Source organism: Paenibacillus sp. FSL F4-0100 (assembly GCF_037993005.1).
Taxonomy (GTDB): domain Bacteria; phylum Bacillota; class Bacilli; order Paenibacillales; family Paenibacillaceae; genus Paenibacillus_AQ.
On sequence record NZ_CP150303.1, the window covers coordinates 4,663,054 to 4,720,724 of the forward strand.

Annotated in this window: 53 protein-coding genes and 1 riboswitch (2 of these 54 only partly in view); of the genes, 7 read left to right on the forward strand and 46 right to left on the reverse strand. The window is 48.0% G+C overall.

Translation table 11 applies throughout. From position 1 onward, the window contains the following. From MHH48_RS21045 to MHH48_RS21060, 4 genes are all read right to left on the reverse strand, one after another. Window positions 1–286: the 5' portion of a hypothetical protein gene (locus MHH48_RS21045; protein WP_256720471.1), read on the reverse strand. It extends 197 nt beyond the left edge of the window; only the first 286 of its 483 coding nucleotides appear in the window; its start codon is at window positions 284–286; its stop codon lies beyond the left edge, outside the window. A 31-nt stretch (window positions 287–317) separates the two neighbouring features. Further along, a complete protein-coding gene (locus tag MHH48_RS21050; RefSeq protein WP_076321861.1) occupies window positions 318–740 on the reverse strand; it encodes a hypothetical protein in 423 nt (140 codons plus the stop codon). 41 nt (window positions 741–781) lie between these two features. Continuing rightward, window positions 782–1,360, reverse strand: coding sequence for a 2-phosphoglycerate kinase (locus MHH48_RS21055; RefSeq protein WP_076321862.1), 579 nt, complete (start codon window positions 1,358–1,360; stop codon window positions 782–784). Between the two features lie 603 nt (window positions 1,361–1,963). Further along, a complete protein-coding gene (locus tag MHH48_RS21060; protein ID WP_076321864.1) occupies window positions 1,964–2,548 on the reverse strand; it encodes a DUF3267 domain-containing protein in 585 nt (194 codons plus the stop codon). A gap of 336 nt (window positions 2,549–2,884) precedes the next feature. Here MHH48_RS21060 and MHH48_RS21065 point away from each other — a divergent pair, with 336 nt between their 5' ends. Next, a complete protein-coding gene (locus MHH48_RS21065) occupies window positions 2,885–5,149 on the forward strand; it encodes a PQQ-dependent sugar dehydrogenase (protein WP_076321865.1) in 2,265 nt (754 codons plus the stop codon). A gap of 101 nt (window positions 5,150–5,250) precedes the next feature. Here the strand turns inward: MHH48_RS21065 and sulP are convergent, their stop codons facing one another. Further along, window positions 5,251–7,014, reverse strand: coding sequence for a sulfate permease (sulP, locus tag MHH48_RS21070; protein WP_076321866.1), 1,764 nt, complete (start codon window positions 7,012–7,014; stop codon window positions 5,251–5,253). Between the two features lie 158 nt (window positions 7,015–7,172). Further along, entirely contained in the window at window positions 7,173–7,508 is a 336-nt protein-coding gene (locus MHH48_RS21075) for a metalloregulator ArsR/SmtB family transcription factor (protein ID WP_076321867.1), read from the reverse strand. 191 nt (window positions 7,509–7,699) lie between these two features. On the opposite strand from MHH48_RS21075, the gene MHH48_RS21080 reads away from it, so the two are divergent. After that, complete coding sequence (locus tag MHH48_RS21080) at window positions 7,700–8,332, forward strand: hypothetical protein (protein ID WP_076321868.1); 633 nt, start codon at window positions 7,700–7,702, stop codon at window positions 8,330–8,332. A gap of 163 nt (window positions 8,333–8,495) precedes the next feature. Here the strand turns inward: MHH48_RS21080 and MHH48_RS21085 are convergent, their stop codons facing one another. The 12 genes from MHH48_RS21085 to MHH48_RS21140 all read right to left on the reverse strand — a co-directional run bounded on the left by MHH48_RS21085 (window position 8,496) and on the right by MHH48_RS21140 (window position 17,685). After that, window positions 8,496–8,786 (reverse strand): DUF6886 family protein, encoded by a 291-nt coding sequence (locus MHH48_RS21085; RefSeq protein WP_340386878.1) that lies wholly within the window; start codon window positions 8,784–8,786, stop codon window positions 8,496–8,498. A gap of 203 nt (window positions 8,787–8,989) precedes the next feature. Then, complete coding sequence (locus MHH48_RS21090; RefSeq protein ID WP_076321870.1) at window positions 8,990–9,643, reverse strand: hypothetical protein; 654 nt, start codon at window positions 9,641–9,643, stop codon at window positions 8,990–8,992. 199 nt (window positions 9,644–9,842) lie between these two features. Further along, window positions 9,843–10,268: an NUDIX hydrolase gene (locus MHH48_RS21095; RefSeq protein WP_076321871.1), complete on the reverse strand. Its 426-nt coding sequence runs from the start codon at window positions 10,266–10,268 to the stop codon at window positions 9,843–9,845. A gap of 168 nt (window positions 10,269–10,436) precedes the next feature. Then, window positions 10,437–11,249, reverse strand: a complete 813-nt coding sequence (locus MHH48_RS21100; RefSeq protein WP_076321872.1) for a DUF2785 domain-containing protein — start codon at window positions 11,247–11,249, stop codon at window positions 10,437–10,439. A gap of 126 nt (window positions 11,250–11,375) precedes the next feature. Then, complete coding sequence (locus MHH48_RS21105; RefSeq protein WP_076321873.1) at window positions 11,376–11,906, reverse strand: hypothetical protein; 531 nt, start codon at window positions 11,904–11,906, stop codon at window positions 11,376–11,378. Between the two features lie 278 nt (window positions 11,907–12,184). Continuing rightward, window positions 12,185–12,712 carry a GNAT family N-acetyltransferase gene (locus MHH48_RS21110; RefSeq protein WP_076321874.1) on the reverse strand — a complete coding sequence of 176 codons (528 nt, stop codon included), beginning with the start codon at window positions 12,710–12,712 and terminating at the stop codon, window positions 12,185–12,187. Between the two features lie 35 nt (window positions 12,713–12,747). After that, window positions 12,748–13,131 carry a GNAT family N-acetyltransferase gene (locus MHH48_RS21115; RefSeq protein ID WP_076321875.1) on the reverse strand — a complete coding sequence of 128 codons (384 nt, stop codon included), beginning with the start codon at window positions 13,129–13,131 and terminating at the stop codon, window positions 12,748–12,750. Between the two features lie 162 nt (window positions 13,132–13,293). Beyond that, a complete protein-coding gene (locus MHH48_RS21120; RefSeq protein WP_076321876.1) occupies window positions 13,294–14,184 on the reverse strand; it encodes a GNAT family N-acetyltransferase in 891 nt (296 codons plus the stop codon). Window positions 14,185–14,942: 758 nt separating this feature from the next. After that, on the reverse strand, window positions 14,943–15,761 hold the full coding sequence (locus MHH48_RS21125; protein ID WP_076322180.1) for a radical SAM protein: 819 nt from the start codon (window positions 15,759–15,761) through the stop codon (window positions 14,943–14,945). 86 nt (window positions 15,762–15,847) lie between these two features. Next, on the reverse strand, window positions 15,848–16,561 hold the full coding sequence (locus MHH48_RS21130) for a 2OG-Fe(II) oxygenase (RefSeq protein ID WP_076321877.1): 714 nt from the start codon (window positions 16,559–16,561) through the stop codon (window positions 15,848–15,850). Continuing rightward, window positions 16,554–17,102, reverse strand: coding sequence for a methylated-DNA--[protein]-cysteine S-methyltransferase (locus MHH48_RS21135; RefSeq protein ID WP_076321878.1), 549 nt, complete (start codon window positions 17,100–17,102; stop codon window positions 16,554–16,556). Before MHH48_RS21135 ends, MHH48_RS21130 begins: the two co-directional genes overlap by 8 nt. After that, a complete protein-coding gene (locus MHH48_RS21140) occupies window positions 17,074–17,685 on the reverse strand; it encodes a bifunctional transcriptional activator/DNA repair enzyme AdaA (RefSeq protein ID WP_076321879.1) in 612 nt (203 codons plus the stop codon). Before MHH48_RS21140 ends, MHH48_RS21135 begins: the two co-directional genes overlap by 29 nt. Window positions 17,686–17,874: 189 nt before the next feature. Between MHH48_RS21140 and MHH48_RS21145 the strand changes: the two genes are divergently transcribed. Continuing rightward, on the forward strand, window positions 17,875–18,813 hold the full coding sequence (locus MHH48_RS21145) for a DNA-3-methyladenine glycosylase (protein WP_076322181.1): 939 nt from the start codon (window positions 17,875–17,877) through the stop codon (window positions 18,811–18,813). 96 nt (window positions 18,814–18,909) lie between these two features. On the opposite strand, the gene MHH48_RS21150 is transcribed toward MHH48_RS21145, so the two are convergent. The 21 genes from MHH48_RS21150 to MHH48_RS21250 form a co-directional block, all read right to left on the reverse strand. Then, the gene (locus MHH48_RS21150; RefSeq protein ID WP_071220445.1) at window positions 18,910–19,383 is read right to left on the reverse strand and encodes a DUF3574 domain-containing protein; all 474 of its coding nucleotides are present in this window, start codon (window positions 19,381–19,383) and stop codon (window positions 18,910–18,912) included. 225 nt (window positions 19,384–19,608) lie between these two features. Next, window positions 19,609–20,655 (reverse strand): hypothetical protein, encoded by a 1,047-nt coding sequence (locus tag MHH48_RS21155; RefSeq protein ID WP_076321880.1) that lies wholly within the window; start codon window positions 20,653–20,655, stop codon window positions 19,609–19,611. A 39-nt stretch (window positions 20,656–20,694) separates the two neighbouring features. Beyond that, the gene (locus MHH48_RS21160; RefSeq protein WP_076321881.1) at window positions 20,695–21,423 is read right to left on the reverse strand and encodes an alpha/beta hydrolase; all 729 of its coding nucleotides are present in this window, start codon (window positions 21,421–21,423) and stop codon (window positions 20,695–20,697) included. A 96-nt stretch (window positions 21,424–21,519) separates the two neighbouring features. Further along, complete coding sequence (locus MHH48_RS21165; RefSeq protein WP_076321882.1) at window positions 21,520–22,476, reverse strand: acetamidase/formamidase family protein; 957 nt, start codon at window positions 22,474–22,476, stop codon at window positions 21,520–21,522. A gap of 335 nt (window positions 22,477–22,811) precedes the next feature. Beyond that, window positions 22,812–23,825, reverse strand: a complete 1,014-nt coding sequence (locus tag MHH48_RS21170; RefSeq protein WP_076321883.1) for a LacI family DNA-binding transcriptional regulator — start codon at window positions 23,823–23,825, stop codon at window positions 22,812–22,814. Between the two features lie 101 nt (window positions 23,826–23,926). Beyond that, window positions 23,927–25,009, reverse strand: a complete 1,083-nt coding sequence (locus MHH48_RS21175) for a glycoside hydrolase family 172 protein (protein ID WP_076321884.1) — start codon at window positions 25,007–25,009, stop codon at window positions 23,927–23,929. A gap of 14 nt (window positions 25,010–25,023) precedes the next feature. After that, a complete protein-coding gene (locus MHH48_RS21180) occupies window positions 25,024–27,042 on the reverse strand; it encodes a hypothetical protein (RefSeq protein WP_076321885.1) in 2,019 nt (672 codons plus the stop codon). Between the two features lie 42 nt (window positions 27,043–27,084). Then, a complete protein-coding gene (locus MHH48_RS21185) occupies window positions 27,085–28,734 on the reverse strand; it encodes a DUF4185 domain-containing protein (protein ID WP_306024394.1) in 1,650 nt (549 codons plus the stop codon). Beyond that, on the reverse strand, window positions 28,626–29,033 hold the full coding sequence (locus MHH48_RS21190) for a DUF4185 domain-containing protein (RefSeq protein ID WP_256720473.1): 408 nt from the start codon (window positions 29,031–29,033) through the stop codon (window positions 28,626–28,628). The genes MHH48_RS21185 and MHH48_RS21190 overlap by 109 nt, the downstream gene beginning before the upstream one ends. A 66-nt stretch (window positions 29,034–29,099) precedes the next feature. Next, window positions 29,100–31,319 (reverse strand): DUF6259 domain-containing protein, encoded by a 2,220-nt coding sequence (locus MHH48_RS21195; RefSeq protein WP_076321886.1) that lies wholly within the window; start codon window positions 31,317–31,319, stop codon window positions 29,100–29,102. Window positions 31,320–31,350: 31 nt separating this feature from the next. Beyond that, entirely contained in the window at window positions 31,351–32,175 is an 825-nt protein-coding gene (locus MHH48_RS21200; RefSeq protein ID WP_076321887.1) for a carbohydrate ABC transporter permease, read from the reverse strand. Window positions 32,176–32,196: 21 nt separating this feature from the next. Continuing rightward, entirely contained in the window at window positions 32,197–33,084 is an 888-nt protein-coding gene (locus MHH48_RS21205) for a sugar ABC transporter permease (RefSeq protein WP_076321888.1), read from the reverse strand. Window positions 33,085–33,176: 92 nt separating this feature from the next. Next, a complete protein-coding gene (locus tag MHH48_RS21210; protein WP_256720474.1) occupies window positions 33,177–34,577 on the reverse strand; it encodes a sugar ABC transporter substrate-binding protein in 1,401 nt (466 codons plus the stop codon). A gap of 73 nt (window positions 34,578–34,650) precedes the next feature. Next, window positions 34,651–35,766 (reverse strand): DUF4185 domain-containing protein, encoded by a 1,116-nt coding sequence (locus MHH48_RS21215; protein ID WP_076321889.1) that lies wholly within the window; start codon window positions 35,764–35,766, stop codon window positions 34,651–34,653. A gap of 40 nt (window positions 35,767–35,806) precedes the next feature. Then, window positions 35,807–36,916: a glycoside hydrolase family 172 protein gene (locus MHH48_RS21220; RefSeq protein WP_076321890.1), complete on the reverse strand. Its 1,110-nt coding sequence runs from the start codon at window positions 36,914–36,916 to the stop codon at window positions 35,807–35,809. Between the two features lie 205 nt (window positions 36,917–37,121). Beyond that, the gene (locus MHH48_RS21225) at window positions 37,122–38,798 is read right to left on the reverse strand and encodes a ribulokinase (RefSeq protein ID WP_076321891.1); all 1,677 of its coding nucleotides are present in this window, start codon (window positions 38,796–38,798) and stop codon (window positions 37,122–37,124) included. Between the two features lie 12 nt (window positions 38,799–38,810). After that, window positions 38,811–40,607, reverse strand: coding sequence for an L-fucose isomerase (locus MHH48_RS21230; protein WP_144023433.1), 1,797 nt, complete (start codon window positions 40,605–40,607; stop codon window positions 38,811–38,813). A gap of 40 nt (window positions 40,608–40,647) precedes the next feature. Next, window positions 40,648–41,655: a LacI family DNA-binding transcriptional regulator gene (locus MHH48_RS21235; RefSeq protein ID WP_076321893.1), complete on the reverse strand. Its 1,008-nt coding sequence runs from the start codon at window positions 41,653–41,655 to the stop codon at window positions 40,648–40,650. 339 nt (window positions 41,656–41,994) lie between these two features. After that, entirely contained in the window at window positions 41,995–42,843 is an 849-nt protein-coding gene (locus MHH48_RS21240; protein WP_256720475.1) for an aminoglycoside phosphotransferase family protein, read from the reverse strand. Between the two features lies 1 nt (window position 42,844). Then, on the reverse strand, window positions 42,845–43,501 hold the full coding sequence (locus MHH48_RS21245; RefSeq protein ID WP_256720476.1) for a hypothetical protein: 657 nt from the start codon (window positions 43,499–43,501) through the stop codon (window positions 42,845–42,847). 110 nt (window positions 43,502–43,611) lie between these two features. Continuing rightward, window positions 43,612–45,492 (reverse strand): beta-L-arabinofuranosidase domain-containing protein, encoded by a 1,881-nt coding sequence (locus MHH48_RS21250; RefSeq protein ID WP_076321895.1) that lies wholly within the window; start codon window positions 45,490–45,492, stop codon window positions 43,612–43,614. 192 nt (window positions 45,493–45,684) lie between these two features. Here MHH48_RS21250 and MHH48_RS21255 point away from each other — a divergent pair, with 192 nt between their 5' ends. Continuing rightward, window positions 45,685–46,545, forward strand: a complete 861-nt coding sequence (locus MHH48_RS21255; protein ID WP_076321896.1) for an AraC family transcriptional regulator — start codon at window positions 45,685–45,687, stop codon at window positions 46,543–46,545. A gap of 26 nt (window positions 46,546–46,571) precedes the next feature. Here MHH48_RS21255 and MHH48_RS21260 read toward each other — a convergent pair whose 3' ends face one another. From MHH48_RS21260 to MHH48_RS21270, 3 genes are all read right to left on the reverse strand, one after another. Beyond that, on the reverse strand, window positions 46,572–47,366 hold the full coding sequence (locus MHH48_RS21260; RefSeq protein ID WP_076321897.1) for an SDR family oxidoreductase: 795 nt from the start codon (window positions 47,364–47,366) through the stop codon (window positions 46,572–46,574). Between the two features lie 118 nt (window positions 47,367–47,484). Further along, window positions 47,485–48,330 (reverse strand): aldo/keto reductase, encoded by an 846-nt coding sequence (locus MHH48_RS21265; RefSeq protein WP_076321898.1) that lies wholly within the window; start codon window positions 48,328–48,330, stop codon window positions 47,485–47,487. Window positions 48,331–48,463: 133 nt separating this feature from the next. Next, window positions 48,464–49,669: an MFS transporter gene (locus tag MHH48_RS21270; RefSeq protein WP_076321899.1), complete on the reverse strand. Its 1,206-nt coding sequence runs from the start codon at window positions 49,667–49,669 to the stop codon at window positions 48,464–48,466. A 192-nt stretch (window positions 49,670–49,861) separates the two neighbouring features. Between MHH48_RS21270 and MHH48_RS21275 the strand changes: the two genes are divergently transcribed. Next, window positions 49,862–50,266: a helix-turn-helix domain-containing protein gene (locus MHH48_RS21275; RefSeq protein WP_076321900.1), complete on the forward strand. Its 405-nt coding sequence runs from the start codon at window positions 49,862–49,864 to the stop codon at window positions 50,264–50,266. Window positions 50,267–50,507: 241 nt separating this feature from the next. Then, window positions 50,508–51,137, forward strand: a complete 630-nt coding sequence (locus tag MHH48_RS21280; protein ID WP_076321901.1) for a dihydrofolate reductase family protein — start codon at window positions 50,508–50,510, stop codon at window positions 51,135–51,137. 121 nt (window positions 51,138–51,258) lie between these two features. Here the strand turns inward: MHH48_RS21280 and MHH48_RS21285 are convergent, their stop codons facing one another. From MHH48_RS21285 to MHH48_RS21300, 4 genes are all read right to left on the reverse strand, one after another. Then, window positions 51,259–52,257 carry an ABC transporter substrate-binding protein gene (locus tag MHH48_RS21285; protein ID WP_076321902.1) on the reverse strand — a complete coding sequence of 333 codons (999 nt, stop codon included), beginning with the start codon at window positions 52,255–52,257 and terminating at the stop codon, window positions 51,259–51,261. 32 nt (window positions 52,258–52,289) lie between these two features. Next, complete coding sequence (locus MHH48_RS21290) at window positions 52,290–54,005, reverse strand: ABC transporter ATP-binding protein (RefSeq protein WP_076321903.1); 1,716 nt, start codon at window positions 54,003–54,005, stop codon at window positions 52,290–52,292. A 94-nt stretch (window positions 54,006–54,099) separates the two neighbouring features. Further along, window positions 54,100–55,134 carry an iron ABC transporter permease gene (locus MHH48_RS21295; RefSeq protein ID WP_076321904.1) on the reverse strand — a complete coding sequence of 345 codons (1,035 nt, stop codon included), beginning with the start codon at window positions 55,132–55,134 and terminating at the stop codon, window positions 54,100–54,102. Next, complete coding sequence (locus MHH48_RS21300) at window positions 55,134–56,189, reverse strand: iron ABC transporter permease (RefSeq protein ID WP_076321905.1); 1,056 nt, start codon at window positions 56,187–56,189, stop codon at window positions 55,134–55,136. Before MHH48_RS21300 ends, MHH48_RS21295 begins: the two co-directional genes overlap by 1 nt. 232 nt (window positions 56,190–56,421) lie before the next feature. Next, window positions 56,422–56,482, forward strand: a riboswitch (Fluoride riboswitch). Between the two features lie 73 nt (window positions 56,483–56,555). Here MHH48_RS21300 and MHH48_RS21305 point away from each other — a divergent pair. Continuing rightward, a protein-coding gene (locus MHH48_RS21305) for a voltage-gated chloride channel family protein (RefSeq protein WP_076321906.1) crosses the window boundary here: on the forward strand, window positions 56,556–57,671 show its 5' portion. The gene runs 207 nt beyond the window's last position; only the first 1,116 of its 1,323 coding nucleotides appear in the window; the start codon lies at window positions 56,556–56,558; the stop codon falls past the right edge of the window.

Here is a 57,671-nt window from a genome sequence, read left to right on the forward strand (position 1 = left end):
CCCTCCCGTTCTGATACCACCGCTTGATCCATTCACAAGGGCCAAGTGTCATGTAATGTGGATATTTATTCGTCGGCCTGCCACCCTTGGCTATGAATTGATCTCTTGCACGCGATTCTACTTCGCTTCGGATTACGATATAATCATCTGCACGTTGACTCGCAAACATATTTTTATTTTGTTGGAGTCTTCTCTGTACTTGCTGCGCTTCTTCTATGGATAGTGCGGATAGATTTCGAAAGGGTCCGGCTTCTGCATCATAATAATGATATAAGAATAGTGCCATGGCTCCTGTCCTTTCCTCGATTACAGCGATATTATTTCGCTCGTAGATTTAAAACCCACTCATGTTTCTCAGAAGTCTCTGAAGCGTCAAATGTCAGCCCGTCCATGGTCAGCTTACCCTGATTCCATTTTAATCTGGATACTTGTAGCTTTTGATCAGTTGACTGCACATTCATGGGATGATCAGGAATCTCCATCTCAATCACATGATCATTTATGATTCTGACCTTGGATTTATGAGAAGAAATGACTGGAAGTCCACTTCCATATATCATATAGAGACCATACTTTTGATTATTTTCTTCATAAAAATACACACCCGTCCCTTTTGTATCCCACTCCCGATTTACAATGGTCGTCCATATTTCATATTCATTCTTGATCCATTGATTAACATGAAATAATAAAAACATGGATAGGACTACTGCAAGGACAAGTAATAATTGTTTTTTCATAGGCTACTCCATGTTATTAAATAGGGAACATACTTCATATATCAAGACTTGTGTTTTATCTTCGCGATCCTCTGCTTTTCACCTTCGATGTAGTCATATACTTTTGAAATCTCTTCTTCGTAGTTCTCTTTAATTTCAAAATAAGGGACAGCAGTAGCTAAACACTTTTCACGGAAAGCATCATGCTCCTGTATATAATCTGTAACCGTTCCTTCTTCAGGATACATCCGAGTTTCGATAGCATTTCGATGTTGAATGATGTTGGATTGGAAGTTTTGCTGAATATACGTGGTTGAGAACCCCAAGAATACCGGTATGATGTGCGCTGAGTAGGATGGCTCGATATCCTGAAGATGGTGAGGCAGGATGTAGCAGCCCTCAATGATTAGATTCTGATTATTCTCGATGTTCGTCTTGATGATCCCCTTGAGGATCGGCCATAATTTTTCACCGATAAACTCTGTTGAATCCAGGGGGGTGAAGCCACAGTTCATATCCGCTCTGTATAATCCCATTTTCAAATGGTCGATCGAAAGATATGGAACGTGATACCTCTCCAGCAATTGTTGTGCCATATAGGTCTTACCCGTGCAGCTATTCCCGCTGATTAGTATGATCATGTTCGTCACAATCCTCCTTTAATGGCATAGGCATCAACTCGTTAGGCAAAAATCAGCCCTTTTTTTATATTTCTCTTTTTTATCCGCTCTATAGAACAAGCTGATATGGGTTGCTTGAAATTCTTGAACTGAGCTAACATACGACTCCAGCTCCTTCTTCGTTTCGATGATCGAGTCAGAAATTACAGATTTTCGAGCAACCGTGATATGCGGTTTGTATCGTTCTAACTCAAAACATTTCATGATTTGTTCCTGATTGGGGTTAAATATCGTTACAAGTCTCTTATGTAGTTCTACTAACTCATGGGATTTCACTTCTAAATAAAGGACATCCATATTCCCGAAAAATTTTAGGTCTCCCACACGTATTGGAAAATCACCAAATTCCGAAATCACCTTTTAACACGGTGGTAGCCACCCTATATCTTCCGTTAGTCCACACGATGCTTTTACCGTAATGTGGGGTCCGGAACTTTGATGACCGTTATACTTGTCTCTTAATTTCATAATTTTATCGTGAATATCCATGGGTGGGACAATTCCGAAGTAATACTCCAATGCAGCTACACCTCGCTTTATAAGCTATTGCGGTCCATGATGATATTACTGCAAACGGTAGTATCCTCTACAAAATATACTATTCTTAGGTTTAATAAGAATTAAAAAAGAATTGATGATATCTGAAGATGATATGACTATGTTAAACCAACAAATATATAACATGAGTGATTTCATGAATCCGCTCATACCTATTGAAGCAAAAGCTGGAACTATAGACAACATCATAAACGGAAGGCTCATGAATAACCAAAACCTCTTTTTAGAAAGGGGAGTATCTGTATTAAGCCAAAAAAATATGCCGCTAAAAGTCAAACTTATATCACCAAGCTTATAGATAACTATAATGTGAAAGAACTCATGTATCACGAAAATACAAGCACTAAATAGGATTAATGTTATATAAAACACAACACTACTACTGGTACTGATGCTTACTTGATTGTTTGCCGTGATCAATTGTGAGATTAAATCATCGCCAAAAACAAGGCCAGGTGCTAATGCAATACTTATCATTAACAAATACACAAACTTCATATAATGTGTTCGGAACCAAGGCTTTCGAATAAAAGGAATCCATGAAGAAAAATCAATATCTGTTGCAGGAAGATTTTTAAACCATAAAATCATGTGTTATTTTCGCTCCTTCGGTACCTCTGTGATGTAAACGACAACTACATTGTTCCCGTTAATGATCATCCATCATATGTTCTTGTAGCGGGGCTTCTTCCATGATTATACATCTGTCCACAAAAAGGCGACAGCCAGAAATTACAGAAGAGATCAACTTCTCTTCTCAGAAACCATACATTGGGATTTTATTCTAAAAATAAAACCCTTTTTTATCCAAATGTGGTAAAGTAGAGATCGAAAGTATAAGCGGTTTAATTTTTAGAAAGGAGGGTTTCATTTTTTGTCAAAGCCTTCCCCTGTTGTCATTCCAAAAATTAAAAAGGAAGTGTCGCGATGATCACACGAAGCAAAATGATGGTCTTAAGTCTCTGCATTTGTATGTTGATCACATTATTTCCTACATCGGACTTTGCTGAGGCAGAGGTTGAGGAAGAAACGGCAGCTGCTGCTGTGCCGAGTCCGTGGAAGCAACAAAATATCGGTTCACCGTCGGTGAAGGGCAATGCTTCTTATGATCCAACTGCTGATCAATTTTCCGTAAGCGGTGCGGGCAAGGACATCTGGGGTAAATCAGATCAGTTTAACTATGTGTACCAGCCCTGGACGGGAGACGGCGCAATTATCACCCTTGTCTCTTCTCAAACCAATTCACACGAATTCGCCAAGGCCGGTATCATGATAAGGGAAACGCTGAATGCTGATTCCAAGCATGTCGATTTGCTGTTGACGCCTTCGAACGGGTTCACATTCCAGTACCGGGCAGAAACAGGCGGAACTTCCCAAAGCGAGAAAATTGCATCGACCAGCCCAGCCTGGATAAAGCTAGAACGTAAAGGCAACGTCATCAAAGGATATGTATCCAACAACGGTTTGAACTGGGGCGATTTAGGCAATGTGACTCTAAACATGAATGCCTCGTTGTATGTAGGATTGGCTGTCAGCAGCCATAATGAGACTAAATTAAGCACGGCTATTTTTGACAAGGTGAAGGTAAATGCGTCAGGTGATGTATACCCGCCTACCGAACCGACCCACTTGCAAGCAACCAGTGTAACCGATACAACGGCAAGCATATCCTGGACTGCATCATTGGATGATGTTGGCGTGAAGGATTATGACGTGTATAAAGACGATGTGTTGGCGCAAGCGAATGTAACGGATACTTCCTACACCTTTACCGGTTTAACCCCGAATACCACATATAATTTCACGGTCAGGGCAAGAGATACAGCAGGGAATATTTCCAATGCCAGCAGTCCTCTCACCGTGAAAACGACGAACCAAACCGATACTCAGGCACCGACTGCCCCGACAAAACTTGAAAGCTCAAGCAAAACATCTTCATCAGTCCATTTGACCTGGACGGCATCAACAGATGACTTAGGCGTGTACGAGTACGATATTTATAGAAACGGCTCATTAGCAGGCAGCACGTCTGCCACATCCTTCAAGGTAACAGGACTTACGGCAAATACCACATACAGCTTCACCGTTAAAGCCAGGGATTTAGCAGGAAATATATCTGAGGCTAGCCAAGCGTTGTCGGTTAAAACGAACTCTGCCTCTTCCGATCCATATACACCAGAGGTTGTCGCTAACAACTTGGAAACGCCATGGGCTATCGATTTCGCACCGGATGGACGGATCTTCTTCACGGAACGCAACAGCGGCAGAGTTCGAGTCGTTGAGAACGGGAATTTGAAATCAACGCCGGTCATTACGCTCAGTTCTCCTTTTTATTATATGCCTAAGAGTGAAGGCGGCTTATTGGGACTGGCGCTTGATCCTAATTTTGCGACCAATCATTACATGTATATCTATCATTCCTACAAAACATCCGACAACAAAGTAGCCAACAGAGTTGTTCGTCTTAAAGAGAATAACAACAAGGCTACAATTGACAAGGTTCTGATCACTAATCTTCCTGGTGCGGTCTATCACAATGGCGGCCGCTTGAAAATAGGTCCGGACAACAAACTGTATTTCGGTGACGGCAACTACGGAAATAAAGATGATACACTCTCTTACCTCGGAGGGAAGATATTCCGCCTGAATTTGGATGGTACCATTCCTGCCGACAATCCATTTGGCGCCTCTTCTCCGATCTATAGCCGTGGACACCGGAACCCTCAAGGATTAGCATGGCAGCCTGGAACGAACCGTCTCTTTGAATCGGAGCATGGTGAATCCTCCAAGGACGAAATCAACTTCATCGAGCCCGGTAACAATTACGGCTGGCCTAAATATGAGGGCGGGAATCAGAATCAAACAGGCATTACACCTCCTCTGATTTATGCAAGCGGTACAACCTGGGCTCCCTCCGGCATGACCTTTGTAACTCAAGGGCCATGGGCAGGCAATCTTCTTGTTACCAACCTAAAAGGTAAGCAGATCATCCGCATGGTCATTGGAGAGCAGAACGGAAAGCCGACGATCAACAGTAGTGATCTTAATTATCTGTTTGTGAATAAATACGGCCGCATTCGCGACATTGTCGAAGCGCCGGACGGTTCGCTTTATTTCGTTACCAGTAACAATGGCGACAAAAATGGTGACGGCACTCCGGATAAACTTGTTCGATTGGTTCCTAACTTCTAGCGAATTTGAATCATGTTAATAGCTATACAAACCAGCGCGTGCCGATACCACATTGGCACACGCTGGTTTAAGTTACAGCTGAAACCACAGATCATATAATTTCATCGACTTGCTGTATCTATGCAACGAGCTCCTTGTATCGCTTTCTTTTGGAGCTCCTTGTTCGATAATGCGGTACATTCCCGGAAAGCAAAATGTTTACATCCTAAACATTTGTTATGATCCAATTGGAATAATGCGTAATCAATCGCCTCACCTGTATGCCCAAAGAAGTGAGCCGCCCCAATAAAATCAAACAAGCCAGTTCTCTTCAATACTTCCATAGGCTGTGGTTGGACACCTGATATAAGAACCAACCCACCAAACTTCTTGAAGTGTTTAACCAAGCTGGTTAAATTGTGCTCCCCTGTCATATCCATAAAGGGTACTTTCCCCATGCGTAGAAGTAAGACTTTAGGTCTTTGTTGAATCGTATCCATGATCGACTTCTCAAACATGTTCGCGGCACCAAAAAAGAGCGGACCTTCAATTGTGTACATACCGATCTGGGGACAATCATGCCCCTCGGTTACCATGTGTGCCTTTACTTTTTCATGGTTATCAGTTGGATCGGGAAGTACTTTAGTTACTCTCAAAACGTCACTCATTCGTTTCACAAACAGAATGACGGCCAAAATTAATCCCACTTCAACAGCAGTCGTTAAATTCGTAAATACGGTTAGTATAAATGTAATGAGGAGTACAATGGAATCGCTCGTTTTGGTTTTCAAGACGTGAGCAAATTCTCTTCGTTCACTCATATTCCAAGCAACTAACATCAGGATGGGAGCCATACTGGCAAGTGGAATCTCAGATGCATAAGGTGCAAACAAAATGAGTACCAAAAAAACAACAATACCATGTATTATTCCGGACATAGGCGAGACAGCCCCGCTTTTGATATTGGTTGCTGTCCGTGCAATGGCACCAGTTGCTGGAATACCTCCAAATAGAGGTGTCACCATATTCGCGATGCCTTGCCCAATCAGTTCACGACTGCTATGATGACGACTGCCGGTCATGCCATCGGCTACAACTGCCGATAACAAAGACTCGATACCACCCAACATCGCGATAATAAAAGCGGGACGAATCAGCGTTTCAATACGGTCCCAGGTTATTTGCGGAAAATGGAATTGAGGTAATGTACTGGGAATTGCTCCGAATGACGATCCAATCGTTGCTACGTCTCCTTTGAAGAACACAGCCGCAACCACACTGGATACGACAAGCCCCACTAAGGAACCCGGAACCTTCGGCATAATTCTTGGTGTGAGGAGAAGGACAATCAAACAAACCCCGGCTGTTATGACGCTGTAGATATTCGTGGTTGTCAGATGCATCACAATTTCCATCATGTTGGGCAGAAAATTTTCATGTTTCTCGATACCACTTAGACCCAAAAAATTAGCAATTTGTCCGCTGAAGATAATTACTGCGATTCCAGCCGTAAATCCAATGGTTACCGGGCGAGGAATAAACTTAATCAACGCACCAAGTTTACATAATCCCATTAAGACAAGGATGATGCCAGCCATGAATCCGGCAATCAGCAAATTTTCGTATCCATATTGCATGACTATAGCGAAAAGGATGGGGATGAATGCACCGGTCGGCCCCCCAATTTGAAATTTAGAGCCTCCGAGCAAAGAAATTAAAATACCGGCAACGATGGTTGTATAAATACCATACTCGGGTTTGACACCAGCAGCAATAGCAAACGCCATTCCTAATGGAATGGCGATAATACCAACAATCAGGCCTGAAATAAGATCTTTACGAAATGCGGATGCATGATATCCCTCAAATCTTCCCGTCCATTTCATCTGCTTTACCTTCTTTTTTTCATATATTTGATTATTTGAATATATGTGAGATGTTACTCCTGCCAATGAATAATGTCAATCGCTAAAATCGTCTATTCTATAAACGAAAAAAACAAGGTGCTCCTGAGTATTGCTCACGGATGCCCTTGTTTTTTTAGTTATGGTTCATTTCGGATGACCTCAAGCAAAGAAATCGCATCAACGAGATGATTATCGAATATTTGCTTTGTAACAGCTAGCAATTCTTTAATCAACGGGTCACGTAAGGAATAAATGACCGATGTTCCGTCTTTTAAGCCAGTAACTACATTTTTATTTCGTAATACTGACAATTGTTGAGAAACGGCTGAACCTTCTGAACCCAAAATACTTTGCAATTCGTTGACGTTTTTATCTCCTTCGCTCAGCACCTCAAGAATTCGAATTCTCATCGGATGAGCCAGCGCTTTAAAAAAATCAGCTTTAAACTGTTGAATATTTTGATTTTGGTTCATGGCTATACTCCCTCAGTGGCTAAACTTTTGAATATATGAATATAATAACACAACCGTATACCAAACATCGCGTAAAAAAGAAACGCCTGAGCATCGATTGTTATTTGATTGCAACTATCGTATAATACCTCTTATATTCAAATTTTTGAATATTTGATTTTATGCCATTAATAAATGAGGAGTGGATGCGAATGTCAGGCTTTATGGTTAATGATCCATCTCAACAAGATTCGCCATCCATTCACCCATCGTTGTTAAAAAAAGTGAGCAGGCAATCTGTCATTACGATTGGTATTCAAGCTCTGCATGAGGTTGGATCCGACCCTATTTGCAAAGTCTGCATTGCCAATGGAGGCTCCTGCTGTAATAGTTGCAGGCATCTTGCGGACGGAATTGGATGTCAGCAACGTAATACAAGTTGTACGGCATGGTTATGTGGGTTTCTTAAATTTTTATTGTATGAAACAGGCCTGTTACGAGAATGGAATGACTATTGGGACCAAGTACCGGGACAAGGTTTTCGTGAGGATTTCACCCCAGAAGTTTTCTTCGTGGAAAAGTCGTTACACCTTCCGGACATTCGAAATCTTAGCGAAGCTTTGGCTGCTGATCTTCAGGAGTTAGCCAGAACTCACATTGCGATTGGGTTCATACTCACACTTCGGGAAAAAATAGATAAAAATATTGACCAATTGGAGTATTTTGAACATGATCCAAAAAAGCAAATCAGCCTAAAAAGAAGCCTTAAAATGTTATCAGGTCCTTTTTATCGTTTTCAAAAAGAACTACATGAATATCGTCAAAAGCTTCAAAACACGAAATAACAACAATAATGCCTTGTTTTGTATTTTCGATTAGTCTACAGCTAACAATTTCCCATTGTTCAGTCCAAGGAACGAGGAAGACCTGGCCTTTAGGTAGTCCGAGCATGGGTATCACCCTTTGTTCACTTTAATTATTTTTTTGAATGCAGTAGCTGAATCCCCCCTACAATTTCTTGGCATTATTAAATCTATGTATTCTGTATTCATTAAAATCTGAAGAAACTATTGATTGCCTAAGAGGACATAAATTGGGTGTAAACCTTAATTCAATTCCCTTACTTAACAGTCTCTCAACCAGTCGGTCAATCTTCTCTATACCCATTGGTTTTACGGTTTGATAGGAAATATAATATCCTGCAGTCTTATCAAAAATTTCAAAACCCTCGTCTTCAAATTGGTCATACGATTCGCGGACAATCCCTTGGGAAGTAATAGGAGAATTCATGTTCCTCATCAATTGCCCAAACTACTGCCGAAAATCTGAGCGGTTCTGTTTTTCTCTTGGGATGAAGATTTCAATATCAGCCTCTTCGCTAAAATGAAAAAGCATTCATGCACCTCATTTCTTCCATGATTATACATCTATCAACCAAGGGGCGATAGCCATAATGTGTTAATTCATTGTTAGTTGAAGTATACTTCTTCCTGATTATACATTTAAAGATTTCTAATTGTTCTAAGTATTTCTCTTTTTACTTTCTCTACCACGCTATTTTTTTCTTGATTTGCATCAATTATGAGATCTGCCTTTTCCTTTACCCGGATTCCATTGAGTAAATACATCTCCTTGACTCCTCCATATAAATAATCCGATAAAAAATGATCTAGCAAGCTTATTAAAACTTCCGGATCATGCTTTAAGTTCTTAATCAGATCATAGATTCTTCTTCCAAGAGATACCTCGGGACTAACATCCAGGTAAATTACTAAATCTATGAGATCTGCCACTTCATCCCTTTCCTTTCCAAAAGGCTCTTCAAGTAATATGATCTCACCTGGTTTTAATTCTTGTTTTTCTTTTGGTTTCAAATTACCATACTCTTCTGCCCAACCAATTCCCTTATTTAGGATTACGGATTCACCATTTATAAGACAGATTAAATGTTCTCTAAGCAATGGTGTTTTAATTTCATTTGGATCTCCTCCACTGTGAATCCAACTAACAATACTCTCTGGAAAGTCTTTTCTTGATACGTAGTCATCGAAAAACAATGTTACGCAAGACAGTAGCTCTTTAGCTAATTCAATAACCAATGTACTCTTTCCAGACCCGGAATAACCGCTAACCGCAACTACTAAAGGTCTTTGCATCTACATCATCTCCTATAAAAAATATAAGAGCAGATCTCAGTAGAGATCCGCTCTTATTGTTGATCATCATAACATAGAAATTGTGCATTTCAAGTACTACTAAAGATTTTAATGCCTCGAGCAGACTGAGTGCAGAACGTCCTGCAGCGTGAGCACATGGTTAGATGATGTATGCAGCATCTTTATATACTCTATACTCTCATATATTGTTCTCGTCATTAAATTCAATACAAAACGGTTGCGTTTCTGGGCTTAAACAGCACTCAATTCTTTGTCTAAAATCTTTCCATTCAACTTTTTTCAGTGCTTCTTCTATTGGAAAAAAGCCTGACTCCAAGCTCTCTGATGATTGTATTAATTCTCCACCTATAGGCTTCGCTAAAAATAGTGTATTGCAAATTGAATTTCCTACGTTCTGAAATATTCCACAGAATTTGATGATTTCTATGTCTATCCCTGACTCCTCTTTGGTTTCTCTTATGGCTGCGTGACTTAAAGATTCTCCTACTTCAACTTGACCACCAGGCATCTCCCAGCCTCTTCTTGGTCCTTTAATAAGCAACAATTCGTTTTTTTCATTTATTACAATGGCAGCTGCCGAAACAATATGCTTGGGTGGATTCATAAAAGTCTCTCCTTAATCGATTGATATAATTATGATCTAAGGTATTTTTGTATGTTGTATGACGTACGCAACTTCTGTGAGATTCTTTAACCAACTACTCGCAGCGTGAATATATTGTTATCGGATGTTCGGGACTTCTTCGATTTAGCTAGAATTAGATTTGTTTTTTTAAAGCTGTTTTAATGTTTTTATTATTTCATTTGTTATAACTTCAGATCCACTAATATCCAGTAATTTAAAATAGACACTTCGTAAAAGGTTTTTGGTATTTCCTCTTATAATCTCATCTTGAGGATATATTCCCAATCTTTCAAAGCCTCCAAGTTGTTGCACCCAATTAATTATAATATCTTTCTTTAGAGTATTACGTTTTACAATTTGAAGAACGACTTCGGCTATCCTTTCATCTTCACCGTTTGTAAAATAATAGTTATTAACACAAGCCTTTGCCCCTACCAATTCTAAAATAAACAATATCTGTTCATGAGAATAATAGGTCGAAGCGACGATTGAATCTAAAGCATCAGCCGCATGTGCAATCGAATGTGCCCATCCCTTGTCTAATACATATCCTCTAAAATCCTTTTCAAGTTCAAAATATAAAGTCACTCTAGAGTAAATATATTCATAATCCGTTTCAGTTAAATAATTGGAGATATCGTTGTAATGTAAAGCAAGTGGTATGAACAATACTGAAAAAGAACGCGTAAATACGGTATCTTGATCGTTATCCCCTATTCCATAGAATAAATGATCATCATCTAAGGTAACGTATAATACTTTTCTTACTGTTTCTATACTTAGTTCTTGATTCATTATCCATTTACTTAAAGTTCCATAAATGAGCTGATCCCTTAATTCCTCATCGATCGACCCAATGTGTTGAATCATTTCTTGAACTACTTGATCAATATCTGTTCCCTCAGGAACCTTATAATTATTATCTCTTACATCTCTCAGAAAGCTTGTAATGTTGTTCATTTTTTTCTCCTTTTGTTTAGGGTTCAGGTACTAAGGTTGCGATATCTCCATAAGGCATACAGGACCGGGGAGCTATTTGCCCCGCTCGGGAACGTAATGTTAGACGATTTTATTAACCTTGATTCATTAACTGTCAAATAATCCTATGTATCGTTTTTCTAATTCCTTATTAAATAAATCTATAGGTCTAAGATATTCTCGTTGATTATTTAGATCTATCGATTTGTAAACTCTATCATTATTCCATCTATTTAAATCATAATAATTATCAAATTCCTTTCCTACTTCCTGCATGATTAGAACAATATCATTCAGTGTTCCGAGAACACTCCTATTGTTAGTTGTTGTATAAACAGCTTCATTACACTCGTTTAGGTATTCATTAATTGTTGAATTGTTAATGTTTTCAGATATTAGATAATTCTTTAATTGTTCCTTGAATATATTCTCCAGGTTTTTGTATTGGGTACTTCTAATTCCTGCTAAAGTCAAACTCAATCTCGACAGATCATTTATTAAAACTATATGCTTCCGTTTGTTCACAAAAACGAGATTAGCATGCCAACTAAAGAACGGATCAGCTATATCAATTGTGGTTATGGTTTTATCGATTTTCATATCCCTTAACAAATTCTTTGTTGATCGGATAACAAGCAAAATATCGCCTCTTCTTTGGTTTGATCTATTTATTATACATGGTTTCACCTAACGTTGTTGTATTCTTGAGTCCGAGTGGCTTAAGGGAGCACAGCGACTAAGTGGCTTCGCCACATAGTATCCTCGCTTAATTGTATTACAGATCTCTCATATAACGGTCTGCAAGAAACCTCTTCCTCGAAGTCTCTCCAGCAGCCCACGGGCGTCAGCCTGCCCGCTGCGTAAACGCATTGTTATGCGATTCCCTTGCCCCATCTTCCAAACTGCTTCAATCTTTATCAATCTTCAAATTTGTTATACCAGAATACTGCTTTTTCATTAGCTGTCGGAAATTTTGAATAAAGCATATTATCAACTCCACCGATAATAAAATTGTTCTTGGAGTAAAACCTACATGCTGAAATATTAACATCTTGAGTTTCGAGCATAAGACCGATAAGTTTATTCTCCTTTGCCCATTCAATTGCTTTCTCTAGTAGTAATTTCCCAATACCTTTGTTTCTCCAATTCTTTGCAACAGCGATATCTTCTAATAAAGCATAGCCATTCCAATAAGTACTAAGTTGTATTTGGCCTACACAATTATTGTCAATATAATAGAAGTAGACAGCTTTTTTATCGTTATCTATATAACTTACGTCGATGTCTTCATTGTCATATCCCTTAGTATATTGTTCAGAGAATAGTTCTTCCGTGTAAGTCCAAATATCGTCTTCGTATTTAGGAATTATCCTTCCGAATACTGTCAATTCTTCATTAGCCTTATTAAAATCCTCTATATTTTCATGTGTCATTTTAATAATCATAATCCCAAGTATCTCCATAGATAGTTTACGTTTACTCAGATTTGCAAGGGCTTCGCATAACGTCCTAGTTCATTAAAAGCATATTCAATCAATCTACTAATAACCTCCGTTGCAAGACCAACTCCCCAGTATTCTGGAAGGAACTGATACGACACTTCAATGGTTTCACCATCGTAATATTCGTCCAAAGATATCAAGCCGATAAATTCTTTGCTTTCTGACATTCTCACAATCCAATAACTTGAACTATCCTCATTAGATTTATTAATGATTTCGAAATATTTGATTCTCAGGGATTGTTCATCATCAGTTGTTCCGCCAAGGTAAGATCGAACATACTCATTTATGTATAATCTCTTTACATTTTCATAATCACTTTCTTGAATCATAGAAAGTAAACATCGTTTTGTTGTTAACATGGAGAACCTCCATGGATCATCTTTTTAGTTTTTTAAAATCACGCTGATTCACATAACGTTTAGTGTTCCCGACATTCAACTCCACTAAGCCCCAAAGGGGGGAGTCGCAACTGCGGTTAGGGAGTTGAATATGGTTGCTGAGTCCGCTTCTTCGAAATGCTGCTAATACATCTCGTCGGGCGGTCTACTCAATCGGCTGTCCGGTCTATAATATTTAGTTACGATATGGTACAAGGATTTTTCCTTGAAGCCTAGACTCTCGTACAGCGTTTTCGCAGGATTGCCTTTGACTACCTCAAGCTTAACGATCTTTTCGCCACGATGCATCATCTCATTCAAAAGAAATGAAACGAAGACTTTACCGTATCCACGAGATTGCATATCTGGCCGAACTGCCACCTGACGCAGCTCACAGCCGTCAATAACTCCACATGCCGCTATTTCACCATCGATATCCATTACAAATCTGTTGTTTCTATCTTTCAAAAAATTATTCCGTTCCCATTCTGAAGGTGCAATATAATACGATGGGAGAATACCAACTCGTTCACGCATTTTGTAAAAAGCCATTTCGCGAATAACATGCCACATAGGATAATCATCATCTTCATACTGCCTGATAGGAAAATGACTTTCAGGAAGAATTTCTCCTTCACGCACCATGATATAAGAAGAATGAAGTATATGGTAACCGTTCTTACATACAAATTGCAGAGAAGATCGATCGCCGTCCATACATGCACCAATCGAACGTTCGACTGCCTCGTATTGATTAAGTAATTGTTCTGCGCTTTCAATAAGCTTGCTACCGATGCCTTTTCCTCTATATTCCTTTCTTACAAAGATTGTCATCTCGGTTCCTCTCCCCTTAAAACCGCTAAAGGAGAGAAATCCCACGGTCACATTGTTGTAACAAGCAACAAATATACCTTCAGGAAAATTGATTTCGGTCTCCAGAAACTTTTCCTTAAAGCATTCATCCCCAAACAACATGGCTTGGATAGCGGATATATCCCTTTCGGGTTTGTAGGGTTCTATTATTAGATTCTCCACCTTGATAATCCTTTCAATTAATAGGGAGGTAACAACACCGTTTTGTGTATTTTATCCACTCGTTATAATCATGACATCAATGTATCGCCTGAATCCTATTGCTCGAACCATCTCCGTCGACCAAGGAGCGAATGCCTCGCAGTAGGAATGTCATGTGAGTTGATGTAATTGCCATCTCCAAAATACCGTTAAATCATGTTTCCCTTATATGTACTTCTTTCTCTCCATCTTCCCAAACCACATGAATTTCGAATGTCCCATCTTGGAAAAAGTAGGGCATTCTTCTTCTGATAGATTGTTGCATAGGTAAATGTTCTAAATCTGAAATCTTCACCCACTCTGGTATACCTTCTGTGAAATCCGACAATAATTCTCCAGAAAAATCGTTTGTTAAGAAATTTAAAATAATGTGTCTAGAGTCCACATCTTATAATTTACATCTTTCATAATTCACCTCATCGATATAACTTCTTCGCAAAAGTAAACGGATTGATCAGGTAATTTCGTATTCTCAGCTACTCCATCTATGTATTCAATATCTCCTCTTGATTCGATAATTTCATAACGTCAAATCCATCTTCATTGTGCATTCGCTCCTCTACCGTCCGACTGGTTATTTTCGCCTATCATACCATAATCATCTATCACGAGACATGACAAAAAAAGACCAGAAACGAACTCCTGGTCCTGGCCTAAACCTATCATAATCTATCTAATCCATGGATCACGATCATCTTCTATAATAGCCAACCTAAACCTTAAGGTTCAAAACCCTTCTGACTCACAAACAACTGCTCCTCCGGAAACTCCCTGCTAAATCGATTATAGACCACTTGATAGGCAGCTGGATCGTACCATTCCTGATCCCCAAGCTCCTCGTACAGAGCTTGAACCGGCAGTCTTTTTGTACGTTTCCCACCACTGCCATCCCCCATAAAATAATCGTCGATGCACACGCGATTAACGAGCGGCCGCAGGATCTGTGGGAAAGCCTCCGTGCTCGGAAGCACAGGTGCAATCGCTGCTTGAGCGGGAATTCCTGCGTCCCTCAGGAGTGCGAGGGTTTTCAGTCTCGCTTGGATCGGCGGGGCTGACGGCGTAAAATGCTTGCGCATCTCATCACGGTCCGTCTCGACCGTCATGCTTACCCGTACGCGTTCTCCTAACTGCTGCAGCAGATCAATATCCCGCCGGACCAACGGACTGCGTGTCTGTACGAGCAGAAAATCCGGCGGTTCGCTGACCATCACCTCAAGCAATGCACGAGTCACTTCTTCCTTGGCCTCAACCGGCTGGTAAGGATCGGTGCTGGAAGACATGAAAATCGTGACGGGTTCCTTGGACTTGGCACGCTTCAGTTCTTTACGTAGGATGGCAGCAGATTCGAGTTTAACGTCAACCCAGCTCCCCCATTCCTGATTGCGGAATATCGATACCGGCATTTGCCGGACATAGCAGTAAGAACAAGCGAAGGTGCAGCCCGTATACGGATTCAAGGTATGGGTGTACCCATTCAGGAATCCGGTTCCTTTATTGAGCAGGGTCTTTGGCTTTTTATAGAGCACTTCTTGTTTCACCTCGGACACCCCATTTCTACACTTTCTTCTATTATACTATTTCTCTCCTCACAACCCATAATGACTGAGTAAACACACGCGCCCCTCTACTTTGCATCATGAAAAATAATCCCGAGGCTGTATCTGGTACCCGACGTAATCGTGCTGACACCATGCCGGAGCGTGGTCCGGTAATACCCCCGCGTTCCTTGAATGGAACGATGGTTGGTCGGAAAGATCAACCCCGCTCCTTGTTCCAAGGTGATTACATGCCCCCGGCTCTGTGCCCGTGGCCGCTGCTCGATAAGCAGAAATTCTCCTCCCGAATAATCGACTTCCTTCTCATTCAGAACAAACACCACTTGAAACGGAAAAAATTCATCTCCGTACAAATCCTGATGCAAGCAATTATAGCCGCCCTCTTCATATTTCAAAATCAACGGTGTCGAACGCTCTTGCCCCTGAGCATGGCACATGCCAAGAAACTTATCCAAGCTCGCCGGATACCTCTTCTCATGTCCAAGCTGCGTCAACCAACGGTTAGCCGTCAGCGCAAGCTCAGGATACAAGCCTTCCCGAAGCTGCTGCAGCGATTCTGGCAGCGGAGCTTGATAATACTTGTACTCTCCGAGCCCGAACCGGTGCCGAGCCATATTGATCGTGCTTCGAAACCGATCCTCTTCCGAATAGGTGTTGATAATCTCTGTACACTCTTCAGATAGCAGCAGCTTTGGTAGGACAGCATATCCCTGTTCATCCAAAGCTCCTTGTATCCCCGTCCAATCGAGTCCTGCTATGCGTTGCGGCAATGAATTAGGCATAATTCATCGTCTCCCTCATCCTGGCTCGCTCACCCTCAAGCTCCAGCAGCCGGGTCTTCATGGCAAGCCCCCCGCGATACCCCGTCAATGCGCCGCTTTTGCCAATTACCCGATGACAAGGAACTGTTATCAGCAGCGGATTAGCCCCAATAGCCGCTCCTACAGCTCGAACTGCTGCAGGCTTTCCGATCTGGTTGGCGATGTCAGAATACGTAAAAGTCTGCCCATACGGGATCTGGCATAGCGCATTCCATACCGCCATCTGAAAAGCGGTCCCTTTGTAATCCAAAGCCAACTCAAACCGATCGCGTGTCCCCTGAAAATACTCCATCATCTCGGCGGCATATGGCTGCATAGCTTCATCATTCTGCACGATTTCACAGCCAGGGAATTTTGCTTGTACCCAGTCCTCCAACTCTGTTAAAGGCTTATCCTGTGATCCGACGTAGCATAATCCCTGCTCCGTGGCCGCGATGTATACACTCCAGTTATCATGGCGCAGTTGAGTCCAGTTAATGGTAATCGAATGATTGGATTTCATGATCGTGCACCTCCGCACTCGTATTTTTTAAATATTGCCCGCGATAGCTAAGGGGGGTCATCCCCGTTTTCTTCTTAAACAGCGTGATAAAATAAGCCGTGTTCTCCATGCCCACTTTAAGGCCGATATCCGAAATGGCCAAGCTGGAATTCGTCAGGAGCTCTTTGGCCTTGCCAATCCGGTAATCCTGAATGTATTCCATCGGGGTCTGACCTTTGACACGCTTAAATATCCGGTGCAGATGGTACGGACTGCCGTGGCTCACATCGGCCAATACATCCAGTGATAAATGATCCATGTAGTGTGTATCGATATACTCGGTGACGAGTTCAATCCATTCGTGGTCCGGCAGACGTTCTCCCGTAGGCTTGCACCTTTTGCATGGCCGGAAACGCTCAGCTTTTGCTTCATCCGCCGATTGAAACACGCGCACATTTTCAAACTTCGGGGGTCTGGATTTACAGGATGGCCTGCAGAAGATCTTTGTTGTCTGCACCGCATAGAAAAACTTGCCGTCACTGTCCTTGTCGTTGTTGATAATGGCCTGCCACTGGGCTTCGGTCGGTTGTATTCGGTTTGCCACGTTTCCTCACCTCCGCTAACATTATAACCACAGGATAATCCTGTTGTACGCTTTTTGGAATAGAAGAGCAAGATAACAAAATTATACGGTCTGCATTTATGGTACAACTAGTATGGAAGAGTTCAGGAGCGAAAGGAAACGATGAAGATGCAGGAGCTAAACCAGATACATAACGATAAGCCCTATACTATGGAGAATCATCTCCCCCAGGACAGCTGGGAAGATCATGCCGAAGCCATAAGGCTGTTCGTGCCGAAGGAGTTCAGTTTTACGGAGAACCTCAATTATTTGCAAAGATCGCCGAACGAATGTCTTTTTCATATCCGGAATGACAGCATCTACCGGGCTATCCCGCTTGATGGTGACATCGCTGTGATTGAAGTCAGTGCGGAGCCTCAAGAACAGGCGATCCTTGTTCGGTTTTTGGGGAATACCGCCCCCTCCGATCCCTGCAAGCGGGCGGAAGTAGCGGGTTATGTTCGGGACTGGTTCGATCTGAATACCGATCTCGTACCGTTCTATACGATGGCGGAAGCAGATCCATTACTCAGTCAAGCCGTTCAATCCTTCTACGGGCTTCGCAATATGGGTATTCCCGATCTGTTCGAGGCTTTGTGCTGGGGCATTCTGGGGCAGCAGATTAACCTGGCCTATGCCTATACGTTAAAAAGACGATTCGTAGAAGCCTTCGGCCGCCGCGTGGAATGTGAAGGAGAGGTTTATTGGATTTTTCCAAGACCTGAGGACATTGCACCGCTGCGTGTTGAAGACCTGGACGGGCTTCGGATGACCGTGAAAAAAGGCGAGTATCTTATCGGAGTGGCCCAGCTTATGGTAGAAGGAAAATTGACCAAGGAGCAGCTGCTTGAAGCAGGTAGCTTGAAACAAGCGGAGAAACAACTGGTCAGCATTCGCGGGATCGGACCATGGACGGCCAATTATGTGTTGATGCGCTGTTTGCGAATACCGGCCGCTTTTCCCATCGATGATGTGGGTCTGCACAACGCCATCAAACATCTGCTGGGCTTGGAGGTCAAACCGACGAAGAAGGAAATACTGGAGCTGTCGGCAGCATGGGCGAACTGGGAATCCTACGCCACCTTTTATCTGTGGAGGTTTCTCTATTAAAGTTCAAACATAATAAAGAGGACGTCTCCCTCTTCTGCCATCACTGACAGCAGGGAGACCTCCCCTATTTAGCAAACCCTTTGATCCGAGAATCAACTATTCGATGAAGTACAGTTTACCGTCAACCTCGAGTGAGATCGCGGATTGCGACAAATCGTCTTTAAGCTTCTTCGCATAATCCACCACTTGATTAAGCGAGTCCTTGTCAAGCTTCTCGGCAAACGCGTACACGATCGTTACTTTTTCCTTGATCAGTGTTTTGTTATTGTCCACCCATGCCCCTTCACCCGGAATCGCCGTTGCCCCGCCAAACCAGCCGGACAGCTTTGTCAGTGTTTGGTCAACAAACTTCTGATGAGCTGCATCCGTAATCGGAATATCTCCCTTCACCGTTGAAGGCACGTAAATCTTAACGACATGATCCAAATGGAACTGATCGTTCAGAGCACTCTGTGTAATGGCGGTTGCCGTAGGATTGCCCTCTGCACTAAAAGACTGCTGAACCGGTACTACGATAAGTGTTAACAATAATGCCGCTGCAAAAGCGATAAGCCAACCTTTTCTCTTCATGTCCATTTCTCCTTTATGTATGGTCTCGTATCCCGTACAAGCATGGCATTTCAGTTCTCCAGTGCAACCTTCCTGCCATCCGCACGATACAAACTAGCACATATTATATACTGGCCTTTGCTTATCAGCTATGGGACATACGGATTATATTATGCGGAATCATGTAAAAAAGCCGATATTCCCGATAAACAAACTACGAGAATTCGACTTTTGATGATTACAGCGCTATTTTATCGATCCGATCCAGGATAAACTCTCCACCGAACGATGATCCATGCTGCCGTTCAAAATAGCTTGAACATCATGCAGCGTATCCTGCAAATGCACCCGCTCGCCAGGTAACCCGGTGTAAGCCTCGGCAACGTAAAAAGGCTGCGTAAGATAAGCCTCAAGCCGTGCTCCACGCTCATAAACCTCCGTCTCGGATGCCGGAATGGCCTGCAATCCTCGCACTTGAACCAGTGAACGCAGCTCGCGATAACGGCGCAGCAGCTTCTGGGCCCGCTGTTGGACCGATAAGTGAGCCTGATCCAGGTGAACGCCTTCCAATACGGAAGATGTAGAATATAACGGGTTCACGGCAGGAAACATATGTCTGGCCGCCAGATCGGCATCGAAATACCACAGCGTCTCCAGCGGACCGTAAGGCATGTCTTCATCAACAACCGCACCTTTAAGGTCCACAAGAAAAGTCGTGACCTGCCTCAAACCCTCCTGTTGAAGACGTTCCTGGAGGTCGTAGATTTTGCCAGTCAAGACATGCTCCCGGTCCGCTGCAAACATAATCTCTTTATCGGTATTTGCATTCGTCACAATGGAATAGGTTTCTTCTATTGAATTGGCAACCCATTCTACATCATTCAGCATATCCTGCAGCTCGGGATATTCGCCTTCCGGCTTCAGCAGAATCGTCATATACCCTTCCTGCTTGAAGTGATGAAACAATTCACCGAGCAGCACCGGTTGGCCCATTCCGGGACGAGCGACCAGCCCGACGGTACCTCCTTTGGCCAAAGGAGCAAATAGATCAAGGGCCTTAATGCCCGTTTCGATCATCTCCACACTTTCCCCGCGCAGAATCAGTTCATCCAAACTGCATTTTGCCAGAGATGCCAATGCGGCAATGGTGCGGACTTCCGCCCGACCAACGGGAATTTTTCCTGTGCATAGGTTGGAGACCGTGGCCGGCCGTAATCCCACGGATTTGGCTGCGCTGGTCAGGTTCGGAACTCTTTGTCGTAAAAGTGATACATTCAGCTTCAGATTGTCCAAGTGCGTACACCCTTTTTAGTGATAGATTGATGGTTCTGCCTAATCTCTTTTTAGAAAAGAGTCTGCGGTGCGGACAAACACATCCACATCCGGTTCAAAAATATTATGATCATGCTCCTCGAACGCCACGATGCTTGCCTGAGGCAGCGACTCCTTATATTGTTCCACTGCTTCTAATGATAACCCGGGATGTGGTTTTACGCCACGGATAATAAGGACTGGGCATGTCAATCGGGTTAAGTCGTTCCACAATTCGACCTTAGCCGATTCCTGTTGCAGCGCCTGTAAAGCCGATGTTTTCATACGGTCGGACAGCTTCTTTCCTCTCCAAGGCGGTAGCGAAGCAAAGAATTCCACCCATCCCGCTGGCAGCTGGGTATGAACCGCGGGATAGTCTCCGATGATCAGGCCTTGAATGCGTTCCGGATTCTGAACCGCGTAGCCTAACTGATAGGACACCCCTCGGGAGTATCCCATGAGTACGAATTGCTCAAGTTCAAGATGACAAATAGCCGCATCAATGTCGCTGATATGGTCTTCGAGTGCATATCCCGAGACAGGCGAATCACTTCGTCCCCGGCCACGAAGTGTGATGACAACGATATGTCTGGGCGTCAGCTTTTCCATTATGGCGATGTAATCCTCAGCCGACTCGGACAGTCCCGGGATGATGACCAATGAGTTTTGTTCATTCCTAAGCTCCCGATGTACCTCCGTCACATGAATATATACCCCTTGGTTATTGACCATTGTCTCGTATAACTGCATGCAATAGACCTCCTGAAAAATTGTTGTTTATCTATGAAGTGTGATCATAGGGTTTCTCTCTTTTCATCCTTCTGAGCCATCCCCCTGCACTCCCTTTCACCTCAACGCCCCAAAAGGTAAAAATGCGTGCACGCCCTTAAGGATGTTCACGATCTGGGTTACCCGCAGATCCACCGTCAAGGTGGCGTAGGCGTACGCCTCCGTTCTTGAAATAGAGTAAAGCTCGGTCATGAGATCAAGCATCCCGCTTAAGGCCATCCACATGGCTTCGTCCAGATCCTCGTGGAACCCCATCGTAAGCCACCCGGTACTCGTCTTGGCTCTGGGCATCGTTATGGGCATGTCGTCACGGACATGAAAGGTTAGACACACCTTATCCATGGGGCATTCCAGGGCGGGACCGCTAACTTCGCCGTCGCCCTGAGCCGCATGTCCATCCCCTGTTGAGAACAGCCCGCCATCCACAGGAATCGGCAGGTACAACGTGCTGCCAGCTGTCAACTCTTTGCAATCGAGATTGCCTCCATATGGGCGCGGCACAAAAGTCGTATGCTTGCCTTTTTCCTTCGGCGGCATGCCCATAACCCCCATAAACGGTTTCAGGCCGATGCTGTGTTTGAAATCTCCGAACTGACTCCTGCCTGTCATTGTCCTGGCATCCAATTCAAAATCCAGCGTCACTTCCTTGGTGTCGGTCATGCCCAGCTTCTCGTTCCAATAACTCGGAAAACCTCCGGCAGAGGTCCACCCCCACGATCCGGGAATTACTTCGTTGATCTGAATCTCCAATGTAAGTCCGGGTTTAGCCCCTTGAATATGGACGGGACCCATTAACGCATGCCCAAAATGCTCCTCCTGCCGCTCCGGCTTGCGCTCCGTAAACTTCGTTCTCGCCGCGCCCGGGGCAGCACGCTTCTCCAGTCCCCAACCCGCATCTAAAGTTTGATACACGACAGTATCCCCAGACTGAATGTATAGGGCAGGCTCCAGTTCCCTGCTGAAAAATCCATGAAGCGTATGAATATCCGGTTGCAGCATATGAACCTGTGACATCTATCTTTCTCCCTTCACAGCCATAATCAGAGTGGTCATTTCATGTCTCATATTCACTCTGTTACTTTATAAGGTATTTTAAATTACTCTTAGAGTCAATAATTAATTACTTCAAAACGAAAAAATAATTACTCTCAATACATTCTGTTGCTCAATTCCGATTGAAACTAAGGGGTCGTTGCAGCACAAAAAAACCGTCCGCTGCGCAGCTTCACTACGAGGGACGGTTCATCACCATGTTCACTTAAATTTCATATCAGCTAACGATGGAGCGTTCATGGGAATGGTAACCGTTATTTTGCGCATGGCCATTCTCATTGCACTCTATTCTTTCTTCAAATCCTTACACTGGAATCCCGCACGACCATCTGCGGCATCAATTTCACGGCCCGCTCTTCCCTCGGAATTCCCAACATGCGATCCATCAGGATTTGTGCTGCCTTGCGGCCGATTTCCTCCTGCTGCAAGGCAACGGACGTCAGCTTGGGATATACGCGGGAGGCAAGGTCCAGATTATCCATGCCCACAACGGCAACGTCATGGGGAATGCGCAGACCGGCTTCCTCGCAGGCCTTCATGACCCCGATCGCCATCAAATCGTTCGCGGCAACAATGCCCTCCGGATGGTCAGGCCCTTCCAGCCACGCCTTCGCCATTGCATAACCGCCGCTTTCGGTGTAATCGGATTCGGCGATAAAACGCGGGATCAAGGGGATTCCGGCATTCAGCATGGCATCCCGATACCCGCAGAACCGCTCGTGGCCGGTCTGCTCGCTCAGATTGCCGCCGAGATAGGCGATGCTGCGCAGGCCTTGACGGATCAGATGCTCCGTGCTTTGCTTGATCCCGTCATATGTGTCTACATACACATAGTCGAAGCGGTCATTCCCTTCCGGCGAGACATATTTATTCGTGAGCACGACCGGTGCTTGCAGTGCATTGATGGCCCCGATATTCTCTTCACCGAAATGAAAGGACACCATGATCATGCCGTCGGCCACATTTTCCCGCAGGGTCTGAATCGCCTTCATCTCCTCCTGGAGCCTGTGCTTGGTGTAGAACAGAATCATCAGGTAATCATGCTCTTCCAGCACCTGATTGATTCCGTTGATCATATCGAAGTAGAAAGGGTTGCATATATCTGGCACGGCAAAAATGATTTTGTTGGTTTGTCTCATTTTCAGCATTTTCGCTGCATGATCGGGCGCATAGTTCATTTCTTTGGCAGCTTCCAGAATTTTGCTCTTCGTCTTGGGACTGCAGTAACCTCGTCCCGACAAGGCTCTGGACACCGTAGAAGGGGATACGCCTACCCGTTCAGCAATCGTATAAATCGTATGTTTGTCCATCCTATCCTCCATTAACAACCATGGAAACGCCATATGCTCCCGCAAAAGGCTCCATGGATTCACACTATCACCTTACCGCCAGGTAAGCAATAGCTGCTCCTTTATATAACCTCCCGCTCATCATTATCCGGAAGCTCCGGGAATGGCGCATGGGGCTCGGCCTGATACCAGAACGCCGTCGATGCAATATCGCTCTGCTGCGGAAGATACCTTCCTCCGGACCTCCAGCCGAGATCCTGAATGGTCACGCGAAGATCGCTTTGAAAGCGGATTGGATCCATGACATGCCATCGATACATGCCAAAACGCTGCTGACTTCGATACAAACCGTCCGGCTTCAGCACTTGGTGCATCCCCAGATATGGCGTCGAGTAGGTTCGATAGGTACCATTCGGCTGCTCCCAATTCCAGGCTCCGCCAAAATAATCTTCCGTTCCCGTACCGCATATGGTCGGATAATCCTGATCCCCGTCCATATAGAACTTGATCTCGCCTTCGCCCCACCAGCCGTTATTATTCACCTGCCAAGCGAGGTAAGTCCCTACATAGTGCCCGTGTCCAGTTACCCCATCCAGAATGGTGTAAACCTCTTTATAAGGAACGGGATTCGTTCTCCGCCACTGCGCGTGAAAATAAGCCTCATCTTCCGGGATGTCCGTCAGCGTATAGTCAATTTGATAGTAAAGGACTGCCTTTTCCGGCGCACGGTTCTCCATCGTCAATCGGGCATGCTTGCGGAAAGGCATCTGCCAGTAGCTGTTCATGCCGCCGGCCGGATTCACGGCAACCGGAATCGAGTTGACATCGCTGCGTTCCCCCCATCCGTTACAGAACAAATCACCGACGGGGACCTCAACCGAAGGGGACTTCTCATCGTCCCAATACATGCGGATAATCAGATTGCGCCACAGCGTCGGATGGCAGGTAAGCCAGATATGCTGAATCGCCCCGGGACCCTGAATGTCACCCATCGTAAACGTTTCTCCCGGTAAAATCTCCACGGAAGGAGAAACCTTCCAGCCCACGCCCAAGTCCCTGGAAGCCGCTGCGCCCGTGCCGTCGGTGGCCATGCCGCCCTTTCCTTTGTCACCGGTAAAATTCTCCGCGCTGATAGATCTTGTCTGCGCATTGGACAGCCGGGATAAATTTCCGAGGTGCATGTTGAGCCCATTAAAGTTCGTCATCTGTTATCGCTCCTTTAGTATGTGATATCGTATCCGTACCGTTCTTTCAACGTTTGGCCCAGGTGATCCTTAATTCGCAGGTAAGCTTCAGCGGCCGCACCGTTCCCCCAATCGAAGATGGTGAATGTCCCCATGCCTCGTCCCTCCTCGTCCACAACACCATCATGACCGTAATTCTCCATCATGAAGCCGTAATCCTTCTCGTTAAAGAAAGGATACGCCCGCTCCCACTGCTGTTTTGTTTTTTCATTCTCGGGACAATACATCATGACGAACGAGGCCTGCAAAGCGGCGATCCCGCGCTCAATATATTCGGGCAGATCCAGTTCCATCCCATATTGCAGGATCAACTCGGCAAACAAGCTTTGCCGCGCATCATTCCACTCCCCATCACAGTTCATGACGCCGAATCCGCCCAATACGTCAACATACAGGTAGGGAGGCTGCCAGGAAGCCTGCGTCATCAGCATTTCATCCAGCACACATTGGCCAACGTTCAAATAGGTAGGATTGCCGCTCATTTTATACATATGGTATAACGCTTCCGCCGTCCAAAACATGGAGAAATTGCATTGCTTGAACATGTTATTCCTAGCCACCTTGTTGCCTGGAAGATCTTCACGACCATAACCGCAGCAGGACCAATAGGTCTCGAAATCCTCCCACCTGCCGGTCGGCACGATCTCCTTCATCACAACCTCCAGCGCCCGCTGTGCCGCTTCCTTGTATTTGGAATCCGGGCGCAATTCATGCAGCTTCAGCAAAAAAGTGACGGATAGCGAAGTTTCCGGGGACTCTCGAAGAATATCCAGCGGCGCTAACGTATCCTGATTGAGCCAGGCCGGAAAATAGCCTTTCGCGTCTTGGAGGGGCACAAGCGCATCTGCATAGCGCACGGCATATTCCAGCAGCCTTGGATCCGGCTCTAGTTCATCAAACCAGCGAAGCATGAGCAGCGCCGTCCAGCTCATATCCAGCACGTGATAAGGGGCATCCGCAATCGAACCCCATGGATCAGCCGGATTGCGATTGGAATTTCCCCAGAAGGCAGACGCCCAGTTCCCGGAACGGTTAACCTCCTGTCCATCTACCACTACCCGCTTCATCTCCGTTGCAATGACGGCGGGAAAGAACCCGCCGCGCTGCGGAGCAGCGAGAGCAAGCTCTTTCATGAGCAGAGCTTTCCGAACTAACTCCGAATCGCCTTGTTCCCGGCCGTAACGACAGATGCCTTGTGCCGAGCGAAGGGAGCTGAACCATGCCTGATTCCAGACGGATCGGCTCTCCCGCTCGTTTGGCACGCCCGGATAATTCGGGCTTTGACTCACATCGGCAATGAATACCGCAGCCCCTACGTTCCGTCCGTCCCATTCGAACTCCTGCCATACCGTGTCTTTCCAGTGACGAAAAGCCCACTCATAGGCATGACTTACATAGTGGTCAAGATGGACCTCATCATAGATACTGTGACGGAATTGCGTATGCCCCCACCTGTCCCATAAAAACTGCAGTACCAGCCGCCAGGGATTGAATACGGCTTGATCAGCTTCCATCATTTTAAGATAGAAACCGATGCGTATCGTTCCTGGCGGGTATGAAGCCCCATTCACCTTCTCAAACAGCACATGGTCGCTCACCCGAGTTCGGCTCATTCCCAAGACAAGCAGGTTATTAGGAGCATCGAGGTCCATGTACCAACGAGCGTCCGCATCCTTCGTGATCAGATCCAGATCCGGTATGAGCATGAGCGTCCTTGTATCGTCATGAACGATGAGCGCGGGCGAACGAAAGCAGTGTTGGTCCATCACATGCCGGGATGTCGGTGTTACATGAGGCGCCCAGTGAAAATGTGGCAGGAATGCCGGCTCCAAGCGCATCTGCCAGTCATCCTGTTGAATCTCCTGCTCCAGCTCGAAGGTCAGTATGCAATGAATCGTGTCCTCGTCCAGTTGATGCAGACTTACCTTCGGAGCCGCTTGCCCAATATGGTCGTAATCCCACTGCTTTACAAATAACTCCGGTAATCGTCTCATAAGTTCCTCCCTTCTCCCCGGTTTTCGGCCATTGGCTCATCATTAATTCTTAACCACGCTGAAATCGTCAACCTGAATCCACATATCTGACGTTGCCCACATCCCGGCGTATATCTCCAGACTATGATGCTGGCCCGAGTTGAAGGTAACCGTCTTCAGGGTATATCCAGGAATTTGCTGAAATGCAATTTCATTCAGCACCGGACCTCCGCCAAGCTGCCTTACGCCGAAATATCCATCGTTATGGTTGTCTGAGGTACGGATCCATGCCGATAATGTGTAATCGGTATCCGGCTCGACAAAAATCTCCTGCTTGATTGCATTCCAACCGCTGCTTGCCCTTGCATATCCGTTGTTTGCTCCAGTGTGTGCAAATCCAAGATTGCGGTCTACCCCGGCCGTTCCGTTCGAATACCAGGGCGATGTCAGGCTGGAAGAGGATTGCGATTCAAAACCGGCATGACCCACGAGATTCGAATCCCTCACCAGCGACACATCATCAACTTGAAGCCAGGTGTCCTCGCTCGCCCACAATCCCGCATACAATTCCACAACGGATCGGTTCCCGGAGTTAAAGGTCACCGTCAGTTCCGTGTAATCAGGCAATTGGGCAAAAGCGGTTTCCTTAACGACGGCACCATCTACAGGCTCCCTTATCCCGAAGTAACCTTCCGTATTGTTGCTCGATGTACGAACCCAGCCTTTCAGCGTGTAATTGGTGTACGGCTGCACCACGACCCGCTGCTTGATCGCGTTCCATCCGCTGCCATTGCGTACATAGCCATTATTCTCACCGGTTCGGGCATTTCCGAGCTTGCGGTCCAAGCCGCCCTCGCCCGTAACATACCATGGAGCCATGACCGGCGTTTTTATCTGCGTTTCGAAGCCTGGGTCCGAGATGAGATTGTCGCCGAGCATGTCAGGGGCCAGCGTGGTCTTCATTAGATGAGTATTGTAATCCGGGTACCAGGTCGACATGATAAAATACATCTCAGGCCCGTTATTGGACAGCGGATGCATATACGCATTGTACTGACCAAGGCCCGTAAAATCTCCAGGCACCAGAATTTTTTCCCCGCTCCATGGGCCGATCGGCGTTGCCGCATCCCGCATGACGATCGCCTGCCGGTCTTCGTTCAGATAGGTCATGATATACCGTTTGAAGTGGGCGTTGTAAGCAACGGACATCTCGCCCGCCACACCGATCGCCACTGGCCGGGCCGCAGCCTGTGCGGCCGACCAGCCGTTACCGTCCCAATAACGATAATCCCCGATATTCAGCAGCGCATTCTCCGGTACCCGGGTAAGATATACATCCCCGAAGCGGCCATTTGGCGTAGCATACATGTAAACAAATCCGCTGTCCTTAAGAAATGCCGCCATTTGAAAAGGATTGTTCCAGGTTGACGTGTTGTTGTACCAGCGGGCGGACGGACTCTTGGTCCAGTTCTGCCCGTTGTCATCCGAGTAAGCGATGCCGGAGTAATTCGTATACCATCGCCCTGCTGGTCCCCAGTGATTCACGGACATATAATGGATATAATGCCTGTTGCCGACGGTTACGCCTGCCGTCGGAATGACCGTTATTTCATCATTGTTGATTTTTTTGAGGGGAGAATTTCCTTGGCCTGGCCTGGCCTGCTCTGAATCATTGTGGAGAACGTAAGTCCATCCTCCAGATTCGTATCTGATGAGATCGCCAGCAAATTGCTTCGGTTCCAGTTGCCAGCCGTATCGTTCGTATCGCCGAAAGCAATGAAAAATTCGCCGCCTCCCTTATCCCACACGATGCCCAAATCCGTCCCGCCGACATTGTAGTTTACGTGGGTTTGATTCGGATTCGGCATGGTCTCTCCGGCAGACGTTGCACCCGTTACCCGGGCTATCATCTTCGTGCCTTCCGGCGTCAGCGCTTCGGCGCTGCCTGCCCAAGCGGAAGCAAATATTATGGACATGGCGAGAACACCTGTCGTCATCTTTTTCATAAACATCACGGACATCCTCCTTCACATCATCGGCCTCAAGCAGCCGTGCTATTTATGTTCTCGAATACATGGCTAAGTCAATTCCAGCATTGTCATACTTCGGGGTGGAAACAATAGCAAGCACCGAGTGTCTTGCTGCAGTTCGCAATCAACGGCCTGCTCTCCCGTCAGCGTGAACAGCCGTCCGTTTACTGCCGTTTTCCCGTAGTCTTCCGGACGAAAATCCACACGAATCGTTTGCTCCTCTTCAGTCACATTCGCAAAGAATAAACCGACATGCCCCTGAGCGTTTAGCCATGCCGCGTGGATGACGGAGTCAGTCAAAAGTTCCCCCTCATTGTTATACTCCGGTGTTTCCTTACCATGGTTATAATGAAACCATTTCATGGAAGTCTGAGGGCTGTCGAAGGAGAGCGGCCGAAGCATGGTCCCATATGACCAATACGCCTTCGCTGCCCCGGTCCGTAGTCGTGCATACAGGGCCAAGTAATCTGCCCTGTTCGTGGAGAAAGCATACCCGCGCGGATCAAACGAATAGTAATGCTCCTCCGCCTTATTTTCGTTGCCGTCCAGTACCTCCATCGGGCTGTATTCGTAATTCAATTCGTACAATCCGCCCCAGAGGTACGTGCGTGCCACCGTAAAATAGTACAGCTCCCCGATCTCCTCCGTCAGCTTGCCCCAGCCATCTAGTCTCAGTGCGCCGTACTCATGATATACGTACGTGAACATCGGGATCAGGCGGGCCTCGCCTGACTTAAGCAGTTCCCGGATTGGCCAGCCTTCAAGCGGCGCTGCGGGCTGCCCTCCGGCCCGCGCCTGATAATAGTCGATCAGATCCAGCATCGTTTCATTGATCATCTCGGTGCCCATGGGGATATAACGGCCTGCAGTTTTGCACATGGCCGCCTTCGTATCCGCATAGTTCCGCCTGTAGGCATCCTCTATCATGATGCCGGCTCCAACCGGATGACCATGACTTTCATCCATGCAGATTTTCAGAATGTTGTTGGCGGAGATGTCATAATAAATCGCATCGACATCATCACTCTGCTGCAGCGCCGTATCCCGTTTCACATGAAAGTCATGAGTATACGGATGTGCCGGACAGAGGAACGGGAAGCGGTACGCATCCACGCTTTTTTTCAGATCGGGAAATTTCTGCGCGGCTTCTCTGCCAAGTGCGCCGTCCGCTCCGTCAAAATGATACAGGTAATCGAACTCGAAAGGAGCGAAGCGGTGGCCCAGCTTTCGGATCAGAGCGATGTTCTCTGGGTTGAAGCGGGTCGGAAACCAATCGTCGTATCCCCCAGGCACGCCGCTGCCAAACGTTTGCGGCCGGTGCGTCCAGTCTGGGCCCAGAATGTGAAACATCGGCGTTCCGATGCTTTCATGGTATTTCTGAATCCATGCAGTCCGATCCGATCCCGCATTGATCCCAAAGGTAGCTGCCCCCATATCCTCATACAGCCATTGACTCCCCTCATTCGCAGCCCTGCCCGCAAGCTTGCCGCGTGAACACCATTTCTGCTGTACAGCCCAGCTCTTGTATCGATCAGCAGCTTCGTACCACCCGGTTCCTGACAGAAGCGACAGCTGCAGCGGGTAATGAGGCTGAATCCCTTTACCGGGACCCATATCATCGCAGCCATGGATCATCGAAGCTTCCAGCATGCCGTTTCCGTTCTTGAAGAAATTAAGCCACTTCGGATGGCCTTCGCCGTCCAGGGCCGCGAAATACAGCCCGCCCCTGTCCTTGCCATAATAGGCAAAGAACTGCATCGTCGCCCCCGAGAAGCTTTCCGGGTACGGCATGAAACGAAAACCGATCCCATTCATTTCAAACACCTTCATCGGGTCGTTGACCTCAAATCCGGTAGCAAAGGGGTGAGCAATATAATCCTCCTCCCCATGCTCCGTAATCGTGGTCAAATTCGGGATAATCGGATATTCCAGACTAAGCAATCTGCAATCCGAGTTGTTTTCAGCGTCGCATCGGAATTCAATACCGTCCCCCTCCGCCGAGAGTGTCAAGGAAGAGGTTACGATCATGCCTTCCTGCGTGTGCCAGCTTAGTCGAACTTGATCCTGCCCGGATGCCGCCTTGTTCCTGCCCCAATCGAATCGCTGAAAGGAACTGCTGAAGCCCGCGTCTGTCTCAAGGCGAAAGGGATCCGTAATGCCCGCAACCGCGATATAATCGATCCCTCTTAAGTTATCGCGAACAGCTTGAATCGTACCGTCCGTCTCGCTGATTTCAAGCCGGATGAGTCTGTTCTCAAGAATAATCATGCTTCACCTCCACCTGTATGGCTTAGATCGTTTATTTTAATCCGGAGATTTTGATTCCTGATATGATGTGCTTCTGGAAGAAGAGGAACAGGATAATGGTCGGCAGACAGGAAAGCGCCGATCCGGCCATCAACATGCCCATTTCCGTTGCACGCTCGGAACGGAAGGTGTACAAGTACTGCATAATCTGAAACAGCTCCGGATTGGTAATCGTCATCGTCGGCCATACGAAGGAGTTCCAATAGGCTAAATAGGAGCCAATGCCCACAATGACAAAGACCGGGAACGACATTGGAATGAAAATATGCGTAAAAATCTTGATCCTGCCCGCTCCATCGATCAGTGCCGCCTCTTCCAGCGCCATTGGAATATTCAGATAGAATTGGCGGATGAAGAACATATGTCCCGCGGAAGCAATCCCGGGCAATACGAGCACCGCAAGGGTGTCGAGCATGCCCATCTCATTCACCACGATAAAGGAGGTCAGCAGGATCGCCATGCCGGGAATGAACATGGTGATGATGACGTAAACCCACAGAAATGTCTTGAACCGGAATTCCAGCCTGGAGAAGACGTAAGCCGCAGTAGCGTTAACGGCCAAGCTTAGCGATGCAAAAAGAACGGCGCCCCCGAATGTAACCAGCATCGTTTGAATGAAGGCCGAATCGCCCAGAATGTCCATGTAATTCTGAACCATCCATTTCTTCGGGAAGAATCGGAACGGAGTGGCAAGCACCTCCGCTTTGTCTTTGAACCCGGCAAGGATGACCCACAGCAGCGGGAACAGAGCCATAATGGTCACCAGGCCGGTCAAGAGTGTCATCAATGTTTTTTGAAGTCCGTTGAACGTTTTCATCTTGTTATCCTCCTGTCTTCCCTAACCGTCGATCGCTTTTTCCGAATTCAACACTCTGAAGATGATGGCCGAGATACTGCCCAGGACCACAAACAACAGCAGCGATGCCGCGATCGAGTTGCCGACCATGACATCGTTGCGGAAATGGTTCAAGATGTACAGGTTCGGCGTTGTGGTCTCGCTAAGCGGTCCGCCGCCCGTCATCACGAGGGACAGCTCGAACTGTGAGATTTGCGCCGTAAATCCGGTTACGAGCAGATACAGGATCACATTGCGCATGAGCGGAATCGTGATATACCACATCCGGACAAAGGTGCCCGCTCCTTCCAGTTCCGCAGCCTCATAGTAGCTTTTCGGAATATCGTGGAGACCTGCCAGCATGATCAGCGTTGTGAGGCCGAAGCCCAGCCATACGGCAGGGGCTGCGATGCTGGGCAGTGCCGTAGCTACTTCGGCAAGCCACGCTTTCGGCTCGTATCCGAACAGTCCGATGATGTAGTTGGCCAAGCCGCCTGCATAATCGAAGATAAAGACGAAGATGACCGATGCCACGATCCCGGAAATGATGGTTGGGATGTACACGGAGGTCTTCACAACGCTTGCAAAGCCGGAGCCCAGGTTCTTAATGATGTTGGCGAACAGAAATGAGAGAATCAGCATTGTCGGAACGACCATAAGGGCAAACTTGAGCCCTACCCAGATGGACTGGAGAAAGAGGTCATCGGTCAGCACCATATAGAAGTTCTGTAAGCCCACAAAGGTGGAATCCTGGTAGAAGCTCCAATTATAGAAGCTCACGCGCAGGGCATAGAAGAAAGGTATGATGACAAAGATCGTCAGCAGAATGACGATGGGTGCGAGAAGCAAATAAGCCACCCCATTGTCCTGCCGGTAATTTTTCTTAAACATGTAGAGTCACCACCATGACCTAAGGATGAGGCAGCCATCCGAAATCGGATATCCGTATCTGAAGGGATGATCCACGGGTGGCCGCCAAAGCTCTAATTTTTCGGATTTGTGCCGGCAAGATTGTTCTTGGATATGAAATCGTTAATATCCTTTTCCGCTTTCTCCAGCGCCTTATCCACCGGCGTTCCTTTCATGGCGGACTCAATGGAAGTGGATAGTGCGAAGCTGATATCCCATGGATAGATCGGTTCAGCCTGGGAGTAAGGAATGATCTGCTCAGAGACCAGCGCACGCCAATTATCCTTGGATGCATCCGGATCGGATTTCATCGCTTCGTCCACCGATTTACGCGGGGAGAACTTGGAGAATTGGGACGTCTTGAAAAAGTCGATCATGATGTTCGGATCCCCGGCGAGGAGATAAGAGATGAAATCTGCCGATTCTTGCGCATGCTTGGATTTGCCGTCTACCGCCAGCGACCAGCCGCCAAGCGTTGCCGTCGGTTTCGTCAAATCGCCGTCCAACGATGCCATTGGTGCAATCCCCACCTTATCTACCAAATCCTTATAAGTGTTGCGAAGCTGCCCCATCGCCCAGGAACCGCAAATCTGGATGGCAATCTTGCCCTCGCCGAAAGGCTTGATATCCGCATATCCGGCCAGAGCCTGCTTCGGCATGACGCCAGATTGGTAAGCTTTCTGGTAAAAATTCAAGAGCGCCTTGTAGCCGTCATTGTTTACGTCTGCTTTGGACCAGTCCTCCGTAACCGCAAGATGTCCTGCTGCATTATACTGCAGCCCCCAGCTCGACCAGCCCAAATCCGGAGCGGTTTGTGCGATCGATAACCCGAACACGCCTTTCTTGGTCAGCTTCTGAGCTGCATCCAGAAGCTCATCCCACGACTTCGGCGGCTGATTCGGATCAAGCCCGGCCTCCTGGAACAAATCCTTCCGATAGAACATGACGGCAGAAGGTTCGACCAGCTTCGGATAAGCGTAGTACTTACCGTTAACGGACACAAATTCCTTCATGTTGTCGTACAAATCATCGAATACTGCCGGATCCATCAAATCGTTCAGTGCCGTCAGCTGTCCTGTCTTCGCGGCATTAGCCACGTTGCCGTAGTTGATCGTTCGGATATCCGGCGCTTTCCCCGCGGCTTGAGCCGCTTTCATTTTTTGATCCCAAGCGTCGCCCGGAACGATCGCCAGTTTCACTTCCACATTATTCTGAGATTTGTTGTACTCGCCGACCCATTTTTTGAACCACTCATCGGTCGTTTCCTCGAATTTTTGCGCCCAAAAGTTGATTACGACTTTATCGCCGCTGCCGCCACCGTTGTTTGCGCTTTCATTTTCCGGTGAATTGCTTGATGCTCCGCCTGCCGGGCCGCCGGATCGTCCGCCACAGCCTGTAACGAGCAGCGCCAGTACCATAAGTGTGGAGAACAAAACTTTCCAGGATTTGAAACTGATGTTTGTTTTCTGCACCATGAACCCTCCTTATAATGGATCAAACTATTTAAACGCGATTCGCATTTAAACCGAACATTCGTTGAATCCGTTGTCATTTTTCCAGAGAAGCTTTATACCAAAAGACGTTGTACGGATCCCACAAAGATAGCGTGAAATAAATCGTTCGCCCGTCATTCTCGGTATACCGATCATTCAAATAGGGACCATACAGTCCTGGATAATCCTCGGCTCGGACCAAATCCAGAGGCTCGCCCCACGGCCCCCACGGCGTCATCCCTTCACGTATGACAACACCCTGGCCTTCCTTCAGATATGTCATCAGCCAACGTTCCAGATAAGAGTTCCATACAACGGAAAGCTCGCCGACCGTGTCATCCACTACATTCTGGGCATCTTTCTTATCGGTACTCCATCTGGGATTACCATCATCGTCCAGACCACTATAGTACTCGTACTCGGACAGATTCTCGATGTTCTCTTCTCCCACCTTCATGAGCTGAACGCCGCCATAGCGTCCGGCTGGAATACCCCAGAAATAAATGTCCGTCCCGCCTGCTTCATTCTTTACCTTATAGGGACTGACCTGAATGAAATTGCTGTTCCCCGGCCAACGCAGTTGATCCTGGAGCTCCCACGTCTCACCGTTATCAACCGATTTGGCCACGCTGCTGTAGTTGGCGTCCCACTTCCCAGGATCTCCCCAATGATTGACCGACATGTAGTACACATACAATGCACCACCTGCCGCAATGCCATGAGTCGGAATTTTGGTCATTTCTTCATAATCGATTTTGACGGAGGGCAGCAGCTCCTTGGCTGTACCGAATTCATCCGTCACCATGTTTTCAAACGTGATGCCGTCAGCCGGTTCCATATCCGTGGTATAGGCCATCGTATTGGAGCGCCAGTAGCTGCCCCCTCCGCCTATCTGATCTGGCGCCCGTTCGCCGAACGTATCCCCGAACACGAAGTAGGTTCGTTCCCCATCGTTAATCATAGAACCGAGATCGGTACCGTACACCGCGTATCGATCGGTACGATTGGGGGATCGTCCGCCAGTCAATTGCGAAATTTGTTCCAGGCCGGTAATGCCTGTTAATATAAAGCCCTTGTCTGCTCCATCTAGCTGGGGATTCACCTTGCTGCCGCTCATGCAGCCGCAAAGAAGCACGAGTAGGCTGGCGAGCAAGGCCGATTTCAATTTCAAGCTCATCTCCCCTTTCGATTCACTATTCCACCCCTTTATATTAAGGGTTGGAGTGGCCGAATATTTGCTTCATGCTATCATCGTTAAGCGGCTTGATATCCGGCAGAGGCTTTCTCTTATCCACCTTAGGCAGCGCCGGGAAAGGACGATGAGGTTCAGCCTGATACCAGTACGCCGTAGAGGAAACATCGTCGCTCCGATGATTGTTATGTCCGTGCTCGATCGTTACCTTGATGCTGCTCTCGAACATGATCGGGTCGAGGATATGATACCGGTACGTGGAGATTTTGCCGCTCCAGTTCGGTCCCCCTCCCAGAATAATGCCATGATAGGGCGTGCACACCTCCTGCTGCGGACACCAGGCCGTGTTGAAATAATCCTCCATCCCCGTTCCGTGCAAGGTCGGAGGCCATGGCTCCCCATCGATGAAGATCATGTCGTCCCCTTCGCCGTACCAGTTCCACTCCCGCGTATCGCGCAGGTTATGGACATTGAAGTTGCAGCCGATGTAATGACCTTTCCCCACCGCATCCAGGATGACATAGTTCCCGTCGCCGGTCGTATTCTTGCCGCCGAATTCATAGAAGGCGTTATCCACTCCGTCATCCGGTATCCCGTCCGTAGGATTTTCCCGATGCCACTGGGCATGGAATCTCAGCTCCTCCTCAGGCAGCTTATCGTGTGACTCGTAATTTACATAGAAATAGAATTTGATCGGATGGTCCGCCTCGCTCTCAATCGTAATGCGGGCTCCATCCGCAAACGGCATGCGGAAGAAGCAGTTGAATGCCTTGCCGTCCTCGGGACTCATCATCAATGCCGCAGACGTATAGTTTTTGGTGATCCCGTGCCCCATTCCGAAAAAATCACCGATCGGCGCTTCCACGCTGGGCTCCGCCTCCTGGTCCCAGTACATGCGGAGAACGATTTTACGCGGTAGATACAATTCCTCAGCAGGCGCGTCAGTCGCCATCGTCATCCAGATGTGGGTGATGGCGCCCGCGCCTGGAATGTTGCAAATTTCGGTCAGGTCGCCAGGGTTGATGGAGAAGTAATCTTTATTGCCTCCCGAACGGTCGTAGCTGGATTCCCGTTTACTTTTCCCGTTGCGAGTAAGGCTGAGTGAAGATAATGCTGAATGATTGTTCATGGATGGTTCGCTCCTTTTAGATTGGTGGATAAAGGTTATATAAGTACTTCTAGAACTCGTTTCCCAAAATGTGACATCGATTGCAGAATTGATGGTGATGGAATGCAGGGTCCTTCCAGAACCTGCATCCCCTGTTTATGAGTCCAACGCCGCCAGGCGATATTTCGTTGTGACCTCGCGTTTATTCAGGCTTTCATTCACACATTCATTCCGGTGATTTACCGCTTCTTAATGCCTTCAAGCGTTTCAGCACCCCGTTATCGCCTCTGCCCAAATAATCATGAAGGCCTTTATATTCCTTGTACAATTGATCATACACGCGCACATTGGCCTCAATCGGCTTAAAGGTCTCTTTCCGAACACGGGCTATTGCTTCCGCAGCCTCAACGATACTCCCAAAGCCACCTTGCTCTTTGCCTGCCGCCACGGCACCGAACATGGCTGCACCAAAAGCGGCCGTCTGGATTGTATCCGCTACTTTGATTTCTTTGCCGGTAACGTCAGCATAGATTTGCATCAGCAAACGGTTTCGCTGCGGCAATCCGCCGCAAGCATAGAGCTCCTGGACTTCTACGCCGCTTACGGTAAAAGCATCGATAATCGCCCGCGTTCCAAAGGCAGTGGCCTCCAGCAGCGCCCGGTATATTTCCGCAGGCTTGGTTTGCAGGGTCAAGCCGAGCATTACGCCGCTAAGATCGGCATCCATCAGTACAGAGCGGCTTCCGTTCCACCAATCGAGTGCCAGTAGTCCGCTTTGGCCAGGCGCATACCCAGCCGCTTCCTTCTCAAGCCACTCATGAATGCCAAGCCGCACTTCGGATGCTTTGCGACGAACATATTCCGGCACAGCCTCTTCCACATACCACGCGAAGATGTCGCCTACGGCCGATTGCCCGGCTTCATACCCGTAATAACCGGGAATGATCCCGTCCTCGACGACGCCGCAAATGCCTTCGCCCGTCACTTCCTTGTCGCTTAAAATCAAGTGACAAGTAGAGGTTCCCATCGCAAGCACCAGCTTGCCAGGGGTTACCACGCTAACGGCCGGCACCATGGCATGGGCATCGATGATGGCTACGGCGACCGCGGTGCCCGGCAGAAGCCCGGTCATGGCTGCCATAGATTCGGTTAATCCGCCCGCTTTCGAGCCCAAGGGCTTGATCGGGCCTCTCAGCTTCGTCTCCACGAGGTCACCAAACCTCGGATCAAGCGACTTCAGGAACTCCTTGGACGGGTATCCCTCCCGTTTATGCCAATTGGCTTTGTAGCCTGAGGTGCAGCTGCTCCGCGCGAGCTGACCGGTCAATTGCATGACCACCCAATCGGCAGCCTCCATGAACAATACAGCCTGCTCATAGATCTCCGGAGCTTCATTCAGAATCTGTAAAGACTTCGCAAGCATCCACTCCGAGGAGAGCTTACCTCCATAGCGAGCAAGAAATTTCTCACCCCGCCGTATTGCGGCTTCATTAATCAGGTTCGCTTCATCCTGTGCCGCGTGGTGCTTCCACAGCTTTACCCAGCTATGCGGGTTGTCTCTCCACTCCTCCAGCATGCACAGCGGAGTTCCCCCGGCATCCAGCGGCATCATTGTACACGCTGTAAAATCGACGCCGATCCCTATGACTTGATCAGGTGATACGTTAGCCTCCGACAACACACGCGGGATGGATTGCTGAAGGACTTCCATGTAGTCCCCCGGATGCTGCAGCGCCCAATCCTGCTCCAGCTTCAAGTCCGAGTGGACCAGCACCTCGTCCATAACTCCGTGCGTGTATGGCGTCACATGCGTCGCAACTTCTTGCCCTGTATTGATATCAACGAGCAAAGCCCTGCCCGATTCGGTACCGAAATCCACGCCAATAGTGTATAACTGCTTCATTTCATCCGCCTCCTATTTATACAACGGACCATAAGACGCGCATGCCCGGTAGTCTGCCGAGACCGGCTCCAGTCCGCCGAAAGCGGTCCATGCACTCGGCCGGAATATCCGTTCCTCCGGTACGTTATGCATGCATACCGGAATGCGGATCATCGAAGCCAAGGTGATCAGATCTCCGCCGATATGGCCGTAACTCATGGCGGCATGGTTGGATCCCCAGCTGCTCATCACGGTGTATACATCCTTGAACAGTCCCTCGCCGGTCAGATTTGGCACGAACCAGGTCGTCGGCCACGTAGGATCGCTTCGCTGATCCAATACATCGTGCACCGCCTCCGGCAGCTCCACGGTCATTCCCTCGGCAATATGAAGGACCGGCCCGACACCCGCAACCATATTGATCCTCGCAATCGTGACCGGCATTCCTTCCCGGGTCGTGAAGTCTGTTGAGAAGCCGCCGCCGCGGAAGAAATCGATAGCCGGACACCACTTGACCGCATCCAGACAGTCTTGAACTTCCTCCTGCGTGATTTCCCAGAACGGCTTCATCGCCGGTCTGCCGTCCTTCGTCTGCCTTCCCGTTCCGTCAAGGGCAGCAGGCCCGGAGTTGATCAGATGGATCACGCCCTGCTCTGCGATCCCCTCAAGTTGATACCCTGTTACACGCTTTACCGCTTCAGGGCTCCAATATGTACGAACATCAGCAAATACCTGGGCTGCGTCCGTCAGGAGATGTCCGAACAGCATCGTAATTCCGTTCAAATTATCGTTCTCCGTTGCAACCATGTAGGGTTCCCTCAGACCATTCCAATCAAAGGAGGAATTGAGTACTGCCTCCATGAAATCTCCGGTCGGGAAATAGTCCGTCCAGGCACGCTGTCCTTGAAACCCTGCTGCCAGCGCATTTCGCCCGAGCGCTTCCTCCCCGTATCCCATTTCCGCCAGCTTCGGATTGCCCACCATCAAATCGCGTGCGATTAACACCATCTTCGCGACGGTCTCCCAATCCTGCCGCTTCTGCTCATCGGTTCGCTTTAAGTGCTCCGGATTGACGTCCGTCCCTGGCTTGCAGTTCTCTTTAATCCAGGCCAGTGCCCGCTCATATTCGTCGCGGTCGTATATTTCCAGCTCGATTCGCCTTACGAATTCCGTCATATCCACGTATTCATTGCGCATCCCAAGATACTTCTGGAAAAAGTTCTCGTCGACGATACAGCCCGCGATTCCCATGGATACGGTACCCATCGACAGATAGGAAGTCCCCTTCATGGTCGCTACGGCAAGGCCTGCCTTTGCAAATTGCAGAATCTTCTCCTGTACGTCAGCTGTAATTTCGGTATCCCCGATATCCTGCACATCGCGTCCATAGATCGAGAAAGCCGGGAGTCCCTTCTGATTATGTGCTCCAAGTGCTGCCGCCAGATACACGGCACCGGGGCGCTCGGTTCCGTTAAATCCCCAAATCGCTTTCGGCCTTGTCGGATGGGTATCCATCGTTTCCGTCGGATAGCACCAGGAAGGTGTCACCGAAATGGTTAGTCCTACATTTTCCCTGGCAAACTTCTCTTCCGTTCTTGCGGCTTCGGCTACTCCTCCAATGCAGGTGTCGGCAATCACGCATTCAACCGGAAGCCCGTTGCTATGCCTTAGATTTTCGGTAAGCAGGCGTGCAGTTCGCTTCGCCATATCCATCGTTACATCCTCTAACGATTCCCGAATGCCTCCCCTCCGACCATCGACGACTGGACGAATGCCGATCTTCGGCAATTGATTCTGCAATCGATTGCAGATTTGGGTTTGATAATGCATTGTCATCATCCTCTCTGTTTTTAGAACGGCAGCTTATAGGTCAATTCAGCTGTTTCACTTCATTGCTGTAAATTTCAATTTCCGGATCAGACAGCGGTGCTTCTTCGCGAATTCGACGTAGAAGAATCTCACCGGCTTTGATTCCCATTTCATAGGGATGCTGTTCCATATAATAAAGTCCCGATCCTTTGAGTAATGGACCGGCCTCTACCTCACCGAAAGAAGCTACTGCCATGTCATCCGGAATCTTTAGTCCACTGCGTACAATCTCAAGCAATACGCCAAGACTCATTCGGTTATTCAGAGATATAATCGCAGTGGGCCGATGCTCCAGCCCCAGAAAATGCCGTACCGCCCGGATTCCGTCCTCTGTAGAGAAGTCGCCATTATACACCATCGGTTCCTCGTGCAGTCCGTATTCCTCCATCGCCTTCCGAACACCGTCAAGACGCTCCCTGCCCGTACTTGATCTCGTCGGGCCGTTTACCACCCCAATGGCCGTATGCCCATCCTCTAACAGTTTTCTGGTTAGACGGGTTGCGCCTTCGGTATTGTCCTCGGCTACCAGATCGAGTCGAAATCCGATTTCAGGCGAGTCCAGTTTTCTGTCTATGAGGATGATCGGCATTTTAGAATCTGCCAGCTGCTTGATCGCCGGATCATTTCCGCCTGACGTCGCCAGTACGACGGCGTCCACGCGCTTTTCCTGCATAAGCTTAAGCAATCGTTTTTCCTTATCCGGATTCTCGTCCGAGCTGCAGAATATGAGCTGAAAGCCCTCTTTGCCTACAATATCCTCAATACCTCTGGAGATTCCCATGAAATAAGGGTTGGAGATATCGGGAACGATGACCCCGATCATATACGTACGGTCCTGCTTAAGACTTCGGGCGATGGCGCTTGGCCGGTAATTCAACTGGTTCACCGCCGCCATTACGCGCTCTTTAATTTCATCGCTTACATAATCGCTGTCGTTCAGCACTCTTGAAACGGTTGCCGTAGATACTTCTGCTGCCGCTGCTACTTGTTTAATCGTTGCTCTTGCCAAACATTGTTCACCTCAAAACGTTATGATTCCATTATGTAATCGATTACGTAAACGATTACAATCACAGATACAAGATCGGATATGCTTCTGTCAACCCTCTTTTTTTAATTTTTGGTAAGAAGATTATCCGAGCGTTGTCGGGGCTTTTATGACTTAGCGGGCGCACTTCTCCCTGTGCGCTCGGTGCGTGATCCCGGCTTTGGTGCATCCCGCTGCTTCATAAAAAAGCCCCTTACCATCTTGTTGGATGGTTATAGGGGGCTGAATGTACTGCTGTAAATTTCCCAATTCGATCTAACTCTGATCTGAGGGGCGGCTGTGTATTTTTGTTGGATCAGACTAAATCAGCTTGAGCTTTAAATAGTTGCTGCGCAACAAGATTGACCTGACCCTTGAGATCGTATCCTTTCTAATGGGTAGGCGGGCCACTTTACTAAGCAAAACCCAGCGCAGACAGGCTATAGCTTCAAAAAGCTCGAGCTCATCCGCTTCGTAACGGTTCTCGGTACAAAATACAGCACGGTAGAAAGAAGCTCCCTTCTCGCTCACATATATCCACATTAAGAATATCGACCAAGCGATGTCATACCTGGGATCGCCCATTTGGACATTAGTCCAATCGATGACGGTCAACTCGTCTTCCATCTCAAGAATATTGCCCAGATGGTAGTCGCCATGGATGACACAATCTTGTTTCATGTTCGCACGCTGAACAAGCTCCATCAATGGCTGTTTGATATCGGGAAACTCATCAATTCGAGGATAAAAATAGGAGATGAAATCATATCTCTTCAACCCAGAGCCTCTCTGGCTATCCAGGGGAAGCTTATGTATATCCATTAGCATCTTAGCAAGTTTCATTAGTTTAGGCTGATTCACATTTTGAACGGGAGTACCATCGTAACTGGTCAGCAAAACTGGGTTGCCATTCCGGTCTGTCCCCCAGCCTAAAGGTTTCGAAACCGCGCTTCCATGCGTGCACAATGCATTCAATATGTGATATTGCATCTGAACGTTGGGCTTGGACTCTTTATTCCATACCTTTAGTACGTAGTCTGCCGTTGACGTGGTGATCATCATCACTTCTGCCTCCATCCCGGAATCTAACGGGACGGCATGGAATGAAGTTTCATGCTTGAGCAATGACTCAAGCGTCTCGTTTTTCTCCAACCAATTTATTTCTCGCAAATTACGTTCCTCCGTCATTATGCAACGACTCGATGGTCGCAAAAATATGGGAATAGACAGCCTGGATATTGGTCTCATTCATTACACCGTTGTATAAACCGTAACCCCAATGCGACGCATCCTTGCCGTAATATCCTGTTGCGTACATATCCGATGAAAGATCCGGTACCTCATCGTAGGACAATTCCTCGATCGTGAAGGGGACATGAGATTTTTTAGACTCGATATAGAAAAAAGGCACTTCAGCCTGATGATAAACTTTTGTATACTTGGGCTCAGAAGCTTCCACCAGATGTTCTTTGGTTATGAAAACAGCGTCAATCTCCGCGGAAAGGTCTAGATCCTCTAGCTGCTGAAACGTAACCTCCCTAAAACCCACATGCCCCTTCTCCCTAACTTGCGGTGTTTCTCCGATCACACCAATTACGAGGCTTCTGCCCTCATAAAGGGGCATATCGATCGAATCTCGTTGAGCATTGCTATTTATTAGAATAACAAATACAAGCAATAGGACCACTATTATTTTTCTCTTCATGAGATCTCCTTCGGCAAATTTCCCTTTCTCACGAACGCATCCCATGTCCCTTATCCCATTACTCTTTATTTTTTTATGCTTCTTCCTAGCGATAATAACATGCGCAGTATCCAATAACTCCATATTATGTTTATTCCTGAGCTTCGTAAACACTTATCTTAACCTTTGAACACATATCTGTACAACAAAAAAACCGCGATCCACGCGGTTTTTCGATGGTTCAATCCATTTAATTATTTCTTAGCGACTCTTCTCCGCTCCCCGATCAGAGGAAATTCACCGATCCGAAGCCTGGCGCTTCCGTACGGAACTAGCACCAATTCCGTAATGGGCTGTCCGTCCGTGTTCGGATGCAGCGGAGGGTTTCCGGCGTTGTTGCCTTCCATCTTCCAATCCCGAATCAGCTGGCCTTTAACCTTCACCCTGACAGGTGCATCCTTCGCCAGGAACGGCTGGCGGACCATATCCTGCTCAAGTACCTCGAATGACGTATCGGCGACCAAACCGTATTTCCATGGGGATGCAGGGTATATCTCCCAATCGTGGAACATGTCGCGCTGCCGGATCATCTGCCAGTTCTCCTTTACGGGCAGCACATACACCAGCGGCCCTCTTTCAATGCTGGTAGCGTACATGCTGCGCGACACGGTCTTCACTTCCATGGGCAAATGAATGTCCAATCGGTCACCGTTCTGCCAGTTCTGCACGATTCTTGCATAACCTGACTCCACCTGGAATGGCAATTCGCGCCCATTCAGAGTTATGAGTGGATCGTCGCACCAAGCCGGGATGCGCAGCGAAAGAGGAAACGATGCCGCGGATTCCAACGACAATTTAATTTGAATCCGATCCTTGAACGGATATTCGCCGGTTACCTCGACGACAGCCGGAACATCTTGACGACCGGCCGTGGTCCTCACCGTGCATGGGGCATAGGAAACGGCAACAAGCCCGTCCTCTTGATCCTTCATCCACAGGTGCGATGTTAACTTGGGCCAGCCTTGATGCATATTGGCCGTGCAGCATCCGAAGTTCGGCTCCAGACCGAAGACGTTGGCGTCCGGACTGTTGCTCCAGGCTCGCGGAGCGACATTGCAGATCATCTGGTTGACTTGCTGATCATACTGATGTGAGGTCCAATCCGGGGAGATGGCGGCGGGCAGTGCATTAAATGCAACCTTCTCCAAAATATCCCCGAAACGTCCGTCCCCGAAAATACGCGTTAGCTGCTCCATCGAGAACATATACTCTACAACGGCACATAATTCCACACCTTGGCTCGGGTGGGTGCCGGATAACCACTCGTCCCCGGAGAACATGCCGTGCGCTTGACCATGGTACGTCATCAAAGAATCGATACCCCGATGTACGCTTTCCCGCTCCACCGGATTTCCGTTTAATTCATACAGCACGCCCGGCGTTTTGATTCCCATCGCCACATTCACGACATGGGTTGTCCAATCCCACTCTTCAACCTTGCGCCAGAAAGGAAAATCATGAAAGATATCGGTCCAGTCCGTTGTTTGTCCGGCAACGATATCCGCAAGCACTAACAGAAAGGGTTGCGCCGTACGTTTATGCAGCCACACGATGCACAGCAGCATCTCCGCTCCCCTTGTTTGGGCCCAGCCCCGCAGCGGCTGTTCCCCGATAACCGAATGGACATAAGTAAAAAACTTCGTCAGAAAAGGGATAATCCGTTCATCGCCCGTTGCTTCCTCATGCTGCATCATCACTTTCAGCATGATCATGTAATGCCACCAGTCCTGCTCCTTATCGATATCCTGATTGACGGAGGTTATGCGCGCCGGACCGAACATACCATTCTCCTGTTGACTCGCAAGCGACCACTCGATCCAGCGGTTCGCTTTGGCAATCAAAGATTCGTCTTCGAGCAAATAAGCTAACGGAAGCAAGCCGTCGACATAATACGGACCCCGCTCCCAGCTCTCTCCTTGGCCTCCAAGCCACCCGTTCTCATCCCCTACGTCTTTCCACTGTTCTTCCAAATGTCCGGTAAATCCGCTTGCTTGAATCTCCAACTGACTCTTAAGCCAGCCAGCCGGTTTAATTGCTCCTAATGGCAAGCTGTTAAACGCAATCTCATGCAGCATCAACTTCCACGCTCCTTGTTTCTGTCTTGTTGGTGCACACTCTGGTAGAAATATACCATCTGGGCCAGGCGTTACCCTATACACAGAAACAACATCTTTTTATCCGATTACAACATGCTCTCTTATTGAATCCGGAACAGTAAAACGATTATCATAGAGAAAAGTTCGTTCGAGGAGGAGGCCTGGTCGCAGATGATCTTCCAGTTCACAGCGCCGCCGCTACCGCACTATATGATTTGTGGAGAAGATACCTATCAGGTAGGAGACCAACATCCGGATCGCTATAACATTGGGGTCTTTGATCTGATTCTGGTGACAAAAGGGGCGTTATTTCTGGAGGAGAACGGAGTTGCTTACAGGGTAAAGAGCGGCTGTCACCTGATTTTAAGACCCGATGCTGCGCACCGTACGTATCTGCCCTGTCAGGAGGAGACCCACTTTTATTGGCTGCATTTTCAGACGTGCGGTCGTTGGATTGAAACGGAGGAACTGACCCTTTTTGCCTTATCGCAAACCGATCAGCCTATTGTACAGATCGAGAGTTTCTCTTTTTATATACCCAAGTATGGAGAGCTACCTTCGATAGAGCAAGCGAGACTCCTGATAGAGCAATTGCAGAACCTTCAGCCATCGTCTTCTTCGGCGGCACGCTGGAAGCAGCAGCAGCTGCTGCATGAGCTGCTCCTGCTGTTTCAAGCCGAAGAGGATGGAATCCAGCATCAGAATCCTCAATATGCCATAGCCGAACGAACCGCCAACTATTTGAGACAACATTACAAAGAACCGGTTAGCTATCAGAGATTATCCGATGCCATGCACTTCCACCAGAACTATCTGTCGATCTGCATGAAAAAAACGTTCGGCTGCACACCCCTGGAATTTCTGACACGGCATCGGATCGAACAAGCCAAGCGATTATTGATCCACACTAACGATCCGATCGGACGCATTGCCGAAGAATCCGGATTCGGCTCTTTTCCGTATTTCATTCGCTGCTTTATTCGTTATACAGGCTTCAAACCCAAATCCTTTAGGCAAAAATACCGTTTCTAACAGAGCGTTCACAACACCTCGGTTGCTTAGAATACGCTTCGTACCAAGCCCCCGTCGATTCGAAGCGCTGAACCGTTAATCGCCGAGGACTTGGGACTGCTGAGATACGTAACAAAATCCGCAATCTCCTCCGGTCGGATCAATCGTTGAATGATGGAAGTCGGCCGATTCTCCTTCATAAACCGCTGCTCGGCTTCTTCGATCGATAGATCCTCATCCGGATATAGCGTATTCAGCATCGTTTCAACGCCTTCCGTAAGAGTGGATCCAGGCATGACGGTATTCACCGTGACGCGGGTTCCTGTCGTCAGCTCGGCCAAGCTCCGGGAAAGGGACAATTGCATCGTCTTGGTTGCGCTGTAATGTGCCATCTCCTGGGACGGCATGACGGCTGCTTCACTCGCGATAAAAATAATTCGACCTTCATTGCGATTGATCATGTTCTTCAAATAGTGCCGGGTTAACCGAACACCGCTCATAATATTGGTCTCGAAGAACCTAAACCACTCCGCATCAGGGATATCGAAAAATTCAGCAGGCTCAAAGATCCCTAAATTGTTGATCAGAATATCGACGACCGGAGCAGCTTCCCTGACCTGATGACAGCCCTCCTCCGTTCCGAGATCCGCCACGGCAATACGCAGCTCGGCGTCCGGATGCACAGCGTGAATGTCATGGATCGTCTGCTTTACTTTGTCCTCATGTCTTCCATTTATTATGACGGATGCTCCCTCGGCTGCAAGCGACATGGCAATCGCTTTGCCAATGCCGGATGTCGAACCCGTTACCAATGCGACTTTTCCCTTCAGATCCAAATTCATTATACTCTCTCCTTCCGTTATGTAGGAATGGACCCTCCCGATTCCCGTCGTTACCGCGCGAGGTCCAGGAGAGTCACAATATTTATTACACTACTATCCTTGCGTAAACGCAGATTTCTTAGAAATCAAAATGGTCCGGGTCCGGTCCCACTCTGTGATTTTGATTCAAGCTGTCGATGCGCTGCATCTCTTCATCGGACAATTCAAAATCAAAGATTGCCGCATTCTCGGCAATCCGATGTTCTTTGGTCGATTTCGGAATCGTGACAACGCCGTTTTGTAAATCCCAACGAAGAATAATCTGCGCGATGGATTTATGATGCTTTTCTGCAATGCGCTGAAGATCCTCTTGATCCAGCAGCTGTCCTTGCATTAATGGAGACCATGCTTCGAGTTGAATACCATTCGCCTGGCAGTACGCCTGCAGTTCTTTTTGCGTTAATCGGGGATGATATTCGACCTGGTTCACCATCGGTTTGATTTCCGTTTCCTTCATTAAACGATCCAGATGATGGATCTGGAAATTGCTCACGCCAATGGCTTTCACGCGTCCTTCCTTGTACAACGTTTCTAATGCCTTCCACGCATCTATATATTTCCCTTCAACCGGCCAGTGTATAAGGTACAGATCCAAATATTCCAGACCCAGCTTCCGAAGGCTCTCCTCGTAAGCCTTCATAGTCGATTCATAACCTAGATCGGCATTCCACACTTTGGATGTGACAAACAGATCTTCCCGCTTGATACCGGCAGCTTCCAAACCCTCGCGAATGCCTTGTCCGACGCCCTCTTCATTGCCGTATATGGCGGCCGTGTCCACGCTGCGATACCCATACTGGATGGCCGTACGGACGGCATTCACCAGCTCCGGTCCTTCTTCTACCTTAAATACGCCTAATCCAAACCAAGGCATGTTGACGCCATTATATAAAGTGGTTGTATCTTGTAAGTGTTGTGCTGTCATGTTGATAAACCTCCGAACATTTTTTTGGGTTGTGATGTTGTGATGAAAGTTAACCTATATTGAAGTATCTCCGATAAAACGCTTTGACATCACCTCCCTTCACCATAAAATAATCATTCAGGCATTCAGGCATTCAGGCCGCTTGCTTTTCCGGCTTCTCCGAGTTCTTCCGTTCCAGCTTCAAGCTCCATCCGGTGAGAACGACCGCGCCGAGCACCATCAGTGCCCCGATCCATGCCGTATGAATCAGGCCCATGGAGTTCGTGATCAAGCCGCCCAAAAAAGCGCCGATGGCGATGCCGGCATTAAATGCGGCAATGTTCAGCGCGGAAGCCATATTCACTGCCCCGGGTGCAAACCGCTCAGCCAGCATTACGACATAAACCTGTAGTCCCGGCACATTCATGAAAGCCAGAAATCCCATGAGAATAATCGTGATCAATCCCGCCACTTGATACGGTGCGGTAAACGTAAGCGTGAACAGCACCAGCGCTTGCGCGATGAACATATATAATAGTGCTCGAAGGGGGTTGCGATTGGCTGCCTTCCCGCCGATCACATTACCGACTGCAATGGCGATCCCGTATACAAGCAGGATAATGGCCACCGTATTTTCCTTGAACCCTGTTATATCCTGCAGCAATGGGGATAAATAAGTGAAGACGACGAAGGTCCCGCCATAACCGAGGGCCGTAATCAGGAGCATAAGCAGCAGTCTTCCATTCGTCAGCAATTTAGCCTGGTCACGGAATGAAGTGCGTTCTCCCTTAGGCAAGTCCGAAGGGACCAGGATACTGTTCGCGATCAGCGCAACAATACCGACCACGACAATGGCTACAAAAGCAAGTCTCCAGCCCCACTGTTGACCTATAAACGTTCCAAGCGGAACGCCGGTAACCGTGGCTACCGTCAGCCCCGTAAACATAATGGAGATCGCGGATGCCCTGCGGTTCTCAGACACCACGCTTGCGGCAATGATCGAGCCGATCGACATAAATACTCCATGAGAAAAGGCCGAAAGCACGCGTGCTGCAAGCAGGATACCAATGGAAGCTGCTCCCGCTGCCAAGCTGTTACCAATAATAAAAATGATCATGATCCAGAGCAGCAAAGTCTTCCTGGACATCCTTGATGTCAGCGACGTAAGGATCGGCGCACCGAAGGTAACGCCAAGCGCATACATCGAAACGGTTAATCCGGCTGTCGTCACGGATATATTCATATCCTCCGCAATCAACGGCAGCAGCCCTACGCTGATAAATTCCGTTGTTCCGATGGCGAAGGCACTGACGGCAAGCGCCAGCAGCGCCAGCAAACTTCTTCTTTTATCTATCATCATGATGTTGATATTTCCCCCTATCCTATTCTCTTGCTTGTATATTGTAAAAATATTGAGTATGGTTTAATCCAGCCGGCAAATGCTATTATGATCTATATCATTTCTTGTGTGAAGAACGTACTTTTTTGTAATGTAGGTACCTGATAGTACCCTAGATACTTTTTAGTGCCTATTAGAAATAGGAGGATGAATATGCAAACGAAGAAATACAACATCGCCGTCGAAGCGACATTGGAAGTGATCGGGGGCAAATGGAAATGCGTGATCCTCTGCCATCTGACCCATGGACGTAAACGAACCAACGAGCTGAAGCGTCTCATGCCGAATATTACGCAAAAAATGCTGACGCAGCAGCTGCGGGAGCTCGAGGACGATGGCGTGATCAATCGGATTATTCATAATCAAGTGCCGCCTAAAGTGGAGTATGAGTTGAGCGATTACGGCATGAGTTTGAGTGGAATTCTCGATATGCTCTGTGCATGGGGCGAAAAACATATCACGAAAGTATACGGGGACAAATTCAGCGTGCTTGAGGACAGTATCCTGAATGATAAACTGAAAGTCTCGGACGAGCCCACAACCACAGATACACGCTAGACCTGATTTATAAGCAATACTGATACAAAAAAATGGCAAGGTCCGTGATCACGGACCTTGCCATTTTCATATACACCCTCTTCTATGGCATCTTCGAAGATAGCAAATCATAAGAAATTTAGACATATCGTGAATGCTATACTGATCCCTGAACAAACGTATTTCGTAAATACGAGTCAATACAGGGAACTAAAGAAATGTAGGCAACAAGGAAATTTCCGGATGGAAGGTGAACCAATCCATGTCTCAAGTTATTGCTGAAATGTCGATGTCATTGGACGGATATATAACAGGTCCGAATCATAGCGCACGGCTGCCCCTAGGCAAGGGAGGTGAACGACTGCACGAATGGATCTATGAGCTCACCAGCTGGCGCGAACTGCATGGCCTGGCCGGGGGCGAGTTTAATCAGGACGCGGAGTTGATCGCCGAATCCAATCGCAGAACGGGCGCTGTCATCCTCGGCCGTACGATGTTCGATCATGGCCATCCATTTTGGGGAGATACCCCTCCTTTTCATATGCCGGTGTTTATACTGACTCATGAAGCTCGCCCCGCAGAAATCAAGAATGGCGGCACGACTTATACCTTCGTTACGGATGGCATCGAACGCGCCTTAGTACAAGCCAAAGCTGTGGCGGGGAGCAAAGACGTTAAAATTGCCGGAGGCGCCAACGTGATACAGCAATATATCGGAGCAGGTCTGCTGGATGAGCTCCTGATCACGCTGGTACCGATCCTCCTCGGCAACGGTCAGAAATTGTTTGAACATATCCACTCGCCGAATATCGAATTTGTTCGGACCGCTGTCATCGAATCTCCGAATGTCACGCATCTGAGATTCCGACTGTTCCATCACACGAACGCATAATAGCGGCCCGTATTCCTGGCACTGAACTAATGTTCATGAGAACACAAATGGCAGACCGCTCTTGTTCAGGGTCTGCCATTGCCGTCCATCACTATCCATCCGGTATCACCGAGCTCGCTGGTTATTTCGCGTTTTCCTTCTCTTTTTGGCTGACGATCATTTCCGTCACTTCCTCCGCCTGAGCTAGGACAGCAATCGGATCAAACGGCCAAAATCGTTTGGCATCGAGATAAAACACGCGATCCTGCTTCACCGCTTCAATCGAAGTCCACACCTTGTCCTTCTTATCCATCTCGGCGCCGTTAGACTCATCAAAGAAGATATAATCGCCTGCATAATCTTTGAGCACTTCCATGGAAACCTCTTTGTAAGTCACGTTGGCATCAATCAATTCTTTTTGGATCGTTGCCGGAGGCGTTAGATGGAGCTCCTTGTAGATCGCCAAGCCTCCTCGATAAATGCCATCTCCGTAGAGATAGAAGGTTTTACCGAATGCGCCAAAGATCGAGAACGTCTCTCCCTCTTCCAACACACCGCTCACTTTTGTGCGCAGCGCATCTATTTTTTCATCGAAACCGGCGAGCCATTCTTTTGCTTCTGTTTCTTTGCCCAGTATAGCACCGAGTCCCTCCACTTCTTCGTGCACGCCTCGATAGGTTTCATAAGGGAGAATGACCGTCGGTGCGATTTTGGACAATTTCTCGTATAATTCCGGGTCCGAGTTAGCGCTGATAATCAGGTCTGGGTTCAATTCCACAATCTTTTCCGGAGCGCTTTCCCCCGTGTTCTCTATGCCCTCAATCATGTCTTGAATATGGACGTTCTCGAGATCCGTCGCTGTCGCGCCGACCGGCTTTTCTCCGAGCAGCAGCAGAGTTGGCAGGTAGGCATCAACTATAATTCGCTCGGGGGCGGCCGGAATTTCGATTTCTCCGTTAATCGTATCCACCTCTCTAGTCGTGGGCGCTGAGGCCTCAGTCTGGGGCTTGTCCGTGCCCGCAGCTGTTTCACCGGCAGAGCCGCCATTATTCACGGTATTCCCATTCCCGCTGCATGCCGAAATAAAGATCGAACATAAAACGAGCGTGGAGAGCATGATGCGTAATTTAGACTTGAACATGTTGATATCCTCCCAAAAAATGATAGCTGGATTTAAGCCCCGAATTGGGCTCGATGTAATCGGCTGTATATGCCTTGCGCCGCGAGCAGTTCTTCGTGGATGCCTTGTTCGGCAATGCCTTTGTCAGCAACAACCACAATCCGATCTGCGTTCTTGATGGTAGCGAGCCGGTGTGCAATTATAAGTGTCGTCCGACCTTCCGACAGTTCGGCCAATGCCTGCTGAATCGCCGCTTCGGTCTCCGCATCCAATGCGGACGTCGCTTCGTCCAGAATAAGAATCGGCGGGTTCTTGAGGAACATCCGGGCTATCGACAGGCGCTGCTTCTGTCCGCCGGACAGCTTAACGCCTCTCTCGCCAATTAAGGTGTCCAGCCCATCCGGAAGTGAAGCGACCAGCTCCTCAAGCTGGGCACGACTCATGGCTTTCATAATATCGCTATCGGCAGCGTCAAGTCGGCCATAGGCAATATTTTCGCGAATGCTGCCATCAAACAGGAATACATCCTGCTGCACGATGCCAATATGGGAACGAAGGGATTGCAGCTTCATGTCTCGGATATCGATCCCATCAATCGTAATCCGGCCAGCGTCTGTATCATAGAAACGCGGCAGCAATGAACATAACGTTGTTTTGCCCGCTCCGGACGGCCCCACAAGCGCAACGGTTTCACCAGCATGTATGGACAAACTGACATCCTGCAGCACTTGATCTTTGTTCTCGTACCCGAAGGATACCCCGTGAAAGGCAATGTCTCCCCGCAGATCGTGAACCGGCTTCGCATTAGGCGTATCCGCAACGTCCGGTTCGCTCTCAAGCAGCTCCAAATAACGCTTAAAGCCGGCGATTCCCTTCGGATACATCTCAATGACCGCATTAATCTGTTTAATCGGGCCGAGGAAGACGTTGGACAGCATGACAAAAGCGATAAATTCCCCGTTGGTCATCCGGCCTTCGATCACGAACCAAGTACCGCACACCAAAACGAACAGGGAGATGAATTTCATCAGGATAAAGCTAATCGAAGAGTTCCACGCCATAATGCGGTAGGCAATCAGCTTTGTCACGCGGAAACGGTTGTTGTTCTCGGCGAAACGAGCCATTTCATGCTCCTCATTCGAGAAGGCTTGAACCACGCGGATACCGCTGACGTTGTTCTCCACCCTTGCGTTGTAATCGGCGATATCGGAGAACATGCGCTTGAACGCAGCCGACATTTTTCCACTGAAATAGAGTGATAAATAGACCATCAGAGGTACTATCACAAACGTCATCACCGCAAGCTCCCAGTTAATCCCGAGCATGATGCCCAAGGCTCCGGCAAGCGTCATAAGGGCAATGAACAGATCTTCCGGACCGTGGTGGGCAATTTCCCCGATATCCATCAGGTCATTCGTCATCCGCGAGACGAGATGTCCCGTCTTGTTGTTGTCAAAAAAACGGAAGGATTGCTTCTGAACCCGATCAAACAGCTTTTTGCGCATATCCGTCTCAATGTTGATGCCGAGTTTATGCCCCCAATAGGTGACCACGTAATGCAAGAAGGAACTGACAACATAAATGCCGAGAAGACCCAAACAAGCGTATAAGATCCACTTCCAGTTACCGCTCGGCAGCAAGTCGTCAATCACGCGGTTGACGGCAACCGGGAATATCAATTCAAGTAAAGCCGCAAAGATAGCGCAGCAAAAATCCAGGATGAACAGCCTTTTATAAGGCTTGTAATAGGAAAAAAATCGACGCAGCATAAGGACCTCCTTAATCCGTAATTCCATTATAGAAATGAGCAAGTCCTTCCCTTTAATAAAGCGCACATTATAGATCAGTTACGATCTTATCCTGTTACGCTCTCGACCTGGATAACAGGTACAGGAAATAGGGAGCACCAATCACCGCAACCACGATCCCCGTCGGAATCTCAGATGGTTGGATGATCCAACGTCCCAGAGTATCGGCTGTGATGACCAGCAGTGCACCGACCAGCGCCGTTACCGGCAGCAGCATCTGATGCTTCGCACCGACCAACCGTCTGGACAGGTGGGGCGCGATAAGTCCGACAAATCCAATTCCGCCGCTTACCGCAACGCACGAGGCTGCCAAGCCAACCGCCGCTGCCAACAGCTTCAGCTGCTCCCTTGTGACGGAAGCACCGAGTCCCGTCGCCATCGGTTCTCCAAGATTGAGCACGTTCATCACCTGCGCTTTATACATGACGAAGGGCAGAAGCACAAGGATCCATGGGAGCAATGCCAATACAAACTTCCAGCTGGAACCCCAAATGCTGCCCGCTAGCCAAGTGGCAACAAACTGATATTTTTCAGGACTCAAGCGCAGCGTTAGCACGATCATAGCCGCACTAATGCCCGCCGCAACGGCAATCCCTGTTAACAGGAGCCCCGTCGGCTTAAAACCCTGATTCTTCTTATAGGCCAGCGCGCATATTAATGCAGCGGTTAAGCTCGCCCCAATCAATGCAAGCACCGGCAGTAGATAGACAGGGGCCGCCGTCGTGCTTGGGAAAAATGAAATGAACAGCATCACCATCAAGCCTGCTCCTGCATTAATCCCCAAGATTCCCGGATCCGCCAGCTCATTACGGGATATTCCCTGCATCACACATCCCGATATCGCTAACCCGGCCCCAATAAGCAGCGAGATGACGATCCGCGGCAAGCGGAATTCGAACAGCACCAGCTCCTGCTTATCCGTCCCGCTGCCAAACAAGGTTTTGATGACCTCAAGCGGCGATAAACGAATGACTCCCGTGTTCATACTGATCAGAAATACCAAAACGATCAGTGCAGCCAGCACAGACAGGGTTATGATTTTGCGCTTCCTGTCTTTTCGCCCATGCATGGTGTTTGTGATGGTCTCCATTACAGTTCCCTCCTTTCTTTGCGTGCCAAGTAAAGGAAGAAGGGTACCCCGATCAACGCGATGATCGCGCCCACCGGTGTCTCGTAAGGAGGGTTCACCATTCTGGCTGCTAGGTCGGCAATGACGACCAGCAAGCTCCCAAGAACGGCCGAGCAAGGAATGATGAGGCGGTAATCCACACCGACCAGCTTGCGCGTGACATGCGGAATCATAAGACCGACAAAGCCTACCGCACCGACAACCGAGACGGCAGCCCCTGCCAGCACCAGCACGATCACCGTTCCGGCCAGCTTGACGAGGCCCGTTCGCTGTCCGAGCCCGCGGGCAATCTCATCGCCGAGGCTGAGCATGGTAATGGAGCGTGACAATGCAATAGCTCCCAATATCGCAGCGACGATCCATGGCAGCATAATCTTCAGATGGACCCACTTAATCCCCGCAGTTCCGCCGGCATACCAGAAAGCCATGTCCTGACCGACCTGAAAATACAATGCAATGCCTTCGCTAAGCGCACTTAACAAAGCACTTAGGGCAGCACCCGCAAGAACAAGACGAACCGGTGTCAGTCCCCCTTTTGCCATGGAACTGACACCATACACGAGTACAGCACCTAATCCTGCTCCAAGGAACGAGAACAGAATCAGGTACATATAAGGCAGCCCCGGAAAAAACGAAAAGCAAAGGGCAATGGCAAACCCCGCTCCCGCATTTAATCCGAGCAAACCTGAATCAGCCAGCGGATTCCGAGTCATCCCCTGCATGATCGCGCCCGATACCGCAAAGCAGGCGCCCACCATCGCCCCACCGAGGACTCTCGGCAAGCGCAGTTCCTGTATGATCTGATGCTCCGTCACATCAGGATTAAAGAAAAACACCGCCTCCCATACATTTCGCAGATCAATCTCTGCCGCTCCGAGCGATATCGATAAAGCTATGCCAAGCACCAGCGCTGCCACACCTCCGGTGAGAATCAGGGTTGCAGCCCATGGTCGCCCCTTGAGTTTAACGTGGGTCTTGGAATCTGTAAGACTTAGATTGGACGTGTTTGATGACATCATTTTCCCCTCAATACTTTGATATTGATTCTCATTATCATCTGTAACTATAAAATAAAGGTCTTTCCTGCGTCCATGGACATCTTGAATTTCTCACCTGAAAAAAGTCCATGCCCAAGTCAAGCACTTTTTTCCAAATAAATGCGATACTTCTTTGGGCTCAATAAAAAGCTCCGCTCCTATGGATTGTGCCATTGACACTGAAACCTCTATTCCATTACAATAAATGCTAATTGAATGAGGCGATGGAGTTCGCCATAACCGCTTCGATAGCTAATGACTCCTACCAGAGGTCGCTTTCCTGGTAGGAGTCTGTTTGTGTATCGAAGGGTTTAGCGGCGAATATATAGAAACGGGTGAATTTGCATGATTAAAAAATGGTTTGAGGTTACCGAAAAATGGCCATACGCCTTGTTGTCCGGTTACTTCATCAAATGGATCGTTCTGGGAAGTGTTGTTGGATTGATGACGGGCAGTGCTTCCGCCTTTTTCCTTTACAGTCTGGACTATGTAACCTCCCTTCGCATGGAGAACCCTTGGCTGCTGTTCTTCCTTCCCTTGGGAGGGGCCGTGGTCAGCTTCCTATATTACAAGTTTGGCAAGAGCAGCACCAAAGGGAATAATCTCATCCTTGAACAAATCCATGGCAATACGGAATCCGTTCCATTGCGTATGGCACCTTTAGTGCTAATCGGGACATTGATCACGCATCTGTTCGGGGGATCTGCAGGACGTGAGGGCACTGCCGTTCAGATGGGAGGAAGTTTATCGGAGTGGTTCGGGAAGCTTATCCGCGTCACGCCGGCGGATCGAAAAATACTGCTGATCTGCGGAATTAGCGGCGGTTTCGGATCCATCTTCGGCACGCCGCTAGCGGGAACGCTATTTGGACTAGAAGTCCTTGCCATCGGACTGATCTCGCATCAAGCCCTATTACCTGCATTCATAGCCAGCTTGGTCGGGAATCTGATCGCCACCTCCCTATGGGGCGTCAGCCATCTGCATTATCCGATCGGAGAAATTCCGGCTTTGAGTTTCCTGGTGATCCTAAAGGTGATTTTCGCCTCGATACTCTTTGGTCTGACAAGCCGACTATTCAGTGAGCTAACCCATTCCTTGAAGCGGTGGTACAGCTATTTCTTCCGCAATCCGATGATCAAAAGCGCTGTCGGCGGCATCATCATCATTGGGCTGGTTTATCTGCTTGGGACACGCGATTATTTGGGACTGGGTCTCCCCCTGATCGAAGCCTCCTTCACAGACGAGGTATCGCCTCTCGCCTTTCTCGGCAAAATCATCTTTACCTCGCTGACGCTCGGAGCAGGGTTCCAGGGTGGAGAAGTAACCCCGCTGTTTGCCATCGGGGCAACGCTGGGTAACGCGTTATCGGAATGGATCGGATTATACGCCCCGTTCCTGGCTGCATTAGGATTTATTGCTGTCTTCTGCGGAGCAACGAACACCCCGATTGCTTGCTTTATT

Bases quoted from the DNA above. Each gene is read 5' to 3' on its own strand.
- MHH48_RS21075 (WP_076321867.1), bottom strand. From the start codon at position 7,508: ATGAACCAAAATCAAAATATTCAACAGTTTAAAGCTGATTTTTTTAAA.
- MHH48_RS21060 (WP_076321864.1), bottom strand. From the start codon at position 2,548: ATGATTTTATGGTTTAAAAATCTTCCTGCAACAGATATTGATTTTTCT.
- MHH48_RS21135 (WP_076321878.1), bottom strand. From the start codon at position 17,102: ATGAAATCCAATCATTCGATTACCATTAACTGGACTCAACTGCGCCAT.
- MHH48_RS21255 (WP_076321896.1), top strand. From the start codon at position 45,685: ATGATCTTCCAGTTCACAGCGCCGCCGCTACCGCACTATATGATTTGT.
- MHH48_RS21145 (WP_076322181.1), top strand. From the start codon at position 17,875: ATGGAGAATCATCTCCCCCAGGACAGCTGGGAAGATCATGCCGAAGCC.
- MHH48_RS21150 (WP_071220445.1), bottom strand. From the start codon at position 19,383: ATGAAGAGAAAAGGTTGGCTTATCGCTTTTGCAGCGGCATTATTGTTA.
- MHH48_RS21190 (WP_256720473.1), bottom strand. From the start codon at position 29,033: ATGTTTATGAAAAAGATGACGACAGGTGTTCTCGCCATGTCCATAATA.
- MHH48_RS21095 (WP_076321871.1), bottom strand. From the start codon at position 10,268: ATGAATCCACCCAAGCATATTGTTTCGGCAGCTGCCATTGTAATAAAT.
- MHH48_RS21265 (WP_076321898.1), bottom strand. From the start codon at position 48,330: ATGACAGCACAACACTTACAAGATACAACCACTTTATATAATGGCGTC.
- MHH48_RS21050 (WP_076321861.1), bottom strand. From the start codon at position 740: ATGAAAAAACAATTATTACTTGTCCTTGCAGTAGTCCTATCCATGTTT.
- MHH48_RS21165 (WP_076321882.1), bottom strand. From the start codon at position 22,476: ATGTCACAGGTTCATATGCTGCAACCGGATATTCATACGCTTCATGGA.
- MHH48_RS21220 (WP_076321890.1), bottom strand. From the start codon at position 36,916: ATGAACAATCATTCAGCATTATCTTCACTCAGCCTTACTCGCAACGGG.
- MHH48_RS21065 (WP_076321865.1), top strand. From the start codon at position 2,885: ATGATCACACGAAGCAAAATGATGGTCTTAAGTCTCTGCATTTGTATG.
- MHH48_RS21200 (WP_076321887.1), bottom strand. From the start codon at position 32,175: ATGAAAACGTTCAACGGACTTCAAAAAACATTGATGACACTCTTGACC.
- MHH48_RS21090 (WP_076321870.1), bottom strand. From the start codon at position 9,643: ATGCAAAGACCTTTAGTAGTTGCGGTTAGCGGTTATTCCGGGTCTGGA.
- MHH48_RS21180 (WP_076321885.1), bottom strand. From the start codon at position 27,042: ATGAGACGATTACCGGAGTTATTTGTAAAGCAGTGGGATTACGACCAT.
- MHH48_RS21210 (WP_256720474.1), bottom strand. From the start codon at position 34,577: ATGGTGCAGAAAACAAACATCAGTTTCAAATCCTGGAAAGTTTTGTTC.
- MHH48_RS21260 (WP_076321897.1), bottom strand. From the start codon at position 47,366: ATGAATTTGGATCTGAAGGGAAAAGTCGCATTGGTAACGGGTTCGACA.
- MHH48_RS21110 (WP_076321874.1), bottom strand. From the start codon at position 12,712: ATGATTATTAAAATGACACATGAAAATATAGAGGATTTTAATAAGGCT.
- MHH48_RS21290 (WP_076321903.1), bottom strand. From the start codon at position 54,005: ATGCTGCGTCGATTTTTTTCCTATTACAAGCCTTATAAAAGGCTGTTC.
- MHH48_RS21245 (WP_256720476.1), bottom strand. From the start codon at position 43,501: ATGGAGTTATTGGATACTGCGCATGTTATTATCGCTAGGAAGAAGCAT.
- MHH48_RS21225 (WP_076321891.1), bottom strand. From the start codon at position 38,798: ATGAAGCAGTTATACACTATTGGCGTGGATTTCGGTACCGAATCGGGC.
- MHH48_RS21250 (WP_076321895.1), bottom strand. From the start codon at position 45,492: ATGCTGCATGAGATTGCGTTTAACAGCTTGCCATTAGGAGCAATTAAA.
- MHH48_RS21300 (WP_076321905.1), bottom strand. From the start codon at position 56,189: ATGTCATCAAACACGTCCAATCTAAGTCTTACAGATTCCAAGACCCAC.
- MHH48_RS21170 (WP_076321883.1), bottom strand. From the start codon at position 23,825: ATGGACAAACATACGATTTATACGATTGCTGAACGGGTAGGCGTATCC.
- MHH48_RS21160 (WP_076321881.1), bottom strand. From the start codon at position 21,423: ATGCAGTTATACGAGACAATGGTCAATAACCAAGGGGTATATATTCAT.
- MHH48_RS21130 (WP_076321877.1), bottom strand. From the start codon at position 16,561: ATGCCTAATTCATTGCCGCAACGCATAGCAGGACTCGATTGGACGGGG.
- MHH48_RS21080 (WP_076321868.1), top strand. From the start codon at position 7,700: ATGTCAGGCTTTATGGTTAATGATCCATCTCAACAAGATTCGCCATCC.
- MHH48_RS21085 (WP_340386878.1), bottom strand. From the start codon at position 8,786: ATGAGGAACATGAATTCTCCTATTACTTCCCAAGGGATTGTCCGCGAA.
- MHH48_RS21285 (WP_076321902.1), bottom strand. From the start codon at position 52,257: ATGTTCAAGTCTAAATTACGCATCATGCTCTCCACGCTCGTTTTATGT.
- sulP (WP_076321866.1), bottom strand. From the start codon at position 7,014: ATGAAATGGACGGGAAGATTTGAGGGATATCATGCATCCGCATTTCGT.
- MHH48_RS21275 (WP_076321900.1), top strand. From the start codon at position 49,862: ATGCAAACGAAGAAATACAACATCGCCGTCGAAGCGACATTGGAAGTG.
- MHH48_RS21295 (WP_076321904.1), bottom strand. From the start codon at position 55,134: ATGGAGACCATCACAAACACCATGCATGGGCGAAAAGACAGGAAGCGC.
- MHH48_RS21270 (WP_076321899.1), bottom strand. From the start codon at position 49,669: ATGATGATAGATAAAAGAAGAAGTTTGCTGGCGCTGCTGGCGCTTGCC.
- MHH48_RS21230 (WP_144023433.1), bottom strand. From the start codon at position 40,607: ATGCATTATCAAACCCAAATCTGCAATCGATTGCAGAATCAATTGCCG.
- MHH48_RS21175 (WP_076321884.1), bottom strand. From the start codon at position 25,009: ATGACGAACTTTAATGGGCTCAACATGCACCTCGGAAATTTATCCCGG.
- MHH48_RS21195 (WP_076321886.1), bottom strand. From the start codon at position 31,319: ATGATTATTCTTGAGAACAGACTCATCCGGCTTGAAATCAGCGAGACG.
- MHH48_RS21115 (WP_076321875.1), bottom strand. From the start codon at position 13,131: ATGTTAACAACAAAACGATGTTTACTTTCTATGATTCAAGAAAGTGAT.
- MHH48_RS21280 (WP_076321901.1), top strand. From the start codon at position 50,508: ATGTCTCAAGTTATTGCTGAAATGTCGATGTCATTGGACGGATATATA.
- MHH48_RS21055 (WP_076321862.1), bottom strand. From the start codon at position 1,360: ATGATCATACTAATCAGCGGGAATAGCTGCACGGGTAAGACCTATATG.
- MHH48_RS21100 (WP_076321872.1), bottom strand. From the start codon at position 11,249: ATGAACAACATTACAAGCTTTCTGAGAGATGTAAGAGATAATAATTAT.
- MHH48_RS21205 (WP_076321888.1), bottom strand. From the start codon at position 33,084: ATGTTTAAGAAAAATTACCGGCAGGACAATGGGGTGGCTTATTTGCTT.